Raw genomic sequence first — 54,162 nt, forward strand, 5'->3', positions numbered from 1 at the left:
GCGCCGGCGACAGGTGCTGACCGGCGCGGTCCGCGTCCTCGATCACCCGCGCGATCATCTCGCCCCGGCCGTCGAGAGCGCGGTCGAGCGCGGTGAGCGTCACCTGCAGACGATCGGGCTTGATGGACACCAGCAGGTCGCTCGCCCGGGTGAACACGTCGTAGAGCAGCACGGCCTCCGCTGAACGGTCAGCCTGCAACACATCGCCGCTGTCCAACCCGTCGCCGCCGGCCAGTCCCGTGCCGCCCGGCAGCCAGTTCCCGCCGGCGGGCCGCGTGGACCCCTGGCCGCCCTGGCTCACCAGGTCCAGGCGGACGTCGCCGAACAGGGTCCGCGGGACCGCCCGGACGACGACGTCCGCGGGGATGCGCTCGGCGTGCTCGGAGGAGATGAGCATCTCGATGCTGGTGCCGGGCTCGTCGTCGTCGCCCGATACGCCCCCCACCGACGCCCGCACGTCACCCACCTTCACGCCGAGGTGGTGGACGGGGGCGTGCACCGGGACCCGGCCGGCCTGGGACGGCAGCACCGCCGTCACCGTCGCGCCCGTGTCGAGGGCGCCCGCGCCGCGGGCGATGAGGAAGACCCCCAGGACGACGGCGACGACGGTGGCCACCAGACCCCGGACCGCGAGCGTCCGCTCGGGCGTCGGCCCGGCGACCCGCCCCCTCACGTGATCCCCAGAGCCGGGACCTCGGGCACCAGGCCCCAGAGGGCGAAGGTGAGGACGATGTCGATGAACCCGATGAGCAGGATGCTGGTCCGCAGCGCCCGGCCGGCGGCGCGCCCGACGCCCTCGGGGCCGCCCGTCGCGTGGTACCCGTAGCTGCAGTGCACGAGGACGATCACCAGGGCGAACACCACCGCCTTGATGAGCGAGTAGAGGACGTCCTCGGGGCCGAGGGTGATGTGGAAGAAATAGTCGTAGGTGCCCGCCGAGCCGCCGTTGACGTGCACCACGACCACCCGGGTGGCGATGTACGTGGCCACCAGTCCGACGGCGTACAGCGGCACGATGCAGATCATCGTGGCGATCACCCGGGTCCCGGCCAGGTAGGGCACGGTCGGGACGGACATGGCGTCGAGTGCGTCGATCTCCTCGGAGATCCGCATGGAGCCCAGCCGGGCGGTGAAGCCGGTGCCCACCTTGGCGGCCAGGGCGATGGAGGCCACGACCGGCGCGAGTTCGCGCGTGTTGGCCATCGCCGAGAGCATCCCGGACAGGCTGGTCATGCCGATCAGATCCAGACCGCGGTAGGTCTCGACGCCCACCATGATGGCCGCGACCGCCGACATGGCCAGGACGATCCCGATGGTGCCGCCGCCGGCGATCAGCGAGTTGGAGCCGAAGCCCACGTCGACGACCTCTTTGAGCACCTGCTTGCGGTAGCGCACCAGCGCGGTGGGCAGCGTGAGCATCACCCGGCCCGCGAAGGTCACGTGGCGGCCGACCTCCGCCATCCCCGTGACCGCCCGGGCCAGCAGCGCGGCGCCGCGGGACGCCCGGACCTTCTGCGCGGTGCTGGTGTCGACCACCCGGAGCGAGGTCACGTCAGTACTTCCCGACCGACGGCACGGCGAGCCCGTAGACCGCCGACATGACGGTGTTGATCACGAACACCGTCACGAAGGCCAGGACGACGGTCTCGTTGACCGCGTCCGCGACACCGCTCGACCCGCCGCTGGCGTGCAGCCCCTTGAACGTCGCGATCAGGGCGGAGACCACCGCGAACGCGACCGACTTGACCATGGCCATCCACAGGTCGGACGGGCGGCCGTAGGCGCTCAGGGTGGCCAGGAACGCTCCGGCCGACTCCCCCTGCCCGTACACCTGATAGATCAGGCACGCGGTCACGCCCATCGCCGTGACCAGGGCGCACATCACCAGGGAGACGAGCACGGTGGCGATGACGCGGGGCACCACCAGCCGCTCGATCACGTCGAGTCCCATGACCTCCATGGCCTCGACCTCCTCGCGGATGGTGCGGGAACCCAGGTCCGCGCAGATGGCCGAGCCACCCACCCCGGCCAGCATCAGCGCGCACACCAGCGCGGAGGCCTGCCCCACCACGACGAAGGCCACCACGGCACCCGCGTAGCCGGCCGCCCCCAACCGGCCCGCCAGCTCCCCGACCGACACGGCGACGAGCACGCCGACCGGCAGCATGAGCAGCAGCGCGGGCACCGAACACACCCGGGCGACGAACAGCGCCTGGTCGCGGGTCTCGGCGAGCGAGAGCCGACCCGTGACAACCGTGCGCACGCAGCTGACGAGCGTGAACACCGAGTAACCGACCAGTGAGCCGACCTGGCCCGCGAGATCGACTACCGGGCCTCGGCCCGCGGGGAGGTGGAAGACCATGTCAGGGGTGTCCGGCTCTCGGTATCTTCTCGACTACCGGGTCAGACGCCCGTCGATCCGTGCTCCGACCGGAGCCTGCCCTTGACCACCTTGCCGCTGGCGTTCCGCGGCAGCTCCTCCACGTGCACGAGGTGCTTGGGCAGCTTGAAGCCGGCCAGCTTGTCGCGGAGCCACCCGTTGAGCTCCTCGAGCGTGACGTCCGCGACCCCCTCCTCCGCGTGCTGGGCCACCACCGCGACGGGGACCTCGCCCCACCTGTCGTCCTTGCGGCCGATCACGGCGACCTCGCGGACCTTCGGGTGGCCGGCGATCACGTTCTCGACCTCCGCGCAGTAGATGTTCTCACCGCCGGAGATGATCATGTCCTTCTTGCGGTCCACCACGTAGACAAAGCCCTCGTCGTCCATCCGGACCAGGTCGCCGGAATGGAACCAGCCTCCCTCGAAGGCCTCTGCTGTCTCGGCGGGCTTGTTCCAGTACCCGGACATGGTGGTGGGTCCGCGGTAGACGATCTCGCCGACCTCGCCGGGGCCGACGGGCTCACCGAACGCGTCGATCACCCGGGCCTGGAGGGTGGGGATCACCTTGCCCACCGATCCGAGCTTGCGGATCGCGTCGTCCCCGTTGAGCGCGCAGGTGATGGGGCTCATCTCGGTCTGCCCGAACACCGCGCAGTTGAGGGCGTCCGGGAACGTCTCCGCCATCGCGCGCAGGATGGTGTCCGTGGACGGGGCCGCACCCCAGGAGATGTTGCGCAGCGCCAGGTTCCGCGGGCGGGCCTTCTGCTCCGCGCAGACGGCCTGCCACTGCACGGGCACCAGGAAGACGCTGGTGATCTGCTCCGCTTCGAGCGTGTCGAGCACGGCCGCGGGGTCGAAGGCCTGCAGGGGATGGACCACCGTGACGCCGCCGAGCTGCAGACTCGGGGCGATCGAGCCGATCGCTGCGATGTGGAACATCGGGGCCGCGCAGAGGGCACGACCGTCCTCGTCGAAGAGTCGGAACACCCGGATGCACGTGAGGGACTGGGCGGACATGTTCTCGTGGGACAGCATCGCGCCCTTGGGCCGACCCGTGGTGCCGGAGGTGTACATGATGAGGATGGTGGAATCCTCGGGGACGTCGACCGGCGCGTGTGGCTGGCCCTCCTCCGCGAGCGCGTCGGCGTAGGTCGTCTGCCCCTCCGTGCCGCTCTCGCCGCCGATCACGATGTGCTCGCCCGGCTCCTCGCCCTGGGCGCGGATCGCCCCGACGAGCGGCGCGAGCATGGCGTCGGTGACGACGACCTTGGGCGCGGCGTCGCTCACGAGATAGGCCAGCTCGCCCGGGGTCAGCCGGAAGTTCACCGGCACCGCGATGGCGCCCAGCTCGGTGATGCCGAGCACGGCCTCGATGAACTCGGTGTTGTTGAGCGTGATGAGCATGACGCGGTCGCCCTTGGCGACCCCGCGACGGGCCAGCGCGTCAGCGAACAGACCACTGCGCTCGTGGAGCTGGGACCACGTGGTGGTCTGGCCGAGGAAGCGCAGGGCCTCGCCGTCGGGGTTCATCTCGGCGTGGGTGGCCACCCACGAGTTCCAGTGGTTGCGACGGGCGGCGTGGAGATCGGCGACGGGATCCGTGATGGCGGTGGTCATGATTCGGCCTTTCGTGGGAACAGATTCGCTGGAACAGATTCGGGAGTGTCGGGAGAACAGTTTCGTGTTGACAGGGTGAAGTGGCGGGCGGGGACCGGAGGTCAGGCGAACTTGGGGCGGCGCTTCTCGAGGATCGAGGACACGCCCTCGGCGAAGTCGTCGGACACCAGCAGCTCGCACTGCCCCTCGTGTTCCCGGGCCAGAGCGGCGTCCAGTTCCGCGAGGGTGGCGCCGGTGACGGCCCGTTTGGTCAGCTCCAGGGCGCGGCGCGAGCCCCGGGCCAACCGACGGGCGAGCTTGGCGGCGGCAGCGCGCAGCTCAGCGGATGGCAGGACCTCCAGGGCCAACCCCACGTCCAGGGCCTCGGCGGCCGATACCGCGTCCCCGCGCAGCAGCATCCGCGAGGCGACCGACCGGCCCACCGCCGCGGGCAGGAGCACACTGGCGCCGCCGTCCGGCATGAGCCCGATGTTGGTGAACGCGAACAGCAGATAGGCGTCGTCGGCCATGAGCATGAGGTCGGAGGCCAACGCCAGCGACACCCCCACCCCGGCCGCCGGCCCGTTGACCGCGGCGATCACCGGGATCGGCGCGGTCAGCACCGCCCGCGCCAGGGCTGCGGCGTTGTCCATGGTGACGTCGGGGCTGGGCGCGTCGCCGTCGGACTCCTTGATCGACTGCAGGTCGGCGCCGGTGGTGAACGCCCCACCCTCCCCGGCGAGCACGATGACCCGCGTCCCGGGATCGCTGCCGTGCTCGGTGATGAGCTCGGTCAGCGCGCATACGGTGGAATGGTCGAGCGCGTTCATCCGGTCGGGCCGGTTGATGCTGATCGTCACCACACCCAGGTCGTCGCGGTCGACTTTCACCGCGTCCCGTCCCGAGGCGGTCATCGGACCGACTCCGCGACCGCCACCATGCCGGCCAACCGGTCTGCGATGATCGCCTCGGCCTCCGCCATCATGCGGTCCACCAGTTCGGCCACGGTGGGGATGTCGTCGATCAGCCCCTGGCACTGGCCGGCTGACCAGATCCCGGCGTCCAGGTCGCCGTCCTCGAAGACCTTGCGGCCCCGGGCACCGGCGACCAGGTGTTGGATGTCCGCGAACTCGGCCCCCGCCGCCTCCCTCTCCACCACTTCCGCCGAGATCGCGTTGGCGGCGACCCGGGCGGTGTTGTGGAGCGTGCGGAAGATCAGCGTGGTGTCGAGCTCGGAGTTGGCCACGATCTGCCGTTTGACCTGGTCCGCGACGGGAGATTCGGCCGTGCACATGAACCGGGTCCCCATGTTGGCCCCGTCCGCGCCGAGCGCGAGTGCAGCGACGAGCCCGCGGGCGTCGGCGATGCCGCCGGAGGCCAGGATCGGGATGGTCAGCTTGGACGCCGCAGCGGGGATGAGCACCAGGCCGGGTACGTCGTCCTCACCCGGGTGGCCCGCGCATTCGAAGCCGTCGATGGAGACGGCGTCCACGCCGAGCTGTTCGGCCTTGACCGCGTGCCGCACCGAGGTGCACTTGTGGATCACCTTGACGCCGGCGGCATGAAAGATCGGGAGGTGGTCTTTGGGGTTGGAACCGGCGGTCTCGACGATCTTCACGCCCGACTCCACGATCGCCTCGCGGTACTCCGAATATGGCGGCGGGGTGATGCTGGGGAGGATCGTGAGGTTGACCCCGAAGGGTTGGTCCGTCAGTTCCCGGCAGCGGGCGATCTCCTTGACCAGGTCCTCGGGGGTCGGCTGGGTGAGGCCGGTGATGATGCCCAGGGCCCCGGTCTCGGAGACCGCGGCGGCGAGCTCGGCGCGGCCGACCCACATCATGCCGCCCTGGACGATGGGCGCACGCACCCCGAACGCCTCGGTGAATCTGGTGCGGATCACGACGGTCCCTCCTCGAGCACTGACGCGTGGGGGGTCCCATCCGTCTCGCGCCGGCCGGTGACGACCGATTCGAGACCCACCCGCGCGGATTCGATCACATATATCTGTGAATTCAGGTTTACTATCGCCACTGTAACTGCTGTTGTCAAGATCACACTTCCTATCCGCCATTCCGAACCGGCGAGGTCATGACGTCACTCCCAGAACCACCCGCGCCGACCCTGGACGCACCGCGTCCGGAGTCCCGACGTGCGGAGATCGCGCTGGTCGCCGCCGAGGAGTTCACGCGGCGCGGGTACCACGCGACCCGCGTGGAACACATCGCGGACCGCCTCGACGTGACGCCCGGAGCGCTGTACCGCTACGTGCCCGGTAAGTACGAGATGTTCCGGGACGCGGTCGCGACGCTGATGGGCGAACTCGAGGCCGCGACGGCCGGGGCGGGAGACCTCGATCAGCTGGTCGCCTCGGTCACGCGGACCACGCTGACCCACCGGTCCCGCGCCGCGCTGTACCGCTGGCAGGCGCGATACCTCGCACCGGCGGACCGGGCGGTGATCGTCGCGGCGGACTCCCGGGTGCGGCAGCGGGTGGCCGCAGCTGTCCGTGACCGCCGGGGATCCGAGCGGGCTCGGCCGCTCGGGCCCGATGGCGGCGCCCCCGGTGGCGCCGGCGCGATGTCGGCGGCCGGGGCCATCCTCGCCTGCATCGCCTCGCTCGGGCACCACCGGATCGTCGTGACCGACCCCGAGGCGGTCGTGCGGCTGATGACGTCGATCGCCACCGACCTGGCGGCATCCATCCCGGGCCCGCGCTCAGGTCCGGGGGCGAACCCGACCCCGGCGACACCGCCGGCTGACGAGCCGCGACAGCGGTTGCGCGGCGGTGCGGCGACCCGGGAGGGCGCGATCACCGCGGCGATCGCGCGTTTCCACTCCTCGGGCTACGACGACGTGACGATGGAGGCGATCGGTGCCGACGTGGGTGTGGCGGCATCCGCTCTGTACCGGCACTTCCCCGGCAAGTCGGCGCTACTCACCGCCGCCGTCGACCGCACTGGCGCGCTGGTCGGGGACCTCCTCGATCGCCACGCGGCTCTCCACAGCTCCGGGGCCGACCCCGCCGAGGTTCTGGCCGGTCTGCTCGGCCAGTACGTCGACATCGCGTTCTCCCACGGGCCCGAGCTGATGCTGTACCACTCCGAGCTCGGGACGTTGAACCCCGACGACAGACGACGGATCCGCCGCGCACAACGGCGCCAGCTCGACCGTTGGGCGGGCCTGGTCCTCAGCGCGGCCGGGAGTGGGGCCGGGCACGGCACCGGCCGCGGAGAGGGCCGGGACCCGGACCAGGACCGGGACCACGCGACGGCGCTCATCCGTGTCCACGCAGCACTGGCGGTGGTGATCGACGGCGGGCAGGCCACGGGATTCCATCCCGCGGCGGCGGTCCGGTTCGGCGAACTCGCCCGGATCGCTCTGCTCCCCCGCTGACGCCCGCGTCGGACGACGGCCGGGCCGGGCCGGGCCGGGCCGGGCCGGGCCGGGCCGGGCCGGGCCGGGCCGGGGCCAGCCGATTGGGCCTCAGGCCAGGGGGGCGACCGTCCGGCGCGAGTACCGGACGATCTGCCGGCGGATCCGCTGATCACCGCGACGCTCCAGCGCAGTGCGCACCCGCGGGGACACCGCCGCGGCCCCGTGGCTTGCGAGGTTCATCGGGATCAGGAGAGCCGGATACCAGGGCAGCGTCGGCCGCTGACCGAGCTCGCGCATGCCGGCGACGCCGTTGAGATAGGTGGCGGTGCTCTTGTGTCTGGCCACGTCCAGCCCACGACGGACGCGAGGGAACCGCGGGAAGTCGGTCAGCCCGTAGGACTCGAGAAGCGATGTGGCGAGCACCGCGGAATTGGCATCGGGCGGCGGCGAGGTGCGCAGGAAGTGGTACATGTCGCGCAGGCCCCGCCGCGGGCGGTCGTGGAGAAAGTCCTCGTCGACACCCATGACGTGGCCCATCCAGCGCCACAGATGCATGACGGCCCGGGCGTCCGAGGGCGAGTGCGGGATCCCCAGCACGAGCGTGCCCAGCAGGAAGGTCGCCGAGAACAACCCGTTGGTCGCGGCCATGTCCGCCTGGTTGATGGGCAGCCCCTTGGCCTCCACATCCCAGCCCTTGGCGAGCATCGCCCGGTTGACCCGCGCGTGCATGAGCCGCACGTGCACGGTCGTCTCCCAGCCCGGGCTACCCGGGCGCCAGCCGTCGGGTACCGCGACCGCGTGCCACCAGGCCATGGTCTCCGCGACCCGGGTGGCGGTCCCCTCCCCGGTGAGCCGGCCTGTCGAGGCGAGGACCTCCGTCGTTGCCGCCGGCCGGTAGCCGCCGAGAAGCGCCAGATCCCCGAGCACGTCCTGCCCGGTCAGCCCGGCGCGCAGGCACACCCGGGCACCCCGGGCGGCGAGGTCGGGGTCCAGCCAGGCGGGGATGTGGGCGACCGACCGGACGAACTCGGCGACCTCAGCCGGCTCCCCGGCGGGACCTGGCTCACCCGCTACGCAGGCGTCCACTGCTTCGCGGACGTTCGCCATGGAGGTGTCGCCCCGGCTGATCGCGTCCAGGAGATCGTCGGCCACCGGGTCGCCGGACATGAGCGCCCGCGAGATCCGCTCCCGCTCGGCGGGCGTGGGACCGGAACGCACGTCCGCGAACGGCCGCAGCAGGAGTGCGGCCCTACGCCCCCACCGTTCGTCGGCGGCGAAGCGGGTCGGCGCCCCGATCGGCCGGGCGGGGGCGGCGCCGACGGTCATGCGACGACCCCTCCGCTCGGGCTGCCGTCCGGCCCGTGGGCGACCGGGCAGCCGGCCACCCGGTCGCGGGGTTGGATGGGACAGGCCCCCAGGTCGGCGGGCCGGTACCCGACCGGATACCCCGGGTAGGTCTTGTTCTCGGTCCCGCGGGAGCCGAGTTCGCGGCGACGGACCGGCAGCCAGCGCACCACCTTCGACCGAGCCCGCAGCGCCGCATAGGCGGCCGCTCGGAACACCGGAGGCTGCCGAGGGAAGCCGAAGGCGCGGGTCATGTCGTCGTCGATCAGCGAGACCACCGCCCTGCGGACCACCGGCCGAACCGCCTCGGGATACCACGAGCACATGAGGTCCAGCGTGTAGGTGCCGATCAGCTCATTGGTGCGGTCGTAGCGCATGGTGCGGGCCTCGTAGTCGTCCCGCCAGCGCCGGAACTCGCCGATGTCCCCGGGGATGCCGGTGATCTTCATCCGCTCGCCGACCGCGCGGTAGAAGTGGAACGCCGCCAGTCGCTCGTTGGGGTGCAGGCGCCGCCAGCCGTTCGCGTCGATCCACTCGAGCGGTTCGTAGATGAACGTCGACAGCACGTACAGCATGTCGTCGTTGGTGATGTCGTACCGCGCGTGCTGGCGGTTGATCACCCGCAGCGCCTCCTTGCCGCGCGGCGAGTCGTAACCGTGCTCCACCAGTTCGACCATGAGCAGCGCGGTGTCGTCGTACCGCTTCTGCGGGTGGTCGCGGAACTGCCCGGCCGCCTCCAGGACCGCCGACACCGACGGGATGCAATAGGTGCGGTACAGCGCCAGCTCCAGCGCCCGTTGGTAGTCCCACGGGAACTCGTAGGAGGAGGTGATCCGGTGGATCTCCGCGGCATCGGCCACCGGGTCGAGGGTCGCGATGAGGTCCCGCCAGTACCAGCGGCCGGGCCGCCGCGGGACCCCGGCCGTGAGCGGGTGCTCCACGGCGGCATCCGCGACCAGCTCGGCCGGGATCGACCCGAAGACCCCGGGGACCGTGCGCTGCCCGGCGGCTGCGGGCCTCGTCGTCGTCTTCTCCGGGGTCTCCCCCGACGCTGTGCTCCTGGACGCGGTGGCGGTCATCTCAGCTCACAGCTTTCCCTGCACATTGGCCAGCATCCACTTGACCACCTTGATGTCCCGTGGCTTGCGGGTCATGGTCATGAGGTTGAGAGGGGCCGCGAACTTCTGTGCGGTGATGGCCTTGGGGCGCGCGAACTCGCGCAGCCCGTCGGCGCCGTGGATCCGGCCGAAGCCCGAATCGCCCGAGCCGCCGAACGGCAGCGAGGGGATGCCGGCGAAGGCGAGGAACGAGTTGACCGACACCATGCCCACGTCGAGCGTGCCGGCCAGGGCCAGTCCCCGCTTGCGGTCGCCGGTGAAGATCGCACCGCCGAGACCGTAGCTGCTGGCGTTGGCCTTCTCGACGGCCTCCTCCAGGTCCACGACCGAGTTGATGACCACGGTGGGGCCGAACGTCTCCTCCGTGACCGCCGTGGAATCCTCCGGGACGTCGACCAGCACGACCGGCTCGACCAGCCGGTCCCCGACCGACTCCTCGCCGCCGAGGACGGCCTTGCCGCCCCGGGCCAGCGCGTCCTTGACGTGCCGGCGGACGATGTCCACCTGCGCCGGCAAGGTCATGGGCCCGTAGCTGGAGGTCACGGAGGTGCCCGGCGTCAGCGCCCGGACCTTGGCCGTGAACTTGTGGACGAACGCGTCCCGGACGTCCTGGTGGACGTAGATCCGCTCGACGCCCGCGCAGGTCTGCCCGGCGTTGCCCATGGCACCGAAGACCGCCTGGTCCACCGCCGAATCCAGGTCGGCGTCGGAGTCCACGAGGAACGCGTCCTTGCCGCCGCCCTCGATGACGACGGGGGTCAGCGTCTCCGCGCAGGCGGCCATGACCTTGCGAGCCGTCGCGGGCGACCCGGTAAACGCCAGTTTGTTCACTCCCGCCTTGCACAGCGCGTTGCCGGTCGCGCCGTCGCCGGTGATGGTCTGGAAGAGCGGCTGCGAGGCGCCGAGCGAGTCCCACACCTCGGCCAACCAGACCCCGACGCCGGGCGTGAGCTCACTGGGCTTGAACACCACCGCGTTGCCGGCGGCCATGGCGTAGGAGAGGGTGCCCATCGGGGTGAAGGCGGGATAGTTCCAGGGACCGATCGCGCCGACGACGCCGTAGGGCTGGTACTCGACGTAGGCCGCCTGGTTGCTCATCAGCAGGCCGGCGGAGACGGCGCGGCGACGCAGCACCTTGTCGGCGTTCTTGGCCGCCCACTCCAGGTGGCTCACGGTGAGCAGGACCTCGAGGGTCGCGTCCTCGTCCGGCTTACCGGTCTCCGCGGAGATGAGCGAGGCCAGTTCCTCCGCGCGGGAGGAGATGGCGCGCTTGTACTCGAGCAGCCACTGCTTCCGGCCGCGCGGCCCCTGCGCGGCCCACCAGCGGGCGGCGGCGCGGGCACGTTCGACGGCGAGCGCCACCTCCTCGGGTCCGGCGATCGGGTACTCCGCGAGGACGGTGCCGTCGCGCGGGTCCAGGCTCGCGAAGGTGGGTCCGGTCTTGTGGGGTTCGGTCGTCGTCATCTGAGGTCCTCTCGTTTTAGATCACATATATCTGATGTACCGTAGCGTGATACGGAACACAGTAGTCCACACTGCCCGCTCCCGACACCCACGCACAGAAACCCGAGGCCAGACGTGTTCGACATCCTCACCGAAGAGCAGCGAGACTTCGCGAAATCCATCGACGATTTCTGCGCCCGCGAAGTCGGCGGCGTCGAGAAGCGGCGTGAGCTCACCACGGAGGGCGGCACGCATTCGCCTGAGATCTACGCCAAGATGGCCGAGCTCGGCTGGCTGGGGCTGACCGTCCCCGAGGAGTACGGCGGGTCCGCCGCCGGAGCCGTCGAGCTCTGCCTGCTGCTCGAGCACTCCCTGCGCGGCCTCGCCCCCATCGGCGGCATCGGCCCCACCCTCATCACCGCGGCGGCGTACCAGAAGTTCGGCACCGAGGAACAGCGCAGGCGCGCCCTCGACCTGGTGGTCAACGGCGGCACGCTGTCCATCTCCATGTCCGAGCCCGGCGCCGGATCCGACGTCGCGGCGCTGCGCTGCAAAGCCGAGCGCGTGGGCGACGACTGGGTGATCAACGGCCAGAAGACCTGGTGCTCCAACGCCCACTTCGCCGACCGCATCCTCCTGGTGGCCCGCACCGACTCCTCGGGCAAGAAGCACGAGGGCATCACCATGTTCGATGTGCCCGCCGACATCGAGGGACTGCAGATCACCGGCATCGAGACCATGGGCGGCAAGGAGGTCAACGACCTGTACTTCACCGACGTGCGCCTGCCCGCGGACTCGGTGATCGGCGAGGTCGGGGGCGGCTGGAAGCAGCTCATGACCGGCCTCAACACCGAGCGCCTCATCCTGGCCGCCATGCAGCTCGGCGTGGCCCAGCGCGCCTTTGACGACTGCCTGACCTTCATCAAGGAACGCGAGCAGTTCGGCCGACCCGTCGGTACCTTCCAGGTCATCCGCCACCGCATGGCCGACCTGGCCACCGAGATCGAGGCCACCCGCCTGCTGGTCTACGCCGTGGCCAAGAAGGTCGACGAGTCCGACCCCGCGGCACTGTTCCCGCGTGAGGCCTCCATGGCCAAGCTCAAGGCCTCCGAGCTGAGCAAGCGCGTCACCCTGGAGTGCATGCAGTCCATGGGCGGCTACGGCTACGCCACCGAGTACGGAATGGAGCGCCTGGTTCGCCAGGCCGTGGTGTCGACCATCTACGGCGGCACCAACGAGGTCCAGCGCGACATCATCGGGAAGACCTACGGGTTGTGAGCGCCGCCGAGCTCGCCGAGCTCCGCGCGCTCGACGCGGTGCCGCCGGAGCGGGTGTCCGCGCTCTGGGATTCACTGACGCCGGCGCGGGTCGACGACGTCGCCGGCAGTCGCTGGCGGGGAACCGGACTGGACACCGGGCACCCGATGTTCGCGATGCTCGGCCAGATGCGCTGGTGGGGCAAGGATCTGTCCGATCCCCGGAAGGTGGACCCGATCCTCGTCACCGACGACTCGGGGGCGGTCGTGCCGGACACCTCCGCGACCGGCGGGGGCGGGGCATCGCTGTGGGAGGTCTCGTTCCGCGGCCGCCCGTGCGCGTCCATGGTCTACGACCGGCTGCCGGTGATCGACCACTTCGTCGTCGTCGACACCGGCGGTGACGGTCGCCCCACCACCCTCCTGGCGGTGATGAACGGCCGCGGCACGGTCCACGAGGGCCAGCATTTCTGGTTTGTCCTCGAGCGCGAGCGCTGACCTGGCCCGCCGTCCACGCCGCTCCCGAAGCTGGCGGACATCTGAGGCGAGAAATGTCGACTTTCACGCACCAGATGTCCGCCAGACGGGGTGGGGTTGCGGGTGCGGGGAACGCCTTCAGGCCCCACACTGGGCGGATGACTTCGACCCCTGAGCGCCCGGTCCGCATCGCCGTCCAACTCCAGCCGCAGCACTCCCCCGACTACGGCCTGATCCGCGACGCCGTCCGCCGATCCGAGGACGCGGGCGTGGACATCGTCTTCAACTGGGATCACTTCTTCCCGCTCTACGGCGATCCCGACGGCGCCCACTTCGAGTGCTGGACCATGCTCGCCGCCTGGGCCGAGCAGACCGAGCGCGTGGAGATCGGCGCCCTGGTCACCTGCAACACCTACCGCAATCCCGAGCTGCTGGCGGACATGGCCCGCACCGTGGACCACATCTCGGGCGGCCGCCTGATCCTGGGCCTGGGCAGCGGCTGGTTCGAGCGCGACTACACCGAGTACGGCTACGACTTCGGCACCAAGGGCTCCCGGCTGGACGAACTCGGGACGTCGCTCGAGCGCATCGAACAGCGCTTTGCCAAGCTCACCCCGGCGCCGACGCGGGACATCCCCGTGCTCCTCGGCGGCGGCGGCGAGAAGAAGACCCTCAAGCACGTGGCCCGGCACGCCGACATCTGGCACTCGTTCGTGGACGTGGAGACCTATCGCCACAAGTCCTCGGTGCTCGCGCGGCACTGTGCGGACATCGGGCGCGACCCCGGCGAGATCGAGCGCTCCACCGAGGTCGGCGGCGCCTCCTCCCCCGACGACGCGCGTCGGATGGCGGAGGAGCTGCACGCCGAGGGCGTCACGCTGTTCACCGTCGGCCTCAACGGACCCGACTACCCGCTCGACCTGGTCGAGTCGCTGGTGGCCTGGCGCGACGGGCGCTGACCTCGGGCCGGCCGGCCGGGCTCAGCTGCGGTTCACCGCGCGATCGGCGCGGCGCCAGACGCGGAAGGTGTACCAGGACGCCGCGAGCATCAGCACCAACACCAACGAGGCCAGCATCGACGGCCGGCCGACCGCGATCAGCCCCACCGCGTTGATCAGCGCGAGCACGGTGAAGAACCCCACGAACCCGCCCAAGACCTCCAACCGCTGCCGGGTGCCCAGCGCGTCGCCACCGCTCAGTGCCACGACGGGTCAGCTCTTGAGGCCGCCGGCGGTGAGGCCGGAGACGATGCGTCGCTGGAAGATCAGCACCATGACCACCAGCGGGACCGTGACGAGCGCGCCCGCGGCCATGATCGCCGCGTACGGCGGGGTGTAGGGGTTGACGCCGGCGAAGCGCGCGATCGCCACCGTCACCGGCTCGGTCGCGGAGGTGGAGAGCTGCTGGGAGAGCAGGAATTCGTTCCAGGTGATGATGAACGCCAGGATCGCCGTGGTGAACAGCGCCGGCGCGGCGAGCGGCAGGATGATCTTGATGAACGCCTGCCCGCGGGTGGCGCCGTCCACGCGCGCGGCCTCCTCCAGCTCCCACGGCAGGTCGTTGAAGAAGGAGGTCAGCGTGTAGATGGTCAGCGGTAGCGCGAACGAGATGTTCGGGATGATGAGCGCCTGGTAGGTGCCGATCCAGCCGATGTCGGTGAACAGCTGGAACAGCGGGGTCACCAGCGCGACGCCGGGGAACATGGACGCCGCCAGGATGATGCCCGTGACCAGGAACTTGCCGCGGAAGTCCACGCGGGCGAGCGCGTAGGCCGTGAACACGCCGAAGATCAGGGCGACCGCCGTGGTGACCGCGCCGATGATCAGCGAGTTGACGATCGCGCCCAGGAAATCGTTGCCGGTCGACGTGGACAGCGCCTCGCTGAAGTTGTCCAGGGTGAGGTTGGACGGTAGCGGGTTGGCCGAGAACGCGAACCGGTTGTCGCGGAACGCCGTGACGAGCATCCAGTAGAACGGCGCCAGTCCCCAGATCAGGATGAGCACCGCCCCGAGGTAGGTGCCGATCGTGCGGCCGAGGGGCTTGCGGGGCGCGCGGAGGTCGTCGTTGTTGGTGGGATCGTGCGCGCCCGATCTCGACGACGACGAGGTGTTCGGCGACGCGGCGGTCGGCGACTCTGCGGACGAGCCGGTCGGTTCAGGCACTCGGTGAGTCACCGGATCTCCTCTTTCTTGCCGGTGCGGTCCTCGACGACGTTGGCGCCGAGGAACTTCACCATGACAAACGCGACGGCGAAGATCAGCAGGAACACCAGCGTCGAGATCGCGGAGGCGCTGTTGAAGTTGCCCATCCTCATCTCGTTGACCACCAGCATCGACACCGTCGCCGTGGGCGAGTTGGAGTTGGCCGACACCAGGATCACGGGCAGGTCGTACATGCGCAGCGCGTCGAGCGTACGGAATAGTATCGCCACCATGAGGGCGGGCCGGACCAGCGGGAGGGTGATCCTGGTGAGCTGCTGCCAGCGGGTCGCCCCGTCGACCCGGGCCGCCTCGTAGACGTCACCCGGGATCATCTGCAGCCCCGCGAGGATGAGCAGCGCCATGAACGGCGCGGTCTTCCAGGTGTCCGCGACGATGATCGCGATACGGGCGTAGAACGGGTCGGTGGTCCAGGCGATGTCGGCCCCGAGCAGCTTGTTGGCGATCCCCTGGTCGGCGAAGATGAACGCCCACAGCTTGGCGGTCACCGCGGTGGGGATCGCCCACGGGACCAGCACGGCAGCGCGCAGGAGCGAGCGGCCCCAGATGCTCTTGCCCATGACCACGGCCATCGCGAAGCCGAGCAGGGTCTCGAGCGAGACCGTGGTGACGGTGAAGAGCGCGGTGTTGCCCATGGCGGGCCAGAAGTCGGTTGCCGAGACGCCCGGAGGGCAGGTGACGGTGCCGTCGCCGCCCGGTGCGGGGCACGCCTGCGTGAGCCAGTAGAGGTAGTGCTGGATTCCGGCGAACCCGCCGGCGGAGAACATGCCCGTGGCGGGGTCCAGTCCGCGGTCCGCCATGAACGACAGGTAGAGCGCGCGGACGATCGGGTAGCCGATCACCACCGCGAGGATGACGAGCGCGGGGCCCACCATCCAGATCGGCCGCCAGTCGAACCTCTTCTGGACCAATGGGGCCGGGGACTTCTCGATCGTCGTCATCGCTGCAGCTCCTCGCCGATTCTCGCCCACCCGGGCCACGGCCGCCGATGGGCCCCGGGGATGCCACCCGGGGCCCATCGGCGCTGTGTCAGAAACCTACCGTGTCAAAAACTACAGGTCCGGAGACTGGTGTCACTGAGCCTGTTGGATCGCGGCGCTCATGTCGGAGAGGGCCTGCTCGACACTCTTCTGGTCCTTCAGCGCGGCGAACGTGTTGTCCTGGATCGCCTTGGAGACCGCCGGGTAGAACGGCGTGACCGGGCGCGGCTCCGCGTTCTCGAGGGCCGCCTTGAGGGCCGTCATGTACGGGAACTCCTGCTGGAGCGCCTCATCGTCGTAGATCGAGGACAGGACCGGCGGGAACGACTCCTGTGCGAAGCCCATCTGGACGTCCTCGGAGATGACGAACTCGAGGAACGCCTTGACGGTGGCCTTGTTCTCGGAGAACACGTTGATCGCGTTGTTGTACCCGCCGAGCGTGGACTTGCCCGGCCCGTCAGGACCGACGATCGGGGCGACGTTGAACTTGCCCTGGACCGTCGAGGTGGGATCGGTCTGTCCCGACTCGTACATGTACGGCCAGTTGTAGGCGTACATGGTGCGTCCACCGAGGAAGGACTGCGCGGTCTCCTCCTCCGTGAAGCCGTCCGACTTCATGGCCACCACGTCGCTCTTGTACGCGTCGACCAGTGCGGCGAGACCGGCGTTGGCCTCCGGGGTGTCGAGAGTGGGGGTCTTGCCGTCGGCGTCGACGACCTGGCCGCCCCAGCTGTTGATGAACTGGGTGGCGGCCACGCTCAGACCCTCGTACTGCTTGAGCTGCAGGTTCAGGCAATCGATCGCGGCCTCGGCGGCGGCGCCACAGGACTCGACCAGGGCGCCCCAGTTGGCGGGGGCCTCCGGCTGGAGGTCCGTGCGGTAGTAGAGGAGCTGCGCGTTGGTGTTCTGCGGCACGGCGTAGAGCTTGCCGTTGTAGGTGGCCGAGTCGACGGCGGCCTCGATCAGCCCGCTGGTGTCCACCTCGGTCTCACCCTCGATGGGCTGCAGCCAGTTGTTGGCGGCGAAGTACGCGGTGTCGGTGACGTCGAGCGCGAACGCGTCGTACTCGCCGCTCTCGGTCTGGAGGGACTGGACCAGCGTGTCGCGCTGGGCGTCGGCCTCGCCGGCGAGCTCGTGGAGGGTCACCACCTGGTCGGGGTTCTCCGCGTTCCACTGCTCGATCACCGGGCGGAGCTTGTCGGTGTCGTTCTTGCCCATCGCGAAGGTGATCGGGCCGACGCCGGAGGTACCACCCTCCGCCTGCCCGCTGTCCTCTCCGGAGGAACAACCCGCGGATACCACCGCGAGGATGGACGCGGCCGCCGCCGCCTTGAGGAACCTGCCGTGAACGGCCATGCGCTCTCTCCTACTGTTGTGTCTCGCTGTCGTGTCTCGACTCCCACCGGCGTGGACCGGTGGTCAGTGATTCCGGGCCAGTTGTGACGCAGGTCTCACTGAAGACCTGCTGAGCGTAACCCACGTCAGGGTCGTGGCGCCGGACCACCTGCGGTCGCATCGCCGGAACCCCTCACTCCCGCCCGCCCAGACCGGCGAGAGATAGGTCACATGGGACACAGTAGCAACAACAGATGTTGTGTCCGGTCCGGCACGCCCGCTACCGCAGCCGGAGCCCGTATTCCGTGTCGAAGAAGCGCACCTCACCGTCGAGCGCCGCCAGGTGCATGGCCTCGCCCTTGCGCGGGTGATCGCTGGACTCCGCGCGGTAGACCACCGGGTGCCCGTCGTCGGTGGAGCAGTGCAGGTAGCTGTCGGCTCCCAGCTCCTCGACGAGGTCCACGGTCACCCGGAGACCGCGCCCGTCCGTGGCGAGCCGGAGGTGTTCCGGGCGCACACCCACGGTGACCCTCGACCCGGCCCCGGACGGAACGGTCTCCCGGAAGCCCTCGAGGTCCACCCTGCCGTCGGCGACGGGCGCCTCGAACAGGTTCATCGAGGGCGAGCCGATGAAACCGGCGACGAAGGCGTTGACCGGGTTGTTGTAGAGCTCGCGAGGCGTGTCGACCTGCTGCAGGCTCCCGTCCTTGAGTACGGCGACCCGGTCGCCCATGGTCATGGCCTCCACCTGGTCGTGCGTCACGTAGATCATGGTGGTGCGCAGGTCACGTTGCAGCTTGGCGATCTGGGCACGGGTGGCCACGCGGAGCTTGGCGTCCAGGTTGGACAGCGGCTCGTCCATGAGGAAGACCTGCGGGTTCCGGACGATCGCCCGGCCCATGGCCACGCGCTGCCGCTGGCCGCCGGAGAGTTCCTTGGGCTTGCGGTCGAGGAACTCCGACAGGTCGAGCATCGCGGCCGCGTGGTCCACCCGCTCGGCGATCTCCGTCTTGGACGCCTTGGCCAGCTTGAGGGCGAAGCCCATGTTCTCGCGGACGGTGTAGTGCGGGTACAGCGCGTAGTTCTGGAACACCATCGCGATGTCCCGGTCCTTGGGCTCGGTGCCGGTGACGTCGGAGTCGCCGATCAGGATGCGCCCGGCCGCCACGTCCTCGAGCCCCGCGAGAGCGCGGAGCGTCGTGGACTTGCCGCAGCCCGACGGCCCGACCAGGACCAGGAACTCGCCGTCGGCGATCTCCAGGTCGAGTCGGTCCACGCTCCGGCGCGCCGCGCCGGGGTAGATGATGGACACGTTCTCAAAGGTCACGGCAGCCATGGAGAGATCTTTCCCTTCACCGGCAGGAACGTGCCGGACGATCCGAGATAGAGGGACAACACGACGACTGTAGCGTGCGGGGATCGGTGTTCACCGGCCGTTGTCCGTACCTCGCCCTGCGTTCCTCTTCTCCCGGCATCACCCGGGAGGAGGACGCCGTCACCGTCGAGAAACCCGTCTCACTGGCCGGATGGCGGACTCGCCGCTCACGGGGCCGGGCGAAGCGGCCGGGCGAAGCGGCCGGGCGAAGCGGCCGGGCGAAGCGGCCGGGCGAAGCGGCCGGGCGAGGTGACGGGGCGCCGACCCGGGATCAGACCCGGGTCGGCGACCCCGCGTACACCAGTCCGCGCTCCGCGCACGCCGCGATGGAGGCCGCCACGCCCTCCGGGTCGTCCGACATCGGCACGTGACCGTCGGCGGTGATCTCCACGCGGGCCTGCGGGAATAGTCGCGCGGCGGCCTTGGCCTGCCGCACCGGGAGCACGAGGTCGAACCGGCCCCACCGGATGGTGATCGGTAGCTCCTCGTCCACCGGCGCGGAGAAGAGGAAGGTTCCGCGGTCCGCGCGGTCGAGCACCGTGTTGCTCACGATCGCCGCACTGTCGATCGCGGCCGCCTCGGCCGGGTAGCGCCACGGACGGGCGCAGAACACCGCCATCATCACCGCGCGGCCCGCCGCCCTCTCCGACACCACCGGGAGGTGACGGCCGAGCGAGCCGGCCGCCCGGCGGAGCCCGCTGAACACGGTCATGGTGTAGCGCCACTCGGCGTGCGACCGGAAGAACCCGGCGGGAGAGAGCGCCGTGACGCTGCTCGCCAGCCCGCGGGCCCCCAGCTCCAGCGCGAGAAAGCCGCCCAGTGAGTTGCCCGCGACGTGCGGTCGCTCGCCGTCCGGGACGACCGCCGAGATGAGGTCGACGAGCTCGCCGGTCATGTGCTCGAGCACGTCCCCGGCGTCGGGGAGCATCGCCGATTCCCCGTGCCCGGGCAGGTCCACCACCACCACGCGGAACCGGTCCGCGAGGAGTGGCACGATCGCGTCCCAGGCGTGGGCGCGGTGACAGACGCCGTGGATGAGGATGACGGTCGGTCCCGAACCGGTGATGCGGTGATGCAGAGCCATGCGCCCAGTGTTCACCACAGCCCGAGAGGACGCCCCACGCACGGAAGAGAATGTGCTTATATTTTCATCACGCAGCCGTGGGGGGCACGTGCGTGCGTCAGGGGGCAACACATGGAAACAACGACAACCAAGAACCGACACGGACTGGCGACGGAGTTCCGTCCCATCCTTCTGAGGCTGGACCTGCTGGTCCGGCGACAGAACACGCAGTACGCGCTGAGCCGCGCGCAGACCTCGATCCTCTACACACTGGCGTGTCACGGCCGGCTGCGTATGAGTGACCTGGCCCGGATGGAGAACGTCCGGGTGCCCACCACCAGCAACTCGGTGAACGTCATCGAGAGCATGGGATACGTGGAGCGCCGGCCCGACGAGGTCGACCGCCGCGGCGTCTGCGTGAGCCTCACCGACCTCGGCCGAACGCGGATCGACCAGGTGCTCGAGGCCCGTGATCATGACTTCGCCGAACACCTGTCGCGGCTGACCCCCGAACACCGGGAGATGCTCTCGGCCGCGGTCCCCGCGCTCAACGCGCTGCTGGACGCGTTCGACCAACCGGACGACCCGCGCTGAGCCGAGCTGTCATCACCGGGCCGCGCACGGGCCGTCTAGCCTGGGCGGACATGAGCACACTCGTCATCACCGGCGCCTCCCGCGGAATCGGAGCGGCCACGGCCCGGGCCCTGGACACCGGCCATGACCTGGTCCTGGTGGGCCGGGACACCGATGCGCTGGCCGCCGTCGCGCGGTCCTGCCGGTCCGCCCGTGTGGTGACCGCCGATCTGACGACGGTCGACGGGGTGGCGCGGGTCGCCGACGGCGTCACCGCTCTCGACGGGCTGGTCCACTGTGCCGGGGTCGCCGATCTCGGCCGGGTCGACGAGTCCGACCCCGCACAGTGGCGCCGCGCGTTCGAGGTGAACGTGCTCGCCGTCGTCGAGCTCACCCGGGCCCTGCTCCCGGCGCTGCGCGCGGCCCGGGGCCACCTCGTCGTCGTCAACTCGGGCGCCGGAAACACCGCCAAGCCCGGCTGGGGCTCCTACAGCGCCTCCAAGTTCGCGCTCCGCGCCGTCACGGACACGATCCGCGGCGAGGAACCCGCACTGCGCGTCACCTCGATCCACCCCGGCCGGGTGGATTCCGACATGCAGCGCGCGATCGTCGCCAGCGAGGGCCGGGCCTACGATCCGTCGTCGTACCTCACCCCCGATTCGGTGGCCGCGGCGATCCGGCACGCCCTCGAATCCGCCCCGGACGCCCATCCCACCGAGGTCGTCCTCAGGCCCCGCCCACACTGACACCTGACAGGTTCGGGCGGCTCCCTGATCCGGTGTCCCGGGGTGGTCAGGTGTCGTAACCTCAGCACCACTATGGCCAGCCCCGGTTCCCCCCTGCGCATCACCGTGATCGGTGCCGGCGTGGTCGGCTGTTACCTGGGCGGCCGGCTCGCCCGCCACGCCGACGTGACCCTCGTCGGGCGTCCCCACGTTCTGGATCCGATCCGCGCGGTCGGCCTCACCGTGGAGTCGGGCGACGGCGACCGCCTCCAGGTGCCGGCAGACGCGCTCACGCTGGCCTGGTCCCCGGAGTCCGTCCGCCGCTCGGACGTGGTCCTCGTGTGCACCAAGGCGGGCTCGACCGCAGCGGCCACCGCCGAGTTCGACCCGTACCTGCAGCCGGGCACCCTGGTGGTGGGCCTGCAGAGCGGCCTCCACTCGGCCGACCTGATCCGCGATCGCGTGGACGTGGCGCCCGTCATCGCCGGGGTGATCCCCTTCAACGTGGTCCGGACCGGACCCGCCACCTACCGCCGGACCAGCACCGGCGAGATCCGGATCGCCGAGCATCCCCTGGCCGCCCCGCTCATCGAGGTGATGCGGGAGGCCGGCTTCCCGATCCGGGCGACCGACGACATCCAGGCCGTGCTCCACGGCAAGGTCCTGCTGAACCTTAACAACGCCGTCCAGGCGCTGTCCGGGCTCCCACTGCGCGCCGAGCTGCTCGACCACGACCTGCGGCGCTGCGTCGCGCTCTGCCAGGTCGAGGCCAACCGGGTCTTCACCGCCGCCGGAGTCGTCCCACGGGTCCCCCTCGCGGTCCCGGCCGGGCTGCTCCCGACCGTCATGCGGCTACCCACACCGGTTTTCCGAAAGCTGGCCAGGACGGTGGTGCGGGTCGACGCCGACGGGACCTCGTCGATGAACGACGACCTGGTCCGCGGCCGCCCCACCGAGATCGCCGTCCTCCAGGGCAAGGTGGTCAAGATGGCCCGGCAGCTCGGACTGGAGGCGCCGGCCTGCGAGCGCGTGGTGGAACTGGTCCACGATGCCGAGCGCGATGGCGACGACCGGCAGCGGTGGACCGGGGAGGCGCTGCTCGCGGAACTCACGGGTGCACGGCGCCGTGCGCGGATGGTGGCGCGGCGGCAGCCCTGACCGGGCTCGCCCGGGCGACCCGGCCCGGTCGTCCTACCGCGATGGTCAGTGACTCAGTCGTCGTAGCCCAGGGAGAACGCCGCTTCCAGGTCGTGCTTGGACAGCGCCCGGAACGCGATGTGCGTCTCGGTGTTCACCACTCCCGGCACCTTGTTGAGCTGGTCGGAGACGATGTCGGCCACCTCCTCGTTGCGGCGGGCCCGCACCAGCACGATGAGGTCGATGGTCCCGGTGACCGAGTACACCTCGGAGACGCCGCTGATCTCGGCGATCGCCTCGGCGACCTCGGGGATGCGCGCCGTCTCGGCGTGGACGAAGACGATGGCGGTGATCATGGCCCCAGGTTAGTCCAGCCGCCCGGGCGGGGTCAGCGCATGTTCTCCGGGGTCCAGTAGGCGCGCATCGAGGCGACCTTGCCCTGCTCGTCGTGGGTCATGAGGTCCCAGACGTCGATAGTGGCCTTGGAGTCGGCGTCGAAGTGCGTGGTGATCTCGAAGTGGAACAGCAGGTCGTTGCCGCACACTCGGGCCTCGAGCACCTCGGCGTCGATCTTCATCGCGACGATGGTCGAGTAGAACTCGCGGATCGCGGCTCTGCCCTCGTGGACGGTGCCGCCGCCGACGGGGTCCTCCACCGTGGCGTTCTCGGCGTAGAGGTCCGAGATCGCCTCCAGGTCACCGGCGATCAGCCCGGCGACGTAGGAATCTGCGGTGGCACGGATCTGCTCCGGGGAGGCACTCACGGCGGGGCCCTTTCGGTATGACGTTAAGACGTCTCGAGTCGGAATGATGTCAAGACGTCTCGAGCGTAGAACGTGTTCTTGTTCTGCGGGCGCGTACTGCGCAGACAGGCCGCGCCCCTTGTGACTTGCGTCACTTCTGTTACGCGCTTACGCTCCCCTCACCACCTGCAGGACGTCCGACCGGCCCGGGAGCGGGGAACGCCATGTCCACACAGAACACCTCGGCCAGAAGTCCCGAGGAAGAGAGTTTCAACACCGGCCGGGTGGTGATCATCTCCATGGTCGCCGCGCTCGGCGGTTTCCTCTTCGGCTTCGACACCGCGGTGATCAACGGGGCCGTCGACGCCGTCCAGGAGTCGTTCGGGATGAACCCCGGGCTGACCGGGTTCGCCGTCTCCTCGGCGCTGCTCGGCTGCATCGCCGGCGCCTATCTCGCCGGCCGCCTGGCCGACAAATGGGGCCGCACCCGCGTGATGATCCTCGCGTCGGTGCTGTTCACCGCCAGCGCCATCGGGTCCGGGCTCGCGTTCGGCCCCTGGGATCTCATCGTCTGGCGCATCGTGGGCGGGCTCGGGGTGGGCGCCGCCTCGGTCATCGCGCCGGCGTACATCGCCGAGGTCGCCCCACCCGCGATCCGCGGGCGCCTGGGATCACTCCAGCAACTGGCGATCGTCTCCGGCATCTTCGTGGCGCTGCTGTCCGACGCGTGGCTGGCCGGGGTGGCCGGCGGCGCGATCGAGGAGCTGTGGCTGGGTGCCGAGGCCTGGCGTTGGATGTTCTGGGCGGAGGTGATCCCCGCCGTGACCTACGGGGTACTCGCGCTGACCATCCCCGAGTCACCGCGTTACCTGGTGGGCAAGGGGTTGATCGACCGGGCCCGCGAGGTCCTCCGGTCCATCCAGGAGGGCGGGATCGACAACCGGATCAGGGAGATCCACGCGACGGTCCGCGACGACAGGAAGCGGTCCTGGCGCGACCTGCTCACGCCGTCCGGCACCAACCTGCTGCCCATCGTGTGGATCGGCGTCGTCCTGTCGGTCTTCCAGCAGGCCGTGGGTATCAACGTGATCTTCTACTATTCCACCACCTTGTGGCAGTCGGTCGGCTTCACCGAGGAGGACGCACTCACCCAGACCGTCATCACCTCCGTGACCAACATCGCGGTGACGATCGTGGCGATCGCGCTCATCGACAAGATCGGCCGCCGCAAGTTGCTCATCACCGGATCCGTGGGCATGACGATCTCGCTGGCCGTGATGTCCGTGATGTTCAGTACGAGCACCATGGGACCGGGCCCGGACGGCGAGCTCGCCCCTCAGCTCGGCGACACCCAGGGACTGATCGCGCTCATCGCCGCGAACGGGTTCGTCGTGTTCTTCGGCATGTCCTGGGGCCCGGCGGTGTGGGTGCTGCTCGGCGAGATGTTCAACAACCGCATCCGCTCCGCGGCGCTGGGCCTCGCGGCGGCCGCCCAGTGGCTGGCGAACTTCGTCGTCTCCACGGCGTTCCCGCCGATGGCGGAGTTCAGCCTGACCTTCACCTACGGCTTCTACGCGGTGTCGGCGCTGCTCTCACTGCTGTTCGTGGCCAAGTTCATCCCGGAGACCACCGGCCGCACGCTGGAGGACATGTAGGAGCTCTCCGATGAGAGGATTTCGGGGTCAGGCCGCGTCGTCGGGATAGCCGACCACGCAGAACAGGTCGGTGCGCAGGGTGGTGGGGTCCATATCGGGCGACGGTTCGGTCACGTACGACTCCCAGAACGGAACCGCCGGTTCACGGCCCATCGCGCGGATCTCGCCCATCAACTTCCCCCACGCTTCGCCGAGCCCGTCGTAGGGACCGATGTAACTCGTCACGGCGACCTCGCCGGCCGGGAGCTCGGACGGCACCACCCGTAGCCCGTCGTCCGCCTGCTCGTCGCCCGAACCGTCGGGCAGCGGCGTGCCCAACGGGAAGCCGATCTCCAGGTCCACCTCGGCCTCCGCGCCCTCGGTGATCCGGGTGTACAGGGCGAACGCCGCTGCGACGGGCGTCATCCCGGTGGCGAAGAGCGCTGGGAACGCCTTGCCGAAGGCGGCATCGAAAAAGTCGCTGATCGTGGCCATGCGCACGTTGGCGGCACGGACGACGGCGGTCGGGACCGCCTCCGCGGCCAGCAAGCGCACGCCGACCACCGGGTCCGCGCCGAGGTCGGGGTAACCGGCCGGAGCGGCCTCCGGGGACGGTGGTGAGAGCGACGGCGCTGGTGGCCGAGGCGACTCGGGGGACTGGGATGACTGCGGTGACGACGACAAGGTGGTTCCTCTCTCGAGCGATGAGGCTGGCGCCCAGTCTGCTCCTGACCGCGTGCTATCGGAAGGGCCTGGCCTACCGCGCGCCCGCCCGCTCAGGTGGCCCGCGCCGGATGCGGCCGCGGGCCGTGGCGAGGACACTCGGGGGCATGTCGACCTTCCGACTCCGCACCCCCGACCGCACAATCGACCTCGGCGAATTCGACAACGCCCAGGAGGCGCTCGAGGCCGCCGTCTCACGCCAGGCCGCCGACGGCCCCACCGACGGGGTACTCGAGGTAGAGGTCGGTGGTTCCTGGCACCCCGTCGACATCGAGGGGGACATGCCGTGACCTCCTGCGCCATCGGGACGGTCACCCAGTGCGCGACCTGCGGTGTCGAGCGCGCGGAGCCGCTGCCCGAGGTGTGTCCGATCTGTGCGGACGAGCGCCAGTACGTACCCGCCGGGGGTCAGCGCTGGACCACCCCGGCCGAGTCGCGGTCGCGGGGCGCGCAGCTCGAGTTCACCGAGCGCGAGCCCGATCTGATCGGTCTGGTCCACCAGAACTGTCCGGGCATCGGCCAGAGGCCCGCCCTCATCCGGACCGCTCGCGGGAACGTCCTGGTCGAGGTACCCAACCACATCAGCGAGGAGGCCGTGGCCGCTGTCCGCGGCTGGGGCGGACTCGCGGCGATCATCGCCTCCCACCCGCACATGTACGGCGTGCAGTCGCTGTGGTCACAGGCATTCGACGACTGCCCGGTCTACGTCTCCGCCCCCGACGAGCACTGGCTGGGTCTGCGCCCCCGCAACACCGTGGTGTGGGGCGGGGGCCACGACGGCGACGAGGTCGAGATCGTGCCGGGGGTCCGGGCCTCCCAGCCCGGCGGTCATTTCCCCGGAAGCGCGGTGGTCCACTGGACCGCGCCCGACGGCCTGGGCGTGCTGTTCACCGGCGACACCATCGGCTCGGTAGCCGATCCGGAGTGGGTCACGTTCATGCGCTCGTTCCCCAACTGGATGCCGCTGTCCGGTGCGGTGGTGCGTCGCATCGCCGACCACGTCTCCCGATACGACTTCGTCCGCATCTACAGCAACTTCGGCGGCTGCGTCCCCCACGATGCGCGTGCCGCCGTGCAGCGATCCGCCGACCGCTACGCGGCGTGGGTCGAAGGCGAGTACGACCACCTCACTTGACCGTCGGAACCCCATTCCGACGTGTACACGCCTTCGACACGTCCGCGGAACATGTACACGAAACACCGATTCGTGAACACATCCGGCGATGATGTCAGCGCGCGGCGGTCGTGGCAGCTGCCAACTCCCAGAATCGCTCGGCGATCGCCGGGTCCGACGCCTCCGCGCTGCGGCCGATGAGCGTCGGCATCCCCCGCAGGTGCTGCATCGCGTCCGGGCCGGTGTAGCTGCACGGCGGCAGTGGACGCGTGGCGGCGAACATCGTGGTGAGCGCCGCCTGCGCTGCCGGCTGCGCGAACACCGAGCACACCCCGGTGATGAGCCGGTCGAGCACGGCATTTCCTGTGGCATTGGAGATCCCGGTGGCCGCCCACCCGGGGTGGGTGAGCTGCACGTCGACGCCTGCCCGGCCGGCTTTCGCCCGGCCATCCCGCAACCGCTGATCCAACGCGAGCCCCCAGAGCATGTCTCCGAGCTTGGACTGGGCGTAGGCCGCCGCGGGGGTCCACCGCCGTCGGCGGCCGTGCGATGTCCGGCTGTGTGGATTGCGAAAGTGCGGGTCGTCGAAGTCGAAGGTCGCGGCCTTGTGGGCGTTGGAGCCGACGATCACCACGCGGCGGCGCACGAGCGGCAGCACGAGATTGGTGAGGAGGAACGGCCCCAGGACGTTGACGCCGAGGAGCATCTCGGAGCCGTCGGGGGTCTCGCGGCGCCGGGGCGTGATCGCCCCCGCGTTGTTGACCAGCACATCTATTGACTCGGCCGCGTCACCTGTCAGTTCGCCGGCCGCCCGCCGCACGCTGTCCAGCGACGCCAGGTCGAGTTCCACCACGCGCGCCGAACCCGGCAGCTCGGCGGCCACCTCCGCGCCTCGCGTGGTGTCACGGACCGCGAGGATCACGCGGGCCCCGTGGCGGGACGCCGCGCGGGCCGTCTCCAGCCCGACCCCGTTGGTCGCGCCCGTGACCAGCCAGGTCTCGCCGGAGAGGTCGGGGAGGTCGATGCTCTCGGGTTTCACGTGGAACACGCTACGAGCACCGGCGGGAGGGAGGTGAACCCGTCGGATGCCATGAAGTGCCCGGCTCCCGGGACACACTGCGCCGAGGCACCGAGCGCGCGGGCGAGCCGGTCCGTATGGCCGGCGGGGACAAAGGGGTCGTTGTCCGACCGCAGGACCACCACCCGGTCGAGGTGCGCACCGCACCCCTCCACGTCCACCCCGTCGCCGATATAGGCGTCCAGCTGCGGGAGCTCGGGCAGCGGGTCGACGAAACCGGCGACCAGCACGAGGGTGCCCAGCCGCCACGGCCCTGCCAGCGAGTGCAGGTGCCGCAACACCGTGAGGCACCCGAGGCTGTGGGCGACGACGATCGAATCCCGGTCCGGCGTCCCCACGGCGGCGCCGATCGTGGCGAGCCATCCCTCTGGATCGGGCGCTCCGGAGTCGGGAAGCGCGGGGACCGTGGTGGGGATCCCTTGGCTCTCGAGCTGTCCGGCGAGCCATCCGAACCAATGGTCCTCGGGTGCGGCGTCGTAACCGTGGATGATCGTGGCCCGACGTGCGGTGGTGGTGGCGATGACGGTCGATCCCTTCGTCGATGAGCAACCCCACGCCGGTGTCCACACCGCCGACGGTGGCTACTTCCCGCCATGAGCGTAGTCACCGGGCACCAAGACACTTTTAGACCAGGCAGCAGCCTGATGGTGGGGTGATCGCCTGAGTGGGTTTCCCGTGCTCGGCGGGACCGGCGGACGCTTCCGCGCCATCGACCCGGGCAGGATGGCTATCTGGACACCCCGTCAACTTCGAAAACGTTATCGTTCGCGGCTGCGCCCTGTGGGGGTCGCATCACCGATCTCCCCAACCCCATAATCGTTATTGCTTTGTCACCTGAGAGATTTCAGGTAACGTCCTCGCCAACGCCGCGCGGGGATGTTCAGGGACTCCCCGCGCGGCTGTCGTCATTTCCGTCGAGACTCGATCTTGTAGAACGTGTTCTAGTACCGTGGCTCCCATGAGCGCTCTCGACTTCGAGTCCACCAGCAAGACCATCACCGCCGGCCGCTTCGAGCTGCACTTCCACGAGGCGGGCGAGCAGAGCGTCACCGAGCCGGAGAGCACGGTTCCCGTCCTGTTCCTCCACGGTTCGGGCCCGGGCGTCACGGCGTGGTCCAACTTCGCGGGCAACTTCCCCGTCTTCGCCGACCGCTTCCACACCATCCTGCTGGACATGCCGGGCTTCGGTAAGAGCTCCGACCTGGAGTGGGAGAAGGCTTACCCCCTGATCGCCGCCGAGGCGATCGACGCGTTCTGCGAGGCCAAGGGCATCGAGAAGGTCGACATCATCGGCAACTCGATGGGCGGCAACGTGGCGTGCGAGACCGCGCTCGCCTACCCGGGCCGCGTCCGCAAGATGGCCCTCATGGGCCCCGGGGGCCTGGCCGCGCCACTGTTCGCGCCCGAGCCGAGCGAGGGCTCGCGGCGACTGTTCGACTTCCTCGCCGATCCCTCCGACAAGACGATGGCCGCGTGGGTCGACACGATGGTCGGCAACAAGAAGGTCGTCTCCGAGGAGCTCATCCGCACGCGGACCGAGGCCGCCACCGCCCCGGGCGCGGTCGAGCGGATGTACGCCATCTTCGGCTCGATCCTCAAGCCCGAGAACGCGCACACCCCGCTCTACGCCCGCGCGTCCCAGATCCGTCAGGAGACGCTGCTCATCTGGGGCCGCGACGACCGGATGCTCCCCTACGAGCAGGCGCACTTCGCGTTCCGGCAGCTCCCCCGCGCCGAGCTCCACGCGTTCTCGCGCTGCGGGCACTGGGCGATGATCGAGCAGAAGGACAAGTTCGAGCGCCTGGTGATCGACTTCCTGCTCAACTGACCCCCGGAGGTCCAGAGGGATCCGGCGCGCGGCCGGGGCTCCGCTAACCTCGGGGCCATGAGCGAGACGCCGCAACCGGAACAGCCCGCCGTCGACCCGCAGACGGGCGAGGACCTGTCCTGGAAGCGCACCCCGGTCGCGATCCTGCTCCTCGACCGCCCCTCCCCCGGCCACCGCGAGATCAGCGAGCTGCTCGCCGAGATCTTCGAGGGCTCCTACGAGGTCGACCCCGGCACGGATGACGACCCCGCCACCGGCGTGTACATCGAGGACGCGACGGTCATCGTCACCCCGGTCGACGCGCCCGTGGCCGGCGGCGAGGCGTCACGTTTCACCGCGAACCTGGCCATCTGGAACGGCCGGGAGGGTGTGGTGGACACGCATCAGTCCCAGGTCGTCGTCGCCGCCTTCCGGCTCGGCCCGGTAGGGGACGACGACGAGCCGACCGAACCCGACTACCTGGACCCCCGGCTCGACACGCTCAGGTGCGAGCTCGCGGTGGCCACCGTCACCGCCGCGCTGACCGCCCTGCCCGGCGCGATCGCGGTGAGCGTGGGCGGCGCCTCGACCACCCTGCCGGCCGGCCCGTACCGGGATCTCGTCACCGGGAGCCCGCTGCCCGTCCCCGCGCTCGTGGGGGTGCGGGCGGGCATGCAGTCCGAGACCACCTCGTGCGTGTACACCAGCGGGCTCGGCCGCTTCGGTCGGCTGGACCTCGAACGGCTCGACATCGATGGGCCCCCGGGCGCGGCGTTCGGGCAGATGTGCGATCTGGTGGCGTACTCGCTGGGCTCCGGGACCGTGTTCCAGGCCGGGCAGTCCCTCGAGGTGGGCGGGCCGCAGCCGCTGGTCACCAGCGTCGAGACCTCCCCGTTCACCGGTCAACCGGCCCTCCGGCTGACGCAGGGCTGAGCCCCGCCCGCGGGTCGGCGCGCCTGCCCGAGCGTCGCGATACCGCCTACTCCCGCCGGCGGGTGTTCCGCTCCACCACGAGCCGCGTGGTGGCGGCCAGCTGGAACGGCCGGATGACGGGCTCGATCCGGCTGGTCAGCCGCTCCTTCTTGAGCTTGGCGATCACGCTGCGGACGAGCTCCGGCAGCGGGTTCCCGGAGTGGTCGACGAGCGGGTAGATCCGCACCTCCGGGGCCACGCGCGCCATCTCGACGATCGCATCGACGTGGTCGGCCAGGTCCATCCGGTCGGCGTAGGTGAAGAGCAGGTGGGAGCACAGGACCAGGTCCGCCGAGTCCGCGGCCAGCGGCAGAGACGGCAGGGCCCCGGCGATGTACCGCTCGGGGGAGGCGTCGAGATCGGCGAGCATGAGTTCGGCTGCTGTCCGGCGGATGGTCTCGTGGCCCACCACGCCGCCGCGGACGTGCCAGTCGTAGTCGAGATCGCGGGCGCGCGAGTGGGCGATCGACCGGTCCAGGTCAGCGAGGACCCGCTCCCGCACGTCGTAGGCGCCGAGCGAGTACTGGGGATCGACCGCGATCGCGTCCCCGCCGTTCGCACTGATCTCCGCGACGGCGCTGGCCGCCCCTCCGGGGCAGTCGATGATCCGGCGGCGCAGGTCTGCCTGGTCCAGTCCGAACATGTCGGTGTACTCGGCCAACGAGCGAGCGCTCACCAGGATGTCGGACTCGGTGAGTGGTTCGTGACTGGTGCGGGGACTTGCGGTCACCTGGGATCTCTCCTCGATCAGGGTGGGCTCGGATATCTGAGCCGCGCGGGTCGCAGTGGCTGACCCCGGGCCCGGTGAGGGCCGCGATCCTGACGAATGGACGGCCCGCCGGGTCCCGGCGGGCTCGTGACACCCGCTTTTACGTCATGGCGGCGGTGGCAGCGCGAGGACCCGTTGGGGTGCGTCGCCAGCACATCAGCACGTTTTTTGGCACGAACCCACCGTAACAGCGCCGTCCGACACCGGCCACCTTAATGTTCGCGGTGTTCGCTATGGGCCCATCGCCCACCGGAACGTGACGTGGACCACCCGCAGAATAGACACACGTTATAGTTTTGTCCATCGCGGGCTGACCGCTGAGTCGGGTCCGCAGCATCGACACCCCTGGAGCACACGTGAGATCACCGCTTTCCCACCGGTCCGCCTTCCCCGGCCTGCCCTCCGTCGCCGGAGGTCTCGCGCTCGGATTGGTCGTGGCGCTCGCGCCGGCGCTCTCGGCCGGCAGCGCTCCCCAGGCCGCCGCACAGGGTTCCTCGGTCCCGGGCGCCTCGGATCAGGGGTCGTCCAACACCCCGGACCGGACGGCGTTCTACACCCCGCCGGCCGAGCTGCCCGCCGACCCGGGCACTGTGATCCGCAGCGAGCCCATGGCCGTCACCCCGAGCGTGCCCGACCTGGTGGCGGGCGGCGCGCTGCCCGCCGACGCGCAGCGGATCATGTTCCGGTCCACCGGCGGGGCGGGCGGGCCGATCGCCGTCACCGGCCTCTATCTCCAGCCCCGGGCGGCGTGGAACGGCCCCGGCCCGCGGCCGCTCGCCGTGGTCACGCCCGGAACGCAGGGTCAGGGTGACCAGTGCGCACCGTCCAGGTCCATGGAGGTCGGGCTCGGGGTGCAGACCGCGCCGGTGTCGATGGCGGCCGGGTACACCGTGATCGACGCCTACTCGATGCTCGCCGAGGGCTTTGCCGTCGTCATCCCCGACTACGAGGGGCTGGGCACGCCCGGCCTCCACCCGTACGTCAACCGCGACTCCCAGGGCCGCTCGGCGCTCGACGCCGCCCGCGCCGCGGTGCGCCTGGCGGGCACCGACCTCGCCCCCGACTCCCCGACCGTGATGACCGGGTACTCGCAGGGCGGCGGCGCTGCCGCCGCGGCAGGCGAGATGCAGCGCGAGTACGCCCCCGACGTCAACCTGGTGGGCATCGCCGCGGGCGCCCCGCCGTCGGACATGCTCGGCACGCTCGACCGCGTCGACGGCGGTGTGCTCACCGGTGCGGTGGGGTACGCCATCAACGGGATCCTCCAGGTGCACCCCGAGCTCCGGCCGGCGTTCGACCGCCGGCTCAACGACGAGGGCCGCCGCATGCTCGAGGTGACCTCGACCCAGTGCGTGGCTGAGACCGCGTTCGCCTACGGCCTGCGCCGGACCACCGAGTTCACGGTGGACGGCCGCTCCCTGGCCGACGCCGCCCGGTCCGAGCCGGAGATCGTACGGGCCCTCGAGGGCTACAGCCTCGGCAAGGTGGCGCCCGCCGTGCCGGCGCTGGTGCTGATCGGCCGTAACGACGACGTGGTCCCGCACCACACCGCGGTGGACCTGGTCCGCAACTGGTGCGCCCAGGGCACTGTCGTCGAGCTGCGGACCGCCGAGCTCCCCGCTGTCGCGCCCGGCCTGGTGATCGACCACGCCCTGCCGATGCTGGCCGAGCGCGCCACCAGCGCGCGCTACCTGATGGACCGCGTCCACGACCGGCCCGCGCCGAACTCCTGCGGGACGGTCTGACACCTCACGGCAGGTTGTGGTGGAACGCCTGCTGCTGGCTGAGGCGGGCGATCCGCCAGCCGTCTCCGGTCCGGACGAACTCCAGCAGGTACCAGAGCCCGTAGAAGAACACCTGCTGGTCCTTCTCCTCCACCGATCTGAGTGCCATCGGGTTGAAGCACATGCAGCGCCCGGACGCGGTGTCCCCATCCAGGCTCACCTCGAGGTTGGCCATCAGGTGCTGGGTGGCGGCAAAAATCGGCAGCATCTCGGCCAACCAGTCCCGCACGACCGGATAGGTGTCTGCGGGACCGCCCGAGGCCTCGTAACTCACCCGGGCGTCCGGAGTGAAGACCCGGTCCAGCGCGTCGAAGTCACGCGCGTCGATGCAGGTCGCGTACCTGGTCATCAGGTCCTGCAGGTCCCAGCGATCGGACAGTTCGACCAGTGTTCGGCTCATGCTGCCTAGGCTAACGTGGCCACCATGCAGTCCGACGAGGAAATCCGCGCACGCCAGGCCATTGAACAGCTCAAATACCGCTACTGGCGGGCCTGCGACGCCAAGGACCCGGGAGGATTCCGGGCCTGCTTCGTGGCGACCGGCGGCGTGCTGGACTTCGGTCCGCTGGGCCGCACCGACCCGGACACGATGGTCGACGTCTTCCGCCGGATCGCGTTGGCCACCGCAGCCGACGGCGGCCCGCGGATCCTCGACATGCACCACGGGTTCATGCCCTCGATCACCATCGAGGGCTCGGGGCCCGGTGGACCCCCTCGACGCGCCACCGGCAGCTGGACCCTGCAGTTCCGGCAGGTCGACCGGGACAACGGCACCGAGACCGTGTCGACCGGCGAATACGCCGACGTCTACGTAGTCGAAAGCGGGCGCTGGGTCATGTCCGAGTGCCTGTTCACCCCGGGATGGTCGGTCACCCGCACCCTCGACAACGCCACCGTGACCTACCCCGAGGCCCACACCGTCCCCGGCGCTGCCGCCGCCGCGACCGCCGGAGCCGACTCGTGACCGCGCGCGTCGCCCTGGTCACCGGCGGTAGCCGGGGCGTGGGCAAGGGCGTGGCCACCGCGCTCGCCGAGGCCGGCTGGACGGTCTACGTCACCGGACGCTCGATCGAGCGGCTGCAGGTCACGGTCGACGCCGCCGCCGGGGCCCCTGGCGAGGTGCGTCCCCTCGAGTGCGACCACGCTGACGACGCGCAGATCGTCGCCGTCGTCGCCCGGATCGTCACCGACACCGGGCGCCTGGACCTGCTGGTCAACAACGTGTGGACCAACCCCAAGGGCTTCATGGGCTTCAACGGGAAGTTCTGGGAGCGGCCCGCCGGCGACTGGGACGCGCTGATCGGCATCGGGCTGCGCGCGCACTACGTCGCCAGTTGCGAGGCCGCCAAGGTGATGGTCCCGCAGGGCTCTGGCCTGATGGTCAACATCTCCTCGTTCGGCTCGCGCCAGCCGTTCCACACCGTCCTCTACGGGATGAGCAAGACGGCCCTGGACAAGATGGCGTCGGACATGGCGCACGAACTCGCCGGCACGGGCGTGTCCACCCTCTCGCTGTGGCTGGGGCTCATCCGCACCGAGCTGCTGCTGTCGCTGGGGATGGACGACTTCAACGGCTTCCCCCTCGACCGTGCCGAGGACCCGACGTTCGTCGGCCGCGTGATCGCCGCGCTCGCCGAGGACCCGTCCCTGGCAGAGCTGAGCGGTTCCACCGTGATCACCGCCGAATACGGTCGCGAGCACGGGATAAGGAACGACGACGACGAGGTCCCGCTGTCACACCGGGGCGCCTTCGGCGGGGGTCCGCTCTTCCCGCCGGTCACCGATGAGCAGTTGGGGATCGCGACAGTCGACGAGGTGGCCGCGGCCGGCGGGCACAACGGATTCGCGGGGGCGTAGCCGTGTCCTCGCACGAACTCGACGACATCGACGACCCGCTGGAGCACCTCGAGCGCAATGAACGCCAGGCCGGTCAGGCCATCCGGTACGTCCTGCTGTCCTCTGCGATGACTGTCGCCCTGGCGGTGGCGATCGTCGTGTTGTTCGACGTCACGGGGCCGCAGTGTCCGGGTACCGACGACCTGTGCACCACCGCCAACCGTGTCTGGGTGGTCGTGCTCCCCACGCTGCTCGCGTTCGCACTGGCGGTGGTCTCGGGGGTCAAGACCTACCGGCGCTGGCAACGCCATATCCGCTGGCGGCCGTGGCTGTTCGCGACCTACGCGATGTGGATGATCACCACGGCCTACCTGCTGGCGTCCTCGTCGACCGTCTTCGTGCAGATCGGCTGACCGGGCCGGCGCCGCGCTGGGTCGGCGACCCGCGCCGGCCCGGAGGGGGATGCGCTGCCCCTCCGGGCGTAGGGCCTCAGGACGGTGAACCCGAGGTTCAGGGGACGATGTTGACCATCTTCCCCGGCACCACGATGACCTTCCGGGGCGCGGCGCCGCCGAGGTTGGCCTGCACCTTCTCGTCAGCCAGAGCGGCGGCCTCCACCTCTGCCGGCGATGCGTCCGTCGGGACGGTGATGCGTGAGCGCACCTTGCCCTTGATCTGGACCGGGTACTCGACCGAGTCCTCGACCAGGTAGGCCTCGTCGTGCTCGGGGAACGGGCCGTGGGCCAGCGTCCCGGTGTGTCCGAGCCGCGACCACAGTTCCTCCGCCAGGTGCGGGGCGACGGGTGCCACCATGAGCACCAGCGGCTCCACCACCGAGCGCGGCGCCCCCGGCCCCTCCGTCGGATAGGCCTTGGTGAGGGTGTTGACGTACTCGATGAGCTTGGCGATCGCGGTGTTGTCCCGCAGTGCGGCGAAGTCGTCTCGCACTCCGGCGATGGCCTTGTGCAGCGCCTTGAGGACGTTCTCCGGCGGCTCATCGCTGGTCACACGCGCCTGCCCGGTGGACTCGTCGATCGCCACCCGCCACAGCCGCTGCAGGAAGCGGTGCGCCCCCACGACGTCCTTGGTGGCCCAGGGCCGGGACGTGTCCAGCGGACCCATGGACATCTCGTACACCCGCAGGGTGTCCGCGCCGTACTCCTCGCAGATCTCATCCGGGGAGACGGAGTTCTTGAGCGACTTGCCCATCTTCCCGTACTCCTGGAACACCTCGGGTGCGTCGGGCGAACCGTCGAGGAAGAACTTCCCGCCCCGCTGCTCTACGTCTGCGGCAGGCACGTAGACGCCGCGCGCGTCGGTGTAGGCGAACGCCTGGATGTAGCCCTGGTTGAACAGCCGGCGGTAAGGCTCCTCGCTGGTCACATGGCCGAGGTCAAAGAGGACCTTGTGCCAGAAGCGCGAGTAGAGCAGGTGCAGCACGGCGTGCTCGACTCCACCGACGTAGAGGTCCACTCCCCCGGGATCGCGCTCGCCGTGGATCTCCGGCCGCGGGCCGGTCCAGTAGCGCTCGTTCTCCAGCGCACACAGCTCGTCGGAGTTGGTGGGGTCGATGTAGCGGAGCTGATACCAGCTGGATCCGGCCCAGTTGGGCATGACGTTGGCGTCGCGGGTGAACGTCCGGGTGCCCAGGCCATCGCCCAGGTCCAGCTCGACGGTCATCCACTCGGTCGCCTTGGCCAGCGGCGGCGAGGGCAGCGAGTCGGCGTCGTCAGGGTCGAAGGAGACGGGCTGGTAGTTCTCCACCTCCGGCAGCTCGACGGGCAGCAGCTCGTCGGGCAGTGCGTGGGGGACGCCGTCCGAGTCGTAGACCACCGGGAACGGCTCGCCCCAGTAGCGCTGGCGGGCGAAGAGCCAGTCGCGCAGCTTGTATTGGACGGTCCCCTCGCCGGCACCCTCGCCCTCGAGCCAGGCGATGGTGGTGGCCTTGGCCTCGTCCACGCCCAGTCCGTCGAGCGCCAGCCCGCGGGAGTTGGCGGAGTTCACTGCCACGCCGTCACCCGAGTACGACTCGGACTGCACGTCCAGCTCGCGGCCGTCGGCCGGGGCCACGACCTGCACGATCGGCAGGCCGAAGGCGGTGGCGAACTCGTGGTCGCGCGCGTCGTGCGCGGGCACGGCCATGATGGCGCCGGTGCCGTAGCCCATCAGCACGTAGTCGGCCACGAACACCGGCACCTGAGCGCCGTTGACGGGGTTGACGGCGTACGCGCCGGTGAAGACGCCGGTCTTGTCCTTGTTCTCCTGGCGTTCCAGGTCGGACTTGGTGGCGGCCCGGCGGCGGTACTCCAGCACGGCCTCGGCGGGCGAGGCGTGCCCGCCGGTCCAGCGCTCGTCCAGTTCGCCGGCTTCAGCGCCCGCAGCGCCCGCAGGACCGGCCTCCGGCCAGAACGGCCCGGCCAGCTCGTCGACCAGCGGATGTTCGGGCGAGAGCACCATGTACGTGGCGCCGAACAGGGTGTCGGGGCGGGTGGTGAACACCTCGATCGACTTGTCCGCCACGGCAAAGCGCACGCGGGCGCCCTGCGAGCGGCCGATCCAGTTGCGCTGCATGGACTTGACCTTGTCGGTCCAGTCCAGCCGGTCCAGGTCGTCCACCAGTCGGTCGGCGTACGAGGTGATGCGCATCATCCACTGCGAGAGGTTCTTGCGGAAGACGGGGAAGTTGCCGCGCTCGGAGCGGCCCTCGGCGGTGACCTCCTCGTTGGCCAGCACCGTGCCCAGCCCGGGACACCAGTTGACCGTGGAGTCCGACAGGTACACCAGGCGGTGGGCGTCGAGGACCTTCTCCTGCTCGCCTCGCGACAGCTCGGCCCAGGCCCGGCCCGCGAACTCGGCGGGCAGCGGTCGGGAGCCGTCCGAGAACTGTTCGCGCAGTTCGGAGATGGGTCGGGCGCGCCCGGTGAGCCTGGCGTGCGGTCCGCTGTCGGTGGTGCGGGCGGGAGCCTCGGGGTCGTACCAGGAGCCGTGGATCTGCAGGAAGATCCACTGCGTCCAGCGGTAGAAGTCGGTGTCGGTGGTGGCGAAGACGCGGCGGCGGTCGTGGCCCAGGCCCAGGCGGCCGAGCTGACGCTCCATGTTGGCGATGTTGGCCTCGGTGGTCACGCGCGGGTGCTGGCCGGTCTGGACGGCGTACTGCTCGGCGGGCAGGCCGAACGCGTCGTAGCCCAGGGTGTGCAGCACGTTGGTGCCGAGCATGCGGTTGTAGCGGGCGAAGACGTCGGTGGCGATGTACCCCAGCGGGTGGCCCACGTGCAGACCGGCGCCGGAGGGGTACGGGAACATGTCCTGGACGAAGAGCTTGTCCTCCGGCGGGGCCGTCCCGTCCGTCGCCGCGAGCGGCCCGACGGGGTTGGGCGCCTCGAAGGTGCCGCGCGCGGACCATTCCTGCTGCCAGCGGGACTCGATCTCGCCGGCGAGCTCGGCACCGTAGCGATGCGCGGGCGCCGCCTGGTCGGACTGCGCTCCGGTGTCGGACTGCATGCCTGTGACGGCCTCGTCGCTGTTGCTCACGGTTGTCTGCTCTCCCTGGTCTCGCCGGTGCCCACACATAGGCCCGTCAAGCCTAAACCCTCAGGCAGATCGGGCCGCGTCAGCGTGTGGGCACCGCGGGCGGCGGGTCACGCCGTTCGATCAGGCCCTGGCGGCGCGACGCCCGGCGATCAGCGCGTCGACGCTGTAGCGGCCGGTGCCGACCAGGCCGAAGACCGCGACGGCCAGGGCGATCACGGCGACGAGCTCCCAGCCGCCGTTCGTGGCGTAGACGCCGGCGCCCAGGTGGACGAAGAGGAAGGCGCCGAACATGACGACGACGACGAGGGCCGCCACGAGCGGCGTGAGCAGTCCCAGGATGAGCAGGATGCCGCCGACCAGCTCGACGCCGCCCGCGAACACCGCGGCGGCCCGGGCTGCCGGGACGCCGACGGAGTCGAAGAACTCCCCCGTGGCCCCCGCGCCGTTGGTGACGAGCTTCTCCCAACCGTGGGCGATGAGGACCACTCCCAGGAGCACCCGCGTGATGAGCAGGCCGATGTCGCGGACGATCGCCGGGACGGGCACGAGGCGGGTCTCGCCCTGGAGGGCGCGGGGTGCGGGGGCGGTTGTCGTGGTGGTCACGTCTGAAGTCCTCTCGGGTCGCCCATCGGTGTTGATGATGCGTCACACACTTCTACCGCCGCGCTAGGTGTCGTGTCAACTAAGGCGGTAGGGTGGGGCTATGAGTGAACAGGCACGCAATGGGCAGGTCAGGTGGCTGACCGACGGGGAGAAGGCGCTGTGGCGCGACTATCTCGCCATCCAGGGGCGACTCCATCTGGAGATCCAGCGCGACCTCAAGGCCAACTCGAGCCTGACGGAGCCGGAGTTCGAGGTGCTGGTGTACCTCAGCGAGGCCGACGGACCGCTGCGGATGACGGCACTGGCCGACGCCCTGCTGTGGGAGCGCAGCCGGCTCTCCCACCAGGTGACCCGGATGGTCAAGCGTGGGCTGGTGCAGCGGACGAGCTGTCCCACCGACGGCCGGGGCGCGTTCGTCTCGATCACCGAGGAGGGGATGCGGGAGATCGAGAAGGCCGCACCCGACCACGTCGCCACCGTGCGCCGGGTGTTCCTGGACCGGTTGAGCGAGCAGGACAAGCGCGAACTCGCCCGACTGCTCGCGCTGGTCGAGGGCTCCGCGGGGGATGAGACGAATCGGAATTGTTCCGAGGCGGGCGTACCCTCAGTGGCGTGAACGCAGTGCTCGTGGTGGTAGTGGTGCTCCTCGTGGGGCTCGCCCTCGTGGCCGGGGGCACCGGCCTGCTGGGACTGCTCGGCAGGATGCCGGGCAACGGAGTGCTGGGCGTCCGCACGCCCGAGACCCGCCGCTCCCGAGAGGCCTGGGACCTGGCCAACCGCGCCGCCGGCCCCTCCTTCCTCGGCTCCGGACTCATGCTCCTGCTCGGTGCGCTGGGCGTGGGGCTGATCGGGGGCTGGGTCGGCGGCCTCGTCGTCGTCGTCGCTCTTCTCGGCGCGCTCGCCCTGCTCAACGTCGCCGGTCTCGCCGGATCCCGCGCGGCGGCGGTCTGGGATGCCGCCCGGGAGAAGGACGAGGGCGGCTGCGGCTGCGGCTCCGAGGGCGGGTGCGGCGGCCAGTCCTCCGCCGACCCCGCTTCTCCCGGCGAACACGCCTCGCAATGCAGCTCGGCCGCTCCCGGAGCCGACTCCGGCTCCGGCTCCGGCACTGGGTCCTGCGCCGACTCCCCCGCCGACCCGGCCGCCGACTGCGGCGTGACCGGCGGCTGCGGGTCGTGCGCCCTCCAGGGCATGTGCGAGCCGGAGACCACCACCACGCACTGAGCGCGGCCGGCCCGGCGCTGCCCGACCGGTGGCCCGCCCCTCCCGGCCCCCCTACGGTCTGAGGTTGACCCGAACCCACCGCTGAGCGACAGCACCGTCGTGCAACAGCACCAGGGTTCAACCCACCGTGAAGGAGATCGTCATGGCCGAGAAGTCCACCTCAGAGGCCGGCGGAGACGTCGTCGACATCCTCACCGCCGATCACCGCGAGATGATCGAGCTGATCGAGAAGATCGAGGCGTCCGCCGATCCCGAGGAGCGCCGATCGCTGGCCGACTCCGTCATCGCCGAGGTGATGCGCCACTCCGTGGCCGAGGAGCTGTTCGTCTACCCCGAGTACGAGCGCAGCGTCCCCGGCGGCAAGGAGGAGGTGGAGCACGACAAGGAGGAGCACCAGGAGATCGAAGAGGTGATGAAGGAGCTCGAGGGCCTGGACTCCGCGAGCGCGGAGTTCCTGGCTCTGGTGAAGAAGTTCAAGGAGCTCCTCGACCACCACGCCGACGACGAGGAGTCCGACCAGTTCCCCAAGCTGCGCGAGCACCTCGCCATCCACGAGCTGCTGGACATGGGCAAGAAGGTCGAGGCGGCCAAGGCCATCGCCCCCACCCGGCCGCACCCCGGATCCCCGCACTCGGAGCTGTTCCACATGACCCTCGGACCCGGCGTCGGCATGGTCGACCGCCTGCGTGACGCGCTCAGCGGCCGCATCAAGAACACCTGAGACATCCGGCCCCGGCGCCGGCGACCCTCGCGCCGGAGCCGGTGGCAGGCGCACACTGAGGGGAGTCGTCCGCCACGAAGGAGCCCGCCATGTCAAGGGACGTCTCACTCTCCCGGTCCGCCGTCCTCGATGCCCCCGCGGCAGCGGTGTTCGCGCAGCTCGAGGACTTCCACGCCTGGGAGCACTGGTCGCCCTGGGAGAAGGTCGACGCCGACCTCAACCGCAAGTACAGCGGCCCCGAGCGCGGGGTCGGCGCCCGGTACGAGTGGTCCGGGAACCGGGCGGCCGGTGCGGGCTCGATGGAGATCGTCGAGGCGTCGGCGGGCCGTCAGGTGGCTATCGACCTGCGCTTCTCCAAGCCCATCAAGGCCACCAACCCCACGGTGTTCACGCTGAACCCGCTCGGACCCGAGCGGGTCGAGGTCACGTGGACCATGACCAGCCGGCGGGGCCTGCTCCTGAGCCTGTTCGCGCGCGTCGTCAAACTGGACGCGATGCTCGGCACGCAGTTCGAGGAGGGCCTCGAATCCCTCGGGCGAGCCGCTAGAGCAGAACCCGGAACAGGACAGCGGTGAGCCCGCCGGTGGCCATCAACAGCACCATCGCCACCAGGCCGACGTTGTAGAGCGCCTGCGTCTGCCTTACCTCGCCCGCCCGGACAAAGCGTCCCACCCGCTGTTCGTGATGACGCTGCACCCGGAGCAGGGCCAGCAGCGGGACAAACGCGAGCAGCGAGAAGACCGCGGCCCACATCCACGACGTCTCGGCCACGAGCTTGGCCAACAGGATGATGTTGACCGCCACCACGGCCCAGGTCCGGGCCCACGACAGGCTCGTGCGCTCGGCCGCAAGACCCGCGTCCGGCGGGATCGCCTCCGGCCGCACGCCGAACCGCCGCCGGGGGGCGGTCATGCGTAGGTGTTGCCGAGGATCGCGACGATGAGCAGCACCGCGCCGATCGCGATGCCCAGCACCAGCAGGATGGACGCCTGCGGCACCGGCAGCGGTTGCTGGTGACGCATGGAGGCCTCGATGCGGATCCACCGCCGGAACGCCACTACGGCCAGGAGCGCGGCCAGCACCAGGAGGATGCAGGCCAGCGGGGTCCGGATGATCTCCGGGATCTCGTCGCCGGCAAAGGCCTCCATGGCCACCGCCCCGGCGGTCAGCCCGAGACTCGTGCGGATCCACGCCAGGAAGGTCCGCTCGTTGGCGAGCGTGAACCGCGGGTCCGGCTCGTCGCCGTCCCGCAGCGCCTTGGGCCGCCACCCCTGCTCGTCCTGCTCTGTCATGCCCCCGAGCCTATCGGTCGGGCTCCGGGGCCCGGGTGGTGCAATGGACCGATGAACCTCCTGCGCCGACTCCGGATCGAGCCGTTCATCCTGGCGATCCTCGCCGCCGTGGTGGTGGCCGCCCTCCTGCCGGCCACCGGTGGCGCGGCGGACGCGCTGGGCTGGGTGACGACCGTCGGTATCGCCGCCCTGTTCTTCCTCTACGGCGCGCGGCTGGAGCCCCGCGAGCTGCTGGCCGGCCTCACGCACTGGCGCCTGCACTCGGTGGTCCTCGCCGCCACGTACCTGCTGTTCCCGTTGCTGGGGCTGGTTGCCCGGTGGGCGCTGACGCCGGTGCTCGGGGAGTCGCTGGCCACCGGCTTCCTGTACCTGACGCTGGTGCCGTCGACCGTGCAGTCCTCGATCACCTTCGTGGCGATAGCCCGCGGCCACGTGAGCGCGGCCGTCGTCTCGGCGTCCGTCTCCAATCTCCTGGGCGTATTCCTCACTCCCCTGCTGGTCTTTGTCCTGATGACCTCGAACGGCTCGGTGGCCATCACGTGGGACTCGGTGGGAAAGATCGCGCTGCAGCTACTCCTACCGTTCGTGCTCGGGCAGCTGCTGCGGCGGTGGGTGCTGCCGCTCACCAAGAAGATCAAGCGCCTGGCCTTGTTCGACAAGTCCGTGATCGTCCTGATCGTCTACGCGGCATTCTCCGACGGCGTGGCCGACGGGATCTGGTCGATGATCGGGCCCGCCCAGCTGGCGTGGCTGATCGCCGCGTGCTGCGTCCTGCTCGCGGTGGTGCTGGGGTCGACCGAGCTGATCGCCCGCGTGCTGGGCTTCGAAGAGCGCGACAAGCGCGTCGTGCAGTTCTGCGGTTCCAAGAAATCGCTGGCCACGGGCCTGCCGATGGCGGCGGTACTGTTCGTCGGCCAGCCCGTGGGGCTCATGGTGCTCCCGCTGATGGTGTTCCACCAGATCCAGCTGATCGTGTGCGCGTGGCTGGCCGGGCGGTACGGGCGCGAGGAGCAGGTCAACGCAGATTCACGCTCGTAGTCAGGCGTGGCTGCTGACCAGTTCGGCCATCGGGGTGCCGGTCTGGGTGGCCCAGGCGCGGAAGGTCCCGGACGTCATGGCCGCGGCGGCATACAGGGCGGAGGCGATGCCGTGGCGGCGCGCGACGGATTTGAGGCCGCCGGCTGCGTCCAGATCGAGGAGGGTGGCCGCGCAGAGCCTGGCCATCCCCTCGGGCGCATCGGGGCCGCTGGCGGCCTCGCGCACCACGTCGATGACTGCGGAGGGCAGTTCCGGGGCGATGCTCTGGCAGAGCTGAGCGAACCGGGACGCGACGGTCAGCGCATCAGGGAGGGGTGCGGGAATGTCCTCCGCCGAGCGCTCCAGGTCCTCGAGCAGGCCGCCGGCGGTGGAGGTCTCCCCACGGGCGTGCGCCTCCAGGACCGCGCGCACGTGCGCGACTGCCGCGGCCTGCCGTTGCCGGGCGCGAACCATCGCAGCCTCGAGTTGGTCGGCGGTCGCGGTGGACACGTCGACGCCCTCGCGGGCCAGAAGTGGGGCGAAGCGCTCGAACTGCTCGTGAGTGGAGTCCATGTGTTCATTGTGGTCGCCGGGCGTGCCCGCGCGCGACCGCCCCATCAGGCGGCCTGACCACGCGCTAGGAACGGTGCTGGAACAGGAAGCCGAGGATCGCCGCCGCGACCTCCACCGGTCGCTCCTCGGGCGCGAAGTGCCCGCAGTTCTCGATCACCTGCAGCGCGCTGCCCGGTATCGCCTGCTGCAGCCGGTGCGCCCAGTCGAGGGTCTGCCAGGTGTCGTCCGCGCCCCAGATCAGCTGGACGGGGGTCTCCCCCAGCGTGTGCAGCCGGTCGCTGATCTCCAGGGTGTGTACCGGGTCGTAGTGCGCGACCTGGTGCTGGAACAGACTCGGCTGGCCGATCGGCCCGCTGATGAGGTCCACGTAGATCTGCAGCGCCTCGGGATCAAAGCTCGCCGGATCACTGTGGGTGGAGAGCAACCACTCCCGGAAGTGCGCCCGGTGCTCGTCGTCGGGCTTCTTGGCCAGCACCTCCAGTCCCTCGGCCATCTGCGCGCGGGTGCGCTCCGAGGGATAGCTGTCAAAGCTCACCACGTCGATCATCGTGAGCGTGCGCAGGCGCTCGGCGCCGTGCACCGCGAAGCGCTGGGCGACCCCGCCGCCGATGTCGTGCGCCACCAGGTGGAAGGTGTCCAGCTCCCACTCCTCCAGCAGTCCGTTGAGTACCGCCTCGTTGCCGGTGATCGAGGTGTCGACGCCCGGGTCCCGCGGCCGCTCCGAGAGTCCGTATCCCAGCAGGTCAAAGACGTGGGCGCGGTACCCCGCGACGACGAGCCGTGGCACGACGTCGCGCCAGATATACGACGACGACGGCGTGCCGTGCACCAACACGACAGGCTCTCCGGCCCCGTGGATGCCGTAGGCGATGCGGTGCCCGTTGATGAGGGCGTCGCGGTCGACGATGTGGCTCATCGCGGGTCCACGATGCGGCTTCTCACGTCAGGGCCCCGAACGCATTAGTCAGCTGCGTAGTTCAGCCGGCCAACTCGGAGACGATCCGCTCGGCCAGCTCCACGGACGACTGGGGATTCTGGCCCGTGTAGAGGTTCCGGTCCACCACGACGTACGAGCCCCACGGCTCCGCGGCAGACGAGTACTCGGCGCCGAGCTCGACGAGCTTGTCCTCGAGGAGCCAGGGGGCGTTCTCGGCTAGGCCGACCTGCTCCTCCTCGATGTTGGAGAACCCGGTCATCCGGTAGCCGGCGAACGGCGACGAGGCCGGATCCTCGGAGGCGGCAAGCACTGCGGCGGGAGCGTGACAGAGCAGGGCCACCGGCTTCTCGGCGGTCATCCTCTCGGCGAGGATCGCCCCGGAGGCCCGGTCCACGGCCAGATCCTCGAGCGGGCCGTGGCCGCCGGGGTAGAAGACCAGGTCGAACTCCGTGTGGTCCACGGCGGAGAGGTCTGTGGGCGATCCCAGGACAGTCGCGAGCTCGTCGAGCGCGGCCTTGACCTTCTGGAGGGTCTCCGGATCTCCGGCGCCCTCCCCCAGACTGGCCTGATCAACCGTGGGTGCGCGGCCGCCCGGGGTCGCGACTGTGACCGACCAGCCGACCTTGGTGAACACCTCGTAGGGGGCCACGAACTCCTCGGCCCAGAACCCGGTGGGGTGCTTGGAGCCGTCCTTGAGGGTCCAGTGGTCGGCTGCGGACAGGATCATGAGAACACTTGTCATGGGCGCGACCCTACGGAGGTCGGAGCGATACGCAACTGGTCGGGATCAGCGCGGATCGCCCGACGATTCGAAGTAGATAACAGAATTCCTATAGCAGTGCAATGTCCCTGCGGTTCACTTGTGTACGCCGTCTACCTGCGCAGACGCCCCAGTCAGAATGTTGACGATGTATCAGCAGGTCAGAGCGCCTTTGGTCGAGCTCGATAGTTAGCTAACGAAGCCGTTGCCGCCCGACCCACCCAGCCTTAGCGTTCACTCCGCACGAGCCAAGAGGCGAGTGTGGGGCGCCGATCGCTCCCACGACGGAGACTTCGGGAGGCTGGAGATGACGGTGGATACCGTGCTAACCGCTCCCAAGCCGGCCATTCCGGCGCTCGCCCTAGCCGGGCTGGCACTCCTCGGTTTCGCGGTGGGCACATCCGTCGCGTGGACGTTCGCGGAAGACCCGGCGATCGCCACAAGCAACGCCTCCGTTCAAACCTCATCCGCTCAGGGCGGGCTGACCACCTCGGTGACGGCGTTCCCCACATCACCGAGGGTGCCGCCTTCCCCTACTCCCGCCACCTCGACGGCCGCGGTCACCAACGCACCACACGCGACGTCCGAATCCCCTACTCCCGTGGCGGTTCCTCGGGCGGCGGTGCCGCCCGCTCCAGTCGCGGCTACCGCAACTCGCGTAGCGCCACCGCCTGCTCCACGAGCGCCGAGAACGCCCGTGGCTCGAACTCCTGCTCCCTACCGGCCAGCTCCGGCACCGGTTCCCAGCCCTTCCCCGGCGCCCGCACGCGCGCCGGCTCACCCGCCGCTACCAGGCATAACTCTTGATCTGCTGCCAGTTAATCCACAACCGCTCATCCAACCCAAACACGTCACCATCGGCTGACTCCGACGGCGTCTGGACACCTCAAACAAGGAGAACAACATGATTCCCGCTGGCATCCTCGCCGTAATCGGCGCTATCGGCACCCTCATCACCGGGGGACTCGTGAGCCTCGGCCCCGCAGCAGCGTCACTGGCCGGGCCGGCGCTGGCCGCCCCAGCAGTCACGGTCGCCGGCACCGCAGCCGCCGCCCTCGGCGGCGCGGGCAGTCTCGGAGCCCTCGGCATCGGTGCGGCGGCTGCCGGCACCAACCCCCACGTGGCCGGTGGGGTCGGCAACGCCGGCGCTGAGCTCTACAACGACGCCGTCGGTTCGGCCGCCGGCGTCGTGAACGGCCTCAATATCCCGGGCTTCCGGATCAACGTCAACTGACTCACCGGGTACACCCGTCGCCCCGGGGCAGCCTCACACCAGTTGGGCTTCCTTGGGGCTCCGGTGTTTGAATAGTGCGATGACCAGCGTGACCTACCTGCAGCAGACCTCTGCGTCGTGGCTGCGCCCGGCTCGTCGCGCGGACCTGACGATCTCCCGGGTCTTCCCGGCCGAGCCCGCCTTCAACTCCCAGATGTATCGGGACATCGGAGGCGACTGGAACTGGACCGATCGCCTCGGATGGTCGGAGGGGCGCTGGGCCTCCTACTGCGCCGACCCTTGCCTCACGACGTTCCGCGCCACCCGCGGCACCGAGGTCGCGGGATTCGCCGAACTCCGCATGAGTCCTTGCCACGACACCGCAGGACAGGGCCCAGAGGCCGCAGATGACGGGGTCGACGTCGAACTGGTCTACTTCGGCCTGCTCCCCCGCTTCGCCGGCCTGGGCGTCGGCGGCTGGTTCCTCTCCGAAATCGCCCGTATCGCCTGGCAGGTCCCCGGATGTCAGAGGGTCTGGCTCCACACCTGCGTCGACGACTCCCCCGCCGCGATCCCCAATTACCGCGCCCGCGGGTTCGTCGAATACGCCCTTGAGGACACCGGCTGCGCGGCCTGCTCGGCCTGACTCACTGCACCGCCTGACTCAACGAGCAGCCTGACTCACTGCTCGGCCAGCCGGGTCAGTGCACGCCCACTCATCCGGGAGACCAGCTTCTCCGAGACGGCGCCGAATGCCTGCAGCTCGTCGTCGTCGAGCCCCTCGAACATCCACTCCGCCAACGACACCCGCGCTGACACCACCTCGTCCACGATCCGGCGTGACTCGTCGGTGAGGTTCACCAACCGGACCCGCCGGTCGTCCGGCGGCATGGTCCGGACCACGTGGCCACTGGCCACCAGGCCGTCGACCAGGGCGGTGACCTGCCGCGGAGAGCAATCCAGGTAGGTCGCCAGCTCCACCTGCTTGCACTCGCCCTCGAGGCCCAGGACGAACAGCAACTCCAGTCGCGGCACGGTGAGACCGTAGTTCGCCGCGGCTCGCGCGATCGATCCGGACATCTCCTCGGCCAGCATCAATGCGCGGTCGAGAATCTCACTCGCAGATAGTGCCACGTGTATATAGTTACCACTATTCACCTTTCCCACTCCTGCCGACCCCGGCGGGGGACGAGGCGCAGGAGCCACCGTGAACGTGACCATCCCGGCAGGATTCGACTTCACCGACCCGGACCTGTTCGTGAAACGACTTCCGCACGACGAGTGGCGTCAGCTGCGCCAGACCGAACCGATCCATCGCGTGGAGAAGCGCGCCGGGTCCGACGGTTTTGACGATGACCACTACTGGCTGGTCACCAGGCACGCCGACGTCAAGGAGATCTCGCGCGTGACGGGAGAGACCTTCTCCGCCGGCGAGAACACGATGATCCCGCGCTTCGCCGAGGGCACCGAGCGGTCGATCATCGAGGCCCAGCGCGAGATGCTGGTCAACGAGGACGGCGAGATCCACAAGAAGCACCGCCGGATCATCTCCCGCGGCTTCACCCCGCGCGGCGTCGCCGGGATGCGGGACGAGCTCGCGGACCGCGCCCGCAGGATCGTCACCGAGGCCGCCGCGGCCGGCGCCGACGACTTCGTGACCTCGGTGGCCTCCGAGCTGCCGCTGCAGGCGATCGCCGACCTGCTGGGTGTGCCGCAGGAGGACCGCCACAAGATCTTCGAGTGGTCCAACACCATGACCAGCTACGACGCGGAGGGCGGGATGGACAACGCCGCGATCGCGTCCATGCAGCTCATCGACTACGCCAACAAGATGGCGGAGGCCCGGGCGGCCGACCCGCAGGACGACATCGTGACCAAGCTCGTCCAGGCCGACATCGACGGTGAGCACCTCTCCTCGGACGAGTTCGGCTGGTTTGTCACCCTGCTGGCCGTGGCCGGAAACGAGACCACCCGCAACGCCACCACGCACGGGATGGTGGCCATGCTGGAGAACCCCGAGCAGTGGGAGCTGTACAAGAAGGAGCGGCCCGAGACGGCCATCGACGAGATCCTGCGGTGGGCCTCGCCGATCACCCAGTTCCAGCGCACCGCCATGGAAGACGTGGAGATCGGGGGCGTGACCATCCGCAAAGGCGAGCGCGCGCTGCTCTGCTACGGCTCGGCGAACTTCGACGAAGAGGTCTTCGAGGACCCGTTCACGTTCAACATCCTCCGCGACCCCAACCCGCACGTGACCTTCGGCGGCCAGGGCCCGCACTACTGCGTCGGCGCCAACCTGGCCAAGATGCAGCTGGACCTGATCTTCAACGCCGTGGCCGACCACCTGCCCGACCTCACCTCGCTCGGCGACCCCAAGCGGCTGCGGTCCGGCTGGCTCAACGGCCTCACCGAGTGGAAGGTCGACCTGGGCACCTGCCCCGTGGCCCGCTGAGTCGGGGCGGCCGCGCTCCCTGCCGGGCCGACGTCGCTCAGCCCAGCCACGCCTGCAACACCAGGTAGGCCGCTGTGCCCAGGACAATGCTCGCCGCCGCCCGCCGAAACGCCAGGTGCACAGCAAGAGTGAGCGCCAGCGCCGCGGCGGCGGGCACCCACGAAGCGAGGGCGGTCGTGGTGTCGCGCAGGGTGTAGATCACCAGCACCACCATCACCCCGGCGGGCATCGTGCGACCCAGATAGCGCACGACCTCCGAGTCGCGCAGCCGCGTCAGCGCCACGAACGGAGCCGCCCGCAGGGCGACCGTCACCACGAGCATCACCCCGAGTCCGGCGAGCAGGTAACCGGCGCCCGGCAACTCAGCGCTCATGCGTCCTCCCGACCGCCGCGGGTGCCCCACGCGAACCGCGCGAGCAGGACCGCCACGAACGCGCTCAGCCCCATGATCAACATCTGCTCCGGCGCCACCCACGCCGCCACCAGACCGCAGACCACCCCGATCACCGGGGCCGGCAGGTCACCGGAGGCCCGCCAGGCGTCCACCGCGAGAACCGCGAACAGGGCGGTCAGTGCGAACTGGAGCCCGTCCAGCCCATCCGGCAGGGCCGCCCCGACCAGCCCGCCGATGATCCCCGGGACCACCCACAGCGTCTGGCAGGTGATCGCGATGGTCAGCGTCCGGGGCCCGGTCATGTCCCTGCGCCGCTTGGTCGCGGTGATCGCGTAGACCTCGTCGGTGAGGGCGTAGACGGCGTAGAGCCGGCCGAGACGGGAAGGGATGGACTCGAGCGGGAAGCTCAGCCCGTAGAAGACGTGCCGGAAGTTGACCAGGAAGGCCGTGGCGGCCAGCGAGTACAGGGGAGTGACCGCCGTGAGCAGGCCGATAGCCAGGAATTCCATCGAACCGGCGTAGATGAGGACCGAGAAGAGCGGCGCCCACCACCAGTCGAACCCCGCCTGTGTGATCAGCACCCCGAAGGCCAGTCCGAGCGGTACCAATCCCAGGCCGACGCTCGAACTGTCGGCCAGACCCTTGCGGATCTCCGCGCTGGTGGAGGGGGCTGTCGGCACGCCGGGCAGTCTAGCCAGCCGCCGATCGGACCCACCCCCGTCTTCAGGCCTTCCCTCGGCGCCCCGACCGGCGCACACTCGAGGGCATGAGCGCTCACCAGCCCGGATCCCCGCCCGCTCCCACCGTCTGGCACTGCTTCCAGTGCTCGGACGCCCGCGCCATGATCGACTGGCTCGTCGAGGCCCTGGGCTTCGTCGAGACCCTCTCACACGCCGAGGAGGGCCAGATCGTCCACGCCGAACTGCTCTGGCCCGAGGGCGGCGGCGTCATGCTCGGCGACCAGCGACGCGGCGCCGACGACCCACACTCCAAGCCCGTGGGCACCGGTCTGGCGTACGTGGTAACGGCCGACGCCGACGTCGTCTACGCGCGGGCCAAGGCCGCCGGCGCCGAGATCGTCATGGAGATCCACGACACCGACTACGGCGATCACACCTTCTCCGCCCGCGACCCCGAGGGCAACGTGTGGTCCGTCGGCCAGTATCTCGGCCAGCCCCTGCCCTGACGCCGACTAAAGCGGTCAGACACGCCGCCCGCCGGCCGCTCTGCCGATCATCGCCGCGCGGTCAGACCCGACGCCGGTCGGCTCCCGGCACGAGCGGGATTGCGAGGGCCGCCACGACGGCAGCGCCGGCGAACACGGGCCAGTAACCCACCCGCTCGATCACCGCGGCGACCAGGGGAGTGACCGCGGAGATCGTGACGAACTGCGAGGTGTTCTGCACGCCCAGGGCGCGACCGCTCCAGCGCGACCCGGCGTATTCGGCGACCGCCGTGAAGGCCAGGCCGTTGTCCGACACGGACAGAACGCTCGCGACCACCGCCAGGGTCACGGCGACGACCCCGGGCGCACCCAGCGCCTCCGCTGCCGCCAGCGCCGCGAGGCCCGCGGTCACCGAGATCGCCACCCCGCGAAGGGGTCTCATCCGCGACCCGATCCGGTCCGAGACCGCGCCGGCCACGATCCGGGCCACCGCGCCCAACACCTGACTCACCGTGACCACCACTCCCGCGGACACCGCCGACCACCCGTGCCCCAGCACCAGCCACACCAAGAGGAACGCCTGCAGCATTCCCTGGGGCAGCACGAGCAGCACCGAGACCACGTGGATCCGTTGCAGGTGACGGGACTCGCGATAGGGGGATCCGTCCGCCGCGTCGGGCGCCTCCTGGCCGGTGGGGCGCGGCGGGACCGGGGGATGGGGCGGGTCGGTGACGACGACGAGGGCCGCCACCGCCGACACCACCGCCAGCACCAAGGGGACCGCGAGGGCCGCGCGCAGACCGTGCGACTGCGCGAGCAGGGGCATCGACATCGCCGCGACCGCGGCACCCAGCGGCTGCGACATCTGCCGGATCCCCATGGCCAGCCCGCGACGGTGCGCCGGGAACCAGCCCACCACCAGTCGCCCGCTCGCCGAGTTCCCCGAGGCCGTCGCCGCGCCGGCGAGCAGCAAGAACACCGAGAGGAGCGGATAAGAATCGGTGGTCAGGGCCGCTGTCAGGGCCAGAGCCGCACCCACCGAGCCGGCGACCAGGACCAGTTTCTCGCCGCTGCGGTCGACCAGCCAACCCCACGCGATCAGGGCGGAGGCCATACCCACCGATGGCATGGCCACCAGGATGCCCGCCCGGGGAAGCGACATCCCCAGGTCGGTGTGCAGGTGGGGGAGCAGGAAGCCGATCCCCACGACAAAAGCGGAGCCGGACGCCGCGACGAACGTGGCCACGGCCAGCACCAGCCAGTGCCGGGCCGTCACCCGAGCTGGGTCGATCGCCACCGTCTCCACCAGCCCGAGAGTAGGCCCGATCTCAAGAAGTAGATAGTCATTCCCAAGCAGTGGGAATGAACGTTGCGAGGTGCCGCCCGGCGCGAGGCCGAGGTCAGGGCGTGGGTGAGGTCAGTTCACGTCGCCGTCATTGAGGTAGGTGGCATACAGCGGGAGCGGCATCTCCTGCCTGCGCAGCACCGTGCCCCAGATGTCCACCCGGGCGGGCGCCAGCAGGTCGCTCGGCAGGCTCGGGGCCACGTACCAGTCGCCGCGGTCGAGTTCGCCCTGCAGCTGCCCCGGAGCCCATCCGGTGTAGCCCACGAAGACGCGCATGCCCTCCACCTTGTCCCGCAGCAGATCGGGCTCGCTGTCGAGGTCCACCACATGAACCCTGCCCTCGATCTGCTGCAGCCCGGAGTACAGCTCGCCATCGCCACCCGACCCCAGCACCACCAACGCGATCCCGGTGTCCGGCTTGACGGGACCGCCGATGTGAAACACCGCGGGCGACGCACAGAGCTCGGCCCAGGCGGGGAGGATGCTCTCCACGGGCGTCTCGCTGCGACGGGTGATCACCACTCCGAGCGAACCGGAGTGGTCGTGCTCGATCACATAGATGATGGATCGCTGGAAGTTGGGGTCGGGCATGTCGGGCGCCGCGATGAGCAGCGATCCGGCCTCGGGCTCGCGCTTGTCCATCGCGTCGTAGAGGCGGTCACCGAAGAGGCCCCCGCCGCTCAGATCGTCCGATCCCGTGTCCATGCCCCCATGATGCCCCCGTCGCCGTCCGCCCACATCCGCGTCCCCTCGATCAGGTCTCGCTACGGTGGCTCCCGTGACCTCCTTTTCCGTCGAGCCGGCCGAGGCGTTGCGCGGACGCCTCGCCAACGCGTTGCGCGAATCCGACGGTCTCGGCCGCCTGTCCACCGCCCGCCTCGCCGCGCTGCTCAGCGAGGGGATCCACCAGGCCGCGCTCGGTGGGATCGTGCTGTTCAGCCCGGAGGCCGCCACGACCCCGGCGACGATCGCGGGCGGGTTCGCCGTGATGCTGCTGCCGTATTCGATCGTCGGCCCGTTCGCCGCCGCGGCCCTGGACCGCTGGGACCGCCGGGTCGTGGTGGCGGTCGCCGCGCTGGTCAGGACGCTCACGATCGTCGCCACGATCGTGTTGATCGCCGCCGGCGCGGTGCGGTCGGGTGGAGGCCTGGCCGCGCTGTTCGGACTCTCGCTGGTGGCGATCGGACTCGGCCGACTCATCAACACCGGCATGACCGCTGCGATGCCCAGGGTGGTGCCCGACCGGATCCTCGCGGCAACCAACTCCGTGCTGGTCACGGTGGGATCGGTGGTGACCGCGGTCGGCGCCGTCGCGGCGTTCGCCGTGCTCGCCGTGCTCGGGGCGGGCGACGCCGCGGTCTCGTGGACCCTCGTCCCCGCCGTGATCACCGCGATGGTGGGCGTGTGGGCGGTCCTGGCACTGCCCGCCCGCCACCTCGGGCCCGACGACGGTGAGCCCGGCACCCGCCCCGATATCGCCGTGACCCGGGATTCCGTGCGGCTGTTTGCCGGCGGTCTGGCCGAGGGCGTCCGGGCCGCCCGCTCCACTGCCCTCGTCTGGGTCGCGTTGGCCGGCGTCACGCTCGCCCGGGCAGCGTTCGGTATCACCACCATGCTCGCGATCCTGCTGCTCCGAGACGTCGAGGCCATCGGGGGAGGCGGTCCCGTTGTGGCCGGGATGGGCGGGTTCGGCCTGCTCTCCGCCGCGGTGGCCGGCGGGATGGGACTGGCGGCGGTGGCAGCCCCGTGGGCCATCGCGCGCACCAGGCGGATCCTCGTCGTGGCGGCCGGCTCGGCGGTCTCAGCTGCAGCCCAACTCGCGGTCGGTCCGACTCTCAACCCCACCGCGCTGATCGTCGGCGCCGTGGCCCTGGGCCTGGGCGCCCAGGTGGTCAAACTGGTCGCCGACAACGCCATGCAGACCGACGTCCCCGACGCCCGACGCGGTGGCGTGTTCGCCCTCCAGGATGCGCTGTTCAACTCGGCGTTCGTCGTGGGCATGATCGCCGTCCTGCCGTTCGTCCCCGCCGACGGCCGGTCCGTGGCACTCATGGTGGTCCCGGCTGCTCTATACGCCGCCG

At 70.2% G+C, this 54,162-nt stretch carries 61 protein-coding genes (2 of these 61 running past the window's edge); 26 read left to right on the forward strand and 35 right to left on the reverse strand.

Features of this window, described 5'->3' with window-relative positions:
- From R4P08_RS02040 to R4P08_RS02065, 6 genes are all read right to left on the reverse strand, one after another.
- Positions 1-673, reverse strand: the 5' portion of a protein-coding gene (locus tag R4P08_RS02040; RefSeq protein WP_317812080.1) for an MlaD family protein. Its footprint begins 659 nt before the window's first position; the window shows 673 of its 1,332 coding nt (coding positions 1-673); the start codon lies at positions 671-673; its stop codon lies beyond the left edge, outside the window.
- Positions 670-1,461, reverse strand: coding sequence for an ABC transporter permease (locus R4P08_RS02045; protein WP_317812246.1), 792 nt, complete (start codon positions 1,459-1,461; stop codon positions 670-672). The genes R4P08_RS02040 and R4P08_RS02045 overlap by 4 nt, the downstream gene beginning before the upstream one ends.
- 91 nt (positions 1,462-1,552) lie before the next feature.
- The gene (locus tag R4P08_RS02050) at positions 1,553-2,362 is read right to left on the reverse strand and encodes an ABC transporter permease (protein WP_317812081.1); all 810 of its coding nucleotides are present in this window, start codon (positions 2,360-2,362) and stop codon (positions 1,553-1,555) included.
- A gap of 41 nt (positions 2,363-2,403) precedes the next feature.
- A complete protein-coding gene (fadD5, locus tag R4P08_RS02055; protein ID WP_317812082.1) occupies positions 2,404-3,999 on the reverse strand; it encodes a fatty-acid--CoA ligase FadD5 in 1,596 nt (531 codons plus the stop codon).
- Positions 4,000-4,100: 101 nt separating this feature from the next.
- Complete coding sequence (locus tag R4P08_RS02060) at positions 4,101-4,892, reverse strand: enoyl-CoA hydratase-related protein (RefSeq protein ID WP_317812083.1); 792 nt, start codon at positions 4,890-4,892, stop codon at positions 4,101-4,103.
- Positions 4,889-5,875 (reverse strand): nitronate monooxygenase family protein, encoded by a 987-nt coding sequence (locus tag R4P08_RS02065; RefSeq protein WP_317812247.1) that lies wholly within the window; start codon positions 5,873-5,875, stop codon positions 4,889-4,891. The genes R4P08_RS02060 and R4P08_RS02065 overlap by 4 nt, the downstream gene beginning before the upstream one ends.
- Positions 5,876-6,066: 191 nt before the next feature.
- Between R4P08_RS02065 and R4P08_RS02070 the strand changes: the two genes are divergently transcribed.
- Positions 6,067-7,371 (forward strand): TetR/AcrR family transcriptional regulator, encoded by a 1,305-nt coding sequence (locus R4P08_RS02070; RefSeq protein ID WP_317812084.1) that lies wholly within the window; start codon positions 6,067-6,069, stop codon positions 7,369-7,371.
- Between the two features lie 90 nt (positions 7,372-7,461).
- Here the strand turns inward: R4P08_RS02070 and R4P08_RS02075 are convergent, their stop codons facing one another.
- The 3 genes from R4P08_RS02075 to R4P08_RS02085 are packed head-to-tail and all read right to left on the reverse strand — an operon-like array spanning position 7,462 to position 11,279.
- Complete coding sequence (locus R4P08_RS02075) at positions 7,462-8,679, reverse strand: oxygenase MpaB family protein (protein WP_317812085.1); 1,218 nt, start codon at positions 8,677-8,679, stop codon at positions 7,462-7,464.
- The gene (locus R4P08_RS02080; protein WP_317812086.1) at positions 8,676-9,776 is read right to left on the reverse strand and encodes an oxygenase MpaB family protein; all 1,101 of its coding nucleotides are present in this window, start codon (positions 9,774-9,776) and stop codon (positions 8,676-8,678) included. Before R4P08_RS02080 ends, R4P08_RS02075 begins: the two co-directional genes overlap by 4 nt.
- A gap of 6 nt (positions 9,777-9,782) precedes the next feature.
- The gene (locus tag R4P08_RS02085; RefSeq protein ID WP_317812087.1) at positions 9,783-11,279 is read right to left on the reverse strand and encodes an aldehyde dehydrogenase family protein; all 1,497 of its coding nucleotides are present in this window, start codon (positions 11,277-11,279) and stop codon (positions 9,783-9,785) included.
- Positions 11,280-11,393: 114 nt separating this feature from the next.
- Here R4P08_RS02085 and R4P08_RS02090 point away from each other — a divergent pair, with 114 nt between their 5' ends.
- The 3 genes from R4P08_RS02090 to R4P08_RS02100 all read left to right on the forward strand — a co-directional run bounded on the left by R4P08_RS02090 (position 11,394) and on the right by R4P08_RS02100 (position 13,950).
- Positions 11,394-12,536, forward strand: coding sequence for an acyl-CoA dehydrogenase family protein (locus R4P08_RS02090; RefSeq protein ID WP_317812088.1), 1,143 nt, complete (start codon positions 11,394-11,396; stop codon positions 12,534-12,536).
- Entirely contained in the window at positions 12,533-13,012 is a 480-nt protein-coding gene (locus tag R4P08_RS02095; RefSeq protein WP_317812089.1) for a GXWXG domain-containing protein, read from the forward strand. The genes R4P08_RS02090 and R4P08_RS02095 overlap by 4 nt, the downstream gene beginning before the upstream one ends.
- Positions 13,013-13,149: 137 nt before the next feature.
- Positions 13,150-13,950: an LLM class F420-dependent oxidoreductase gene (locus R4P08_RS02100; protein WP_317812090.1), complete on the forward strand. Its 801-nt coding sequence runs from the start codon at positions 13,150-13,152 to the stop codon at positions 13,948-13,950.
- 21 nt (positions 13,951-13,971) lie between these two features.
- Here R4P08_RS02100 and R4P08_RS02105 read toward each other — a convergent pair whose 3' ends face one another.
- From R4P08_RS02105 to R4P08_RS02130, 6 genes are all read right to left on the reverse strand, one after another.
- Positions 13,972-14,196, reverse strand: a complete 225-nt coding sequence (locus R4P08_RS02105) for a hypothetical protein (protein ID WP_317812091.1) — start codon at positions 14,194-14,196, stop codon at positions 13,972-13,974.
- 6 nt (positions 14,197-14,202) lie between these two features.
- On the reverse strand, positions 14,203-15,015 hold the full coding sequence (locus R4P08_RS02110) for a carbohydrate ABC transporter permease (RefSeq protein WP_317812248.1): 813 nt from the start codon (positions 15,013-15,015) through the stop codon (positions 14,203-14,205).
- A gap of 146 nt (positions 15,016-15,161) precedes the next feature.
- Entirely contained in the window at positions 15,162-16,151 is a 990-nt protein-coding gene (locus R4P08_RS02115) for a sugar ABC transporter permease (RefSeq protein WP_317812092.1), read from the reverse strand.
- Between the two features lie 132 nt (positions 16,152-16,283).
- Positions 16,284-17,546 carry an ABC transporter substrate-binding protein gene (locus R4P08_RS02120; protein ID WP_317812093.1) on the reverse strand — a complete coding sequence of 421 codons (1,263 nt, stop codon included), beginning with the start codon at positions 17,544-17,546 and terminating at the stop codon, positions 16,284-16,286.
- 259 nt (positions 17,547-17,805) lie between these two features.
- The gene (locus tag R4P08_RS02125; protein ID WP_317812094.1) at positions 17,806-18,861 is read right to left on the reverse strand and encodes a sn-glycerol-3-phosphate ABC transporter ATP-binding protein UgpC; all 1,056 of its coding nucleotides are present in this window, start codon (positions 18,859-18,861) and stop codon (positions 17,806-17,808) included.
- A gap of 310 nt (positions 18,862-19,171) precedes the next feature.
- Complete coding sequence (locus R4P08_RS02130) at positions 19,172-19,984, reverse strand: alpha/beta hydrolase (RefSeq protein WP_317812095.1); 813 nt, start codon at positions 19,982-19,984, stop codon at positions 19,172-19,174.
- 111 nt (positions 19,985-20,095) lie between these two features.
- Here R4P08_RS02130 and R4P08_RS02135 point away from each other — a divergent pair, with 111 nt between their 5' ends.
- The 3 genes from R4P08_RS02135 to R4P08_RS02145 all read left to right on the forward strand — a co-directional run bounded on the left by R4P08_RS02135 (position 20,096) and on the right by R4P08_RS02145 (position 22,419).
- Entirely contained in the window at positions 20,096-20,557 is a 462-nt protein-coding gene (locus tag R4P08_RS02135) for a MarR family transcriptional regulator (protein WP_317812096.1), read from the forward strand.
- Between the two features lie 50 nt (positions 20,558-20,607).
- Entirely contained in the window at positions 20,608-21,282 is a 675-nt protein-coding gene (locus tag R4P08_RS02140; protein ID WP_317812097.1) for an SDR family oxidoreductase, read from the forward strand.
- A gap of 72 nt (positions 21,283-21,354) precedes the next feature.
- Positions 21,355-22,419 (forward strand): 2-dehydropantoate 2-reductase, encoded by a 1,065-nt coding sequence (locus tag R4P08_RS02145; RefSeq protein ID WP_317812098.1) that lies wholly within the window; start codon positions 21,355-21,357, stop codon positions 22,417-22,419.
- Between the two features lie 53 nt (positions 22,420-22,472).
- Here the strand turns inward: R4P08_RS02145 and R4P08_RS02150 are convergent, their stop codons facing one another.
- Positions 22,473-22,754, reverse strand: coding sequence for an Lrp/AsnC ligand binding domain-containing protein (locus R4P08_RS02150; protein ID WP_317812099.1), 282 nt, complete (start codon positions 22,752-22,754; stop codon positions 22,473-22,475).
- A gap of 32 nt (positions 22,755-22,786) precedes the next feature.
- Positions 22,787-23,161 carry a nuclear transport factor 2 family protein gene (locus R4P08_RS02155; protein ID WP_317812100.1) on the reverse strand — a complete coding sequence of 125 codons (375 nt, stop codon included), beginning with the start codon at positions 23,159-23,161 and terminating at the stop codon, positions 22,787-22,789.
- 203 nt (positions 23,162-23,364) lie between these two features.
- Here R4P08_RS02155 and R4P08_RS02160 point away from each other — a divergent pair, with 203 nt between their 5' ends.
- Positions 23,365-24,795, forward strand: coding sequence for a sugar porter family MFS transporter (locus tag R4P08_RS02160; protein ID WP_317812101.1), 1,431 nt, complete (start codon positions 23,365-23,367; stop codon positions 24,793-24,795).
- Positions 24,796-24,822: 27 nt separating this feature from the next.
- On the opposite strand, the gene R4P08_RS02165 is transcribed toward R4P08_RS02160, so the two are convergent.
- Complete coding sequence (locus R4P08_RS02165) at positions 24,823-25,458, reverse strand: GyrI-like domain-containing protein (protein ID WP_317812102.1); 636 nt, start codon at positions 25,456-25,458, stop codon at positions 24,823-24,825.
- 146 nt (positions 25,459-25,604) lie between these two features.
- Here R4P08_RS02165 and R4P08_RS02170 point away from each other — a divergent pair, with 146 nt between their 5' ends.
- Together R4P08_RS02170 and R4P08_RS02175 are read left to right on the forward strand one after the other, a co-directional pair.
- On the forward strand, positions 25,605-25,787 hold the full coding sequence (locus tag R4P08_RS02170) for a hypothetical protein (RefSeq protein WP_317812103.1): 183 nt from the start codon (positions 25,605-25,607) through the stop codon (positions 25,785-25,787).
- Positions 25,784-26,632, forward strand: coding sequence for a hydrolase (locus tag R4P08_RS02175; RefSeq protein ID WP_317812104.1), 849 nt, complete (start codon positions 25,784-25,786; stop codon positions 26,630-26,632). Before R4P08_RS02170 ends, R4P08_RS02175 begins: the two co-directional genes overlap by 4 nt.
- Positions 26,633-26,726: 94 nt before the next feature.
- On the opposite strand, the gene R4P08_RS02180 is transcribed toward R4P08_RS02175, so the two are convergent.
- Positions 26,727-27,650, reverse strand: coding sequence for an SDR family NAD(P)-dependent oxidoreductase (locus R4P08_RS02180; protein ID WP_317812105.1), 924 nt, complete (start codon positions 27,648-27,650; stop codon positions 26,727-26,729).
- Positions 27,647-28,258 (reverse strand): RBBP9/YdeN family alpha/beta hydrolase, encoded by a 612-nt coding sequence (locus R4P08_RS02185; protein ID WP_317812106.1) that lies wholly within the window; start codon positions 28,256-28,258, stop codon positions 27,647-27,649. Before R4P08_RS02185 ends, R4P08_RS02180 begins: the two co-directional genes overlap by 4 nt.
- Before the next feature lie 389 nt (positions 28,259-28,647).
- Between R4P08_RS02185 and R4P08_RS02190 the strand changes: the two genes are divergently transcribed.
- Both R4P08_RS02190 and R4P08_RS02195 read left to right on the forward strand, forming a co-directional pair.
- A complete protein-coding gene (locus R4P08_RS02190) occupies positions 28,648-29,517 on the forward strand; it encodes an alpha/beta fold hydrolase (RefSeq protein WP_317812107.1) in 870 nt (289 codons plus the stop codon).
- 57 nt (positions 29,518-29,574) lie between these two features.
- Positions 29,575-30,429, forward strand: coding sequence for a hypothetical protein (locus R4P08_RS02195; protein ID WP_317812108.1), 855 nt, complete (start codon positions 29,575-29,577; stop codon positions 30,427-30,429).
- A 46-nt stretch (positions 30,430-30,475) separates the two neighbouring features.
- On the opposite strand, the gene R4P08_RS02200 is transcribed toward R4P08_RS02195, so the two are convergent.
- The gene (locus R4P08_RS02200; RefSeq protein ID WP_317812109.1) at positions 30,476-31,198 is read right to left on the reverse strand and encodes a hypothetical protein; all 723 of its coding nucleotides are present in this window, start codon (positions 31,196-31,198) and stop codon (positions 30,476-30,478) included.
- 395 nt (positions 31,199-31,593) lie between these two features.
- On the opposite strand from R4P08_RS02200, the gene R4P08_RS02205 reads away from it, so the two are divergent.
- Positions 31,594-32,982 carry a lipase family protein gene (locus R4P08_RS02205; RefSeq protein ID WP_317812110.1) on the forward strand — a complete coding sequence of 463 codons (1,389 nt, stop codon included), beginning with the start codon at positions 31,594-31,596 and terminating at the stop codon, positions 32,980-32,982.
- 4 nt (positions 32,983-32,986) lie between these two features.
- On the opposite strand, the gene R4P08_RS02210 is transcribed toward R4P08_RS02205, so the two are convergent.
- Positions 32,987-33,421 (reverse strand): nuclear transport factor 2 family protein, encoded by a 435-nt coding sequence (locus R4P08_RS02210; RefSeq protein WP_317812111.1) that lies wholly within the window; start codon positions 33,419-33,421, stop codon positions 32,987-32,989.
- A 24-nt stretch (positions 33,422-33,445) separates the two neighbouring features.
- On the opposite strand from R4P08_RS02210, the gene R4P08_RS02215 reads away from it, so the two are divergent.
- From R4P08_RS02215 to R4P08_RS02225, 3 genes are read left to right on the forward strand one after another with little or no spacing between them, the layout of a single operon-like run.
- A complete protein-coding gene (locus R4P08_RS02215; protein ID WP_317812112.1) occupies positions 33,446-33,985 on the forward strand; it encodes a nuclear transport factor 2 family protein in 540 nt (179 codons plus the stop codon).
- Positions 33,982-34,878: an SDR family NAD(P)-dependent oxidoreductase gene (locus R4P08_RS02220; protein ID WP_317812113.1), complete on the forward strand. Its 897-nt coding sequence runs from the start codon at positions 33,982-33,984 to the stop codon at positions 34,876-34,878. The genes R4P08_RS02215 and R4P08_RS02220 overlap by 4 nt, the downstream gene beginning before the upstream one ends.
- Before the next feature lie 2 nt (positions 34,879-34,880).
- Positions 34,881-35,270 carry a hypothetical protein gene (locus R4P08_RS02225; RefSeq protein ID WP_317812114.1) on the forward strand — a complete coding sequence of 130 codons (390 nt, stop codon included), beginning with the start codon at positions 34,881-34,883 and terminating at the stop codon, positions 35,268-35,270.
- 97 nt (positions 35,271-35,367) lie between these two features.
- Here the strand turns inward: R4P08_RS02225 and R4P08_RS02230 are convergent, their stop codons facing one another.
- Both R4P08_RS02230 and R4P08_RS02235 read right to left on the reverse strand, forming a co-directional pair.
- Positions 35,368-38,358 (reverse strand): leucine--tRNA ligase, encoded by a 2,991-nt coding sequence (locus tag R4P08_RS02230; protein WP_317812249.1) that lies wholly within the window; start codon positions 38,356-38,358, stop codon positions 35,368-35,370.
- Between the two features lie 150 nt (positions 38,359-38,508).
- Positions 38,509-38,991: a DoxX family protein gene (locus tag R4P08_RS02235; RefSeq protein ID WP_317812115.1), complete on the reverse strand. Its 483-nt coding sequence runs from the start codon at positions 38,989-38,991 to the stop codon at positions 38,509-38,511.
- 100 nt (positions 38,992-39,091) lie between these two features.
- On the opposite strand from R4P08_RS02235, the gene R4P08_RS02240 reads away from it, so the two are divergent.
- The 4 genes from R4P08_RS02240 to R4P08_RS02255 all read left to right on the forward strand — a co-directional run bounded on the left by R4P08_RS02240 (position 39,092) and on the right by R4P08_RS02255 (position 41,508).
- Positions 39,092-39,607: a MarR family winged helix-turn-helix transcriptional regulator gene (locus R4P08_RS02240; RefSeq protein WP_317812116.1), complete on the forward strand. Its 516-nt coding sequence runs from the start codon at positions 39,092-39,094 to the stop codon at positions 39,605-39,607.
- Positions 39,604-40,212 (forward strand): SdpI family protein, encoded by a 609-nt coding sequence (locus R4P08_RS02245; protein ID WP_317812117.1) that lies wholly within the window; start codon positions 39,604-39,606, stop codon positions 40,210-40,212. Before R4P08_RS02240 ends, R4P08_RS02245 begins: the two co-directional genes overlap by 4 nt.
- A gap of 142 nt (positions 40,213-40,354) precedes the next feature.
- Positions 40,355-40,933, forward strand: a complete 579-nt coding sequence (locus R4P08_RS02250; protein WP_317812118.1) for a hemerythrin domain-containing protein — start codon at positions 40,355-40,357, stop codon at positions 40,931-40,933.
- An 89-nt stretch (positions 40,934-41,022) separates the two neighbouring features.
- Positions 41,023-41,508 (forward strand): SRPBCC family protein, encoded by a 486-nt coding sequence (locus R4P08_RS02255; RefSeq protein ID WP_317812119.1) that lies wholly within the window; start codon positions 41,023-41,025, stop codon positions 41,506-41,508.
- Here the strand turns inward: R4P08_RS02255 and R4P08_RS02260 are convergent.
- Positions 41,477-41,845, reverse strand: a complete 369-nt coding sequence (locus R4P08_RS02260) for a DUF202 domain-containing protein (protein WP_317812120.1) — start codon at positions 41,843-41,845, stop codon at positions 41,477-41,479. The two genes, R4P08_RS02255 and R4P08_RS02260, sit on opposite strands and share 32 nt — an antisense overlap.
- Positions 41,842-42,225, reverse strand: a complete 384-nt coding sequence (locus tag R4P08_RS02265) for a YidH family protein (protein ID WP_317812121.1) — start codon at positions 42,223-42,225, stop codon at positions 41,842-41,844. The genes R4P08_RS02260 and R4P08_RS02265 overlap by 4 nt, the downstream gene beginning before the upstream one ends.
- Before the next feature lie 51 nt (positions 42,226-42,276).
- Here R4P08_RS02265 and R4P08_RS02270 point away from each other — a divergent pair, with 51 nt between their 5' ends.
- A complete protein-coding gene (locus R4P08_RS02270; RefSeq protein ID WP_317812122.1) occupies positions 42,277-43,263 on the forward strand; it encodes a bile acid:sodium symporter family protein in 987 nt (328 codons plus the stop codon).
- On the opposite strand, the gene R4P08_RS02275 is transcribed toward R4P08_RS02270, so the two are convergent.
- The 4 genes from R4P08_RS02275 to R4P08_RS02290 form a co-directional block, all read right to left on the reverse strand.
- Complete coding sequence (locus R4P08_RS02275; RefSeq protein ID WP_317812123.1) at positions 43,264-43,815, reverse strand: hypothetical protein; 552 nt, start codon at positions 43,813-43,815, stop codon at positions 43,264-43,266.
- 64 nt (positions 43,816-43,879) lie between these two features.
- Complete coding sequence (locus tag R4P08_RS02280) at positions 43,880-44,731, reverse strand: alpha/beta hydrolase (RefSeq protein ID WP_317812124.1); 852 nt, start codon at positions 44,729-44,731, stop codon at positions 43,880-43,882.
- Positions 44,732-44,792: 61 nt separating this feature from the next.
- Positions 44,793-45,494 carry a type 1 glutamine amidotransferase domain-containing protein gene (locus R4P08_RS02285; protein ID WP_317812125.1) on the reverse strand — a complete coding sequence of 234 codons (702 nt, stop codon included), beginning with the start codon at positions 45,492-45,494 and terminating at the stop codon, positions 44,793-44,795.
- A gap of 662 nt (positions 45,495-46,156) precedes the next feature.
- A complete protein-coding gene (locus tag R4P08_RS02290) occupies positions 46,157-46,279 on the reverse strand; it encodes a hypothetical protein (protein ID WP_317812126.1) in 123 nt (40 codons plus the stop codon).
- 137 nt (positions 46,280-46,416) lie between these two features.
- Between R4P08_RS02290 and R4P08_RS02295 the strand changes: the two genes are divergently transcribed.
- Together R4P08_RS02295 and R4P08_RS02300 are read left to right on the forward strand one after the other, a co-directional pair.
- Complete coding sequence (locus R4P08_RS02295) at positions 46,417-46,746, forward strand: hypothetical protein (protein ID WP_317812127.1); 330 nt, start codon at positions 46,417-46,419, stop codon at positions 46,744-46,746.
- Positions 46,747-46,825: 79 nt separating this feature from the next.
- On the forward strand, positions 46,826-47,371 hold the full coding sequence (locus R4P08_RS02300; RefSeq protein WP_317812128.1) for a GNAT family N-acetyltransferase: 546 nt from the start codon (positions 46,826-46,828) through the stop codon (positions 47,369-47,371).
- A gap of 35 nt (positions 47,372-47,406) precedes the next feature.
- Here the strand turns inward: R4P08_RS02300 and R4P08_RS02305 are convergent, their stop codons facing one another.
- Positions 47,407-47,859: a MarR family winged helix-turn-helix transcriptional regulator gene (locus tag R4P08_RS02305; RefSeq protein ID WP_317812129.1), complete on the reverse strand. Its 453-nt coding sequence runs from the start codon at positions 47,857-47,859 to the stop codon at positions 47,407-47,409.
- Positions 47,860-47,932: 73 nt separating this feature from the next.
- Here R4P08_RS02305 and R4P08_RS02310 point away from each other — a divergent pair, with 73 nt between their 5' ends.
- On the forward strand, positions 47,933-49,177 hold the full coding sequence (locus R4P08_RS02310; RefSeq protein ID WP_317812130.1) for a cytochrome P450: 1,245 nt from the start codon (positions 47,933-47,935) through the stop codon (positions 49,175-49,177).
- A 37-nt stretch (positions 49,178-49,214) separates the two neighbouring features.
- Here the strand turns inward: R4P08_RS02310 and R4P08_RS02315 are convergent, their stop codons facing one another.
- Positions 49,215-49,550 carry a branched-chain amino acid transporter permease gene (locus R4P08_RS02315; protein WP_317812131.1) on the reverse strand — a complete coding sequence of 112 codons (336 nt, stop codon included), beginning with the start codon at positions 49,548-49,550 and terminating at the stop codon, positions 49,215-49,217.
- Positions 49,547-50,251, reverse strand: a complete 705-nt coding sequence (locus tag R4P08_RS02320) for an AzlC family ABC transporter permease (RefSeq protein WP_317812132.1) — start codon at positions 50,249-50,251, stop codon at positions 49,547-49,549. The genes R4P08_RS02315 and R4P08_RS02320 overlap by 4 nt, the downstream gene beginning before the upstream one ends.
- A gap of 86 nt (positions 50,252-50,337) precedes the next feature.
- Between R4P08_RS02320 and R4P08_RS02325 the strand changes: the two genes are divergently transcribed.
- Positions 50,338-50,757, forward strand: a complete 420-nt coding sequence (locus R4P08_RS02325; protein ID WP_317812133.1) for a VOC family protein — start codon at positions 50,338-50,340, stop codon at positions 50,755-50,757.
- A gap of 61 nt (positions 50,758-50,818) precedes the next feature.
- On the opposite strand, the gene R4P08_RS02330 is transcribed toward R4P08_RS02325, so the two are convergent.
- Both R4P08_RS02330 and R4P08_RS02335 read right to left on the reverse strand, forming a co-directional pair.
- Positions 50,819-52,042: an MFS transporter gene (locus R4P08_RS02330; RefSeq protein WP_317812134.1), complete on the reverse strand. Its 1,224-nt coding sequence runs from the start codon at positions 52,040-52,042 to the stop codon at positions 50,819-50,821.
- Positions 52,043-52,153: 111 nt separating this feature from the next.
- Positions 52,154-52,786, reverse strand: a complete 633-nt coding sequence (locus R4P08_RS02335) for a YqgE/AlgH family protein (protein WP_317812135.1) — start codon at positions 52,784-52,786, stop codon at positions 52,154-52,156.
- Positions 52,787-52,859: 73 nt separating this feature from the next.
- Between R4P08_RS02335 and R4P08_RS02340 the strand changes: the two genes are divergently transcribed.
- Positions 52,860-54,162, forward strand: partial view of an MFS transporter gene (locus tag R4P08_RS02340; RefSeq protein ID WP_317812136.1) — the 5' portion only. The gene runs 68 nt beyond the window's last position; only the first 1,303 of its 1,371 coding nucleotides appear in the window; it begins with the start codon at positions 52,860-52,862; its stop codon lies beyond the right edge, outside the window.

Origin of the sequence: Rhodococcus sp. IEGM 1408 (assembly GCF_033142235.1) — a bacterium.
Classification (GTDB): domain Bacteria; phylum Actinomycetota; class Actinomycetes; order Mycobacteriales; family Mycobacteriaceae; genus Dietzia.

What these genes read in the sequence shown, in the direction of transcription:
- R4P08_RS02045 (WP_317812246.1), bottom strand. Translation starts at nt 1,461, where the DNA reads ATGGCGGAGGTCGGCCGCCACGTGACCTTCGCGGGCCGGGTGATGCTC.
- R4P08_RS02050 (WP_317812081.1), bottom strand. Translation starts at nt 2,362, where the DNA reads ATGGTCTTCCACCTCCCCGCGGGCCGAGGCCCGGTAGTCGATCTCGCG.
- fadD5 (WP_317812082.1), bottom strand. Translation starts at nt 3,999, where the DNA reads ATGACCACCGCCATCACGGATCCCGTCGCCGATCTCCACGCCGCCCGT.
- R4P08_RS02060 (WP_317812083.1), bottom strand. Translation starts at nt 4,892, where the DNA reads ATGACCGCCTCGGGACGGGACGCGGTGAAAGTCGACCGCGACGACCTG.
- R4P08_RS02070 (WP_317812084.1), top strand. Translation starts at nt 6,067, where the DNA reads ATGACGTCACTCCCAGAACCACCCGCGCCGACCCTGGACGCACCGCGT.
- R4P08_RS02075 (WP_317812085.1), bottom strand. Translation starts at nt 8,679, where the DNA reads ATGACCGTCGGCGCCGCCCCCGCCCGGCCGATCGGGGCGCCGACCCGC.
- R4P08_RS02080 (WP_317812086.1), bottom strand. Translation starts at nt 9,776, where the DNA reads ATGACCGCCACCGCGTCCAGGAGCACAGCGTCGGGGGAGACCCCGGAG.
- R4P08_RS02085 (WP_317812087.1), bottom strand. Translation starts at nt 11,279, where the DNA reads ATGACGACGACCGAACCCCACAAGACCGGACCCACCTTCGCGAGCCTG.
- R4P08_RS02100 (WP_317812090.1), top strand. Translation starts at nt 13,150, where the DNA reads ATGACTTCGACCCCTGAGCGCCCGGTCCGCATCGCCGTCCAACTCCAG.
- R4P08_RS02115 (WP_317812092.1), bottom strand. Translation starts at nt 16,151, where the DNA reads ATGACGACGATCGAGAAGTCCCCGGCCCCATTGGTCCAGAAGAGGTTC.
- R4P08_RS02120 (WP_317812093.1), bottom strand. Translation starts at nt 17,546, where the DNA reads ATGGCCGTTCACGGCAGGTTCCTCAAGGCGGCGGCGGCCGCGTCCATC.
- R4P08_RS02125 (WP_317812094.1), bottom strand. Translation starts at nt 18,861, where the DNA reads ATGGCTGCCGTGACCTTTGAGAACGTGTCCATCATCTACCCCGGCGCG.
- R4P08_RS02130 (WP_317812095.1), bottom strand. Translation starts at nt 19,984, where the DNA reads ATGGCTCTGCATCACCGCATCACCGGTTCGGGACCGACCGTCATCCTC.
- R4P08_RS02135 (WP_317812096.1), top strand. Translation starts at nt 20,096, where the DNA reads ATGGAAACAACGACAACCAAGAACCGACACGGACTGGCGACGGAGTTC.
- R4P08_RS02140 (WP_317812097.1), top strand. Translation starts at nt 20,608, where the DNA reads ATGAGCACACTCGTCATCACCGGCGCCTCCCGCGGAATCGGAGCGGCC.
- R4P08_RS02145 (WP_317812098.1), top strand. Translation starts at nt 21,355, where the DNA reads ATGGCCAGCCCCGGTTCCCCCCTGCGCATCACCGTGATCGGTGCCGGC.
- R4P08_RS02150 (WP_317812099.1), bottom strand. Translation starts at nt 22,754, where the DNA reads ATGATCACCGCCATCGTCTTCGTCCACGCCGAGACGGCGCGCATCCCC.
- R4P08_RS02160 (WP_317812101.1), top strand. Translation starts at nt 23,365, where the DNA reads ATGTCCACACAGAACACCTCGGCCAGAAGTCCCGAGGAAGAGAGTTTC.
- R4P08_RS02170 (WP_317812103.1), top strand. Translation starts at nt 25,605, where the DNA reads ATGTCGACCTTCCGACTCCGCACCCCCGACCGCACAATCGACCTCGGC.
- R4P08_RS02190 (WP_317812107.1), top strand. Translation starts at nt 28,648, where the DNA reads ATGAGCGCTCTCGACTTCGAGTCCACCAGCAAGACCATCACCGCCGGC.
- R4P08_RS02195 (WP_317812108.1), top strand. Translation starts at nt 29,575, where the DNA reads ATGAGCGAGACGCCGCAACCGGAACAGCCCGCCGTCGACCCGCAGACG.
- R4P08_RS02210 (WP_317812111.1), bottom strand. Translation starts at nt 33,421, where the DNA reads ATGAGCCGAACACTGGTCGAACTGTCCGATCGCTGGGACCTGCAGGAC.
- R4P08_RS02215 (WP_317812112.1), top strand. Translation starts at nt 33,446, where the DNA reads ATGCAGTCCGACGAGGAAATCCGCGCACGCCAGGCCATTGAACAGCTC.
- R4P08_RS02230 (WP_317812249.1), bottom strand. Translation starts at nt 38,358, where the DNA reads ATGCAGTCCGACACCGGAGCGCAGTCCGACCAGGCGGCGCCCGCGCAT.
- R4P08_RS02240 (WP_317812116.1), top strand. Translation starts at nt 39,092, where the DNA reads ATGAGTGAACAGGCACGCAATGGGCAGGTCAGGTGGCTGACCGACGGG.
- R4P08_RS02250 (WP_317812118.1), top strand. Translation starts at nt 40,355, where the DNA reads ATGGCCGAGAAGTCCACCTCAGAGGCCGGCGGAGACGTCGTCGACATC.
- R4P08_RS02255 (WP_317812119.1), top strand. Translation starts at nt 41,023, where the DNA reads ATGTCAAGGGACGTCTCACTCTCCCGGTCCGCCGTCCTCGATGCCCCC.
- R4P08_RS02260 (WP_317812120.1), bottom strand. Translation starts at nt 41,845, where the DNA reads ATGACCGCCCCCCGGCGGCGGTTCGGCGTGCGGCCGGAGGCGATCCCG.
- R4P08_RS02265 (WP_317812121.1), bottom strand. Translation starts at nt 42,225, where the DNA reads ATGACAGAGCAGGACGAGCAGGGGTGGCGGCCCAAGGCGCTGCGGGAC.
- R4P08_RS02270 (WP_317812122.1), top strand. Translation starts at nt 42,277, where the DNA reads ATGAACCTCCTGCGCCGACTCCGGATCGAGCCGTTCATCCTGGCGATC.
- R4P08_RS02275 (WP_317812123.1), bottom strand. Translation starts at nt 43,815, where the DNA reads ATGGACTCCACTCACGAGCAGTTCGAGCGCTTCGCCCCACTTCTGGCC.
- R4P08_RS02280 (WP_317812124.1), bottom strand. Translation starts at nt 44,731, where the DNA reads ATGAGCCACATCGTCGACCGCGACGCCCTCATCAACGGGCACCGCATC.
- R4P08_RS02285 (WP_317812125.1), bottom strand. Translation starts at nt 45,494, where the DNA reads ATGACAAGTGTTCTCATGATCCTGTCCGCAGCCGACCACTGGACCCTC.
- R4P08_RS02295 (WP_317812127.1), top strand. Translation starts at nt 46,417, where the DNA reads ATGATTCCCGCTGGCATCCTCGCCGTAATCGGCGCTATCGGCACCCTC.
- R4P08_RS02300 (WP_317812128.1), top strand. Translation starts at nt 46,826, where the DNA reads ATGACCAGCGTGACCTACCTGCAGCAGACCTCTGCGTCGTGGCTGCGC.
- R4P08_RS02315 (WP_317812131.1), bottom strand. Translation starts at nt 49,550, where the DNA reads ATGAGCGCTGAGTTGCCGGGCGCCGGTTACCTGCTCGCCGGACTCGGG.
- R4P08_RS02325 (WP_317812133.1), top strand. Translation starts at nt 50,338, where the DNA reads ATGAGCGCTCACCAGCCCGGATCCCCGCCCGCTCCCACCGTCTGGCAC.
- R4P08_RS02335 (WP_317812135.1), bottom strand. Translation starts at nt 52,786, where the DNA reads ATGGACACGGGATCGGACGATCTGAGCGGCGGGGGCCTCTTCGGTGAC.